This window comes from Aliirhizobium smilacinae (genome assembly GCF_006335145.1).
Classification (GTDB): Bacteria; Pseudomonadota; Alphaproteobacteria; order Rhizobiales; family Rhizobiaceae; genus Neorhizobium; species Neorhizobium smilacinae.
In genome coordinates this window covers 57,672-112,894 of record NZ_VDMN01000009.1, presented here as the reverse complement: position 1 = coordinate 112,894, position 55,223 = coordinate 57,672, and the positions used below count along the sequence as shown (strand labels likewise).

Below are 55,223 nucleotides of genomic sequence, written 5' to 3'. Positions count from 1 at the left end.
GTCGAAGGAGTAGACGTCTTCCCGCACGCCCCCCTTCACCATCCCGGCAAGATCGGAATTGATGGCGGTCTCCAGCGTTCCACGAATCATCGTGCCTTGCGGAATCCATGCGTCGGTCCGACGGTTCTCGGTGGCAACCGAGACCTGTACCCCCTGCCCGCCCATTGCCTTGAGGAAAGCCCTGTCACGATCATTGGCGCCATCGACTGCGCCGCCATTGTCGGATGCGGGTGCGGCATCAGCACCCGACGCCGACCCCATGCCGAATGGCGCGGCACCCGCCCCTGAGGTCGTGGCCTGCGCAGCACCTTGGGCCTCATTCGTCTTGTCGAAGACCATGGCCGAGGACCGCACGCGCTCGAGAAGCTTGGCCTGGCGGGCGAGCTCAATGCAACGGGGATTGTCTGGATTCTTGCCTCTCGTGCAATCGACCTCCGCCGGCGGAAGTGCGGGGGCAGCAGTCGGCACGACGGGGGCCGGCGGCGGTGGCGGTGGAGGAGGCGGCGCCTCCGGCACCTGAACGGTCGGCAATGGCGGCGGTGCGGGTGTTCTGAACCCCTCGTTTCGGGGCGTCTGCACTGGGCGGAATTCTTCGCGCGGCGTGTTGTCGACAACCTGCTCCAGTTCGCCGCTGGAAAGGAGAAAGTAGAGAACAACAACAACACCGGCGATCGCCGCAACCACTGCGAATGGGCGCATCAGCCCGATCCCGGCCCGTCTGACCGGTCCGCCGAGCGACGCATCACCATCCAGCGAGCCATAATTGGGCGAATTGAAGTTGGGATCCGACATTGTGCCCTCCTATCGTGATTGTGAGTGTTGCGGGCCGGTTACGCCGCCCATGCGCTTCGGGGCAACGGCACCTTCAATCGGTGCGGGGATGTCCACTGGCACGGTCCGCAGATTGAAGAGGCATGTCTCTTCTTCCGTGCCATAGCGCAGCGACCACTGGCGCGAGACCTTGTCGATAACGATGTAGTCGGCTTCGCGCCGATGGTTCACGAGGCTTTCCCTGCGCTTCGCATCGACGATGAAAATTGCCGGAATATCGCCACTGAACTTCATGAATGTCTTCAGCCCGTCATCGAAGACCCAGACGGGCTTGGCCGCATCGTTGCCCTTGAAGCCATAGTCATAGTTGACCTTGTCGCGGCGGATGTTCTTGATGTTCGGATTGCGCTGCGCATCCTGCGCCTGCTTCCAGAGCTCGGCCGTACCTTTGAGACCGGCATCTTCTGGATAGGTGAACCTCAGCTTAAAGGTCTGGTTCTGCATCGCTTTGCTGTCATTGACCCGCAGATCGAAGGAATAGGTTCGCTTTGTCGTCACCACGGAAAGGTTGGTAGCAGCATCCTTCTCCATCGGCTTCAGGGTCAACGATCGCCTGTCGGCAGAGGTGAGGATCTGCCAGGACACGGTGTCGCCGGCGACGACCTGTGTGATGTCCTCATCTGCGCCAAACAGGATGGTGGTCACCAGACCGTAGGTGCCGGTCACTTGGAAGACCTGCTCGGCGGAATAGGGCAGCGAGCGGATCCGCGGGTCGAGCCTGCCTGGTCGCGCCAACAATTCAGCGTTCGCGATTGTCGGCTCAAGGACCGACAGGACAAAGAGTGCGATGATCCATCGCTTCATGGCACGAGCCCCGACGGCATGTTTTCCGGAACCTTGGCGTATTCCGTCACGACAAAGCCGAGAGGATTGTAAAGACGGACGCGATTGCTTGCAGGGAGATTGATCTGCCGAAACCGCACGGTCGCCGACCAGCGATTGACGACGTCCCCGCCGCGGCGCCGCTCCCGCGTTTCGAAACGCACGGCCATGGTCGAGGCGTTGAGCGGATTGACCGACAGGATCTCCGGATGAATGTCGCCAGTCGCGCCCATGGTCTTGACCGGCCCCCGGGGGTTGCTGGGGTTCATCCAATCTTCGTAATCTTTGAAGGCCAAGGAATTCGGCTCCGACCAGAGCGCGATCATGTCGAAATTGTCGGAGAGGTAGCGAGGGTCGTATGTCTCGCGGCGGACGACGTAGTTTCCGACAAAGGACGCCTGCACCGCTGGAAGTTCCGAGACGCCCGAGCGATCCTTTTCGAGCGTCGTGACGGTTTCCATGTAGCCGGTATTCTTATCGACGATCAGCGGCACGACCTCGGTGCGCACAAGCGGGAATAGCTGCGCGACCGAGAAAGACAAGATGCCGGCGATGGCCCAGCCGGCGACCGCAAAGACCAGCAGGATCATACCGATCAATGTCCGCAGCGACCTGTTCTTCTCACCCCAGGAATGATGTTGATCGTAAATGTCTTCTTGGCCGGCAACCTTATCGGTCGGCTCGGTTCGCACCTGTTTCGTAATGAGTGTCAAAATCGATCCCCGAAATGCGTGTTATGAAAAAGTTCTCCGTCGTCGTCCCGCAGTTAGAGCCTTTCCCTCACCCACCACTGCGACGTCGCAAAGTCAGCATCCGGCCTAGTGCGCCCGAGGTGGCCATACCTCGACCGGCAAGGGCGCCGGCCACCAGCGCGCCTTTCGGCCCGGCCAACATGCCAAGGGCGACGGCGGCGGCTTGTCCGCTGCGCGAACTGCTTGAGGAAAGCGCTCGGCGCGCCGAGCCGTAAATGGTATCGACATAACCCCCGCCCGGAGCGCCGTCCGTGGCTGCTCCGTAAGCGAAGGCCTTTGCGAAATCCGGGACTTGGAAAATGAAGTAAGCAATCAGTGCCAGGTAAAGCACCATGGCAACAACGATCGCCAGCGCGTTCTCGCTTGTCGCCATGTCATCATTGACCGTCTCCATCATGCCGATAAGGAACCCGAACGAGAGCCCCGCCATGATGTAGGTGAAGAGCAGCATAAACATGCCGAAGGCAACGCCCTTTACCCAAGCATCGAAGACGAAGCGGGTGATGCCGAAGAAGTAGCAGAGGATCGCGATCGGTCCGATTGCGAGCATGACGGCGGTGATCATCTTGGCAAACAGCGTGACACCGGTGAGAATCAGCAGCATCGGCAAGAGACCGAAGACCAGCACAATGAAAACCACGACGGCGCCGGTCACGTTCGGCAGCCAACCCGATTCATAAGAATTGAACAGCTGCATGGCGAAGTCGTAGACTTTTCGCGCCATTGACGCGACCTGTTGAGCCAAATCGGCTCCTGCCGACTGCCCGCCCATGGCCGAGGAAATCGCCGATCCGAGATCCTGCGGTGAGGAGAGCACGAAGTGGCCGATATTGTCGTAGAACGTCGCCCAGGACATGATCAGAGCATAGGCAAGGGCGACCTTAAAACCCGTGATCGCCATATCGGCCATTGAAATCCGGGTCTGGCCGAGGGCTGCCATCATGAAGTAAACCGCAAGAAAGATTGCTAGGATGGCGCTGACAAGTTCGCCGTTCTCAGCAAACATTCCCCATGCCCGCTCCAGTGAAGCCTCATTGATCTTGTCGAAATATCTGAGCGCATCGCCATAGAAATTAATCGCGTAGCTGACCGGATCCATTTCGTCCCCTAAAACCCTGTTGGCGGGCTGGAATTGCCGGCTAGAACTGATTGGCGGGTTGCATCGTCCCGCAATCACGCGGCAGCACCGCATCGAACGCTGTCGCGGACTCTTCAAGCTGCTCCGGCCCATAGCCAAGCGCGGGCACCGGGCTGTCGTCGGCCGAGCATTTCGCCAGATGCTCGTATTTCCCGGCACAACCGCCGAGAGCCAGGGAAAGACCCACGATCACCACCAAAACCCTCATTGGGACTGCTCCTCGAAGGCTTCCAGTTGATCACGCACCGACGCGGTCTCGGTGGTGGATGAGCTGCCATCACGGATGACGCTTTCTGGTAGCGTGGCGAAAGTCTTCAGGTTCTGTGAAGAAGTCGCGAGAGCCGCCTTGTATTGCTGGTTCAACAGCATGACTTGGTTGTTGAGAGAACCAACGGCCTCATTGGCGGTCTGGTTTCCCTGCAGCACCATCTGAGTGTTCTGCTCCAGCGCGCCTTTCAGGTCCTGCGCCGAGCCGATCTTCTCGGTCGCCTGGATGAAGGAATTCTGGCGGTCTTTCGTCGCACTGTTCATCGCGTCGGTCAGCGCTGTCAGGGTCGTCAAGGCATTTATCCCTTGAGAATAGGCCTGATTGGCACCTGACAGTTCGCCGCCCTTGGCCGTATCGACGACCATTCTCACGAGGTTGAGACCGTTGATCAGTTTGGCGGCCGTGTTCTGGAACTGGCCGCTGATACCGCCGAACACAGCCTGGTTGCTCGACAGGATCGAGTTGAAGTCAGGTGCCTGCCCCATGCTGAAGCCATTGCCGGTGGCAAGCTTGGCAAACTGGCTGGCATCCTGTGTGCGATCACCGACGATAGCCTGCAGCGTCTTCGTCACGTTATCCTTGACGACCGACGTATCCTGCTGGATCTGTTTTGACAGCCGCTCGATTTCTTGCGCTGCGGCGATATTGGCCGAGTCCTTGACCGGAACCTGTGCGAAGGCGTGTGGCGTGGCGGCTAGACCGAGCCCAATGGCAAGAACAATCCTATTCATAAGCCTCTCCTTTGCTGTTTCGTGAGTTTTCCGTTGGCCGGGCATCGACGACCGTCACCAATCCAAGCACCGGATCCTGCATCGCCGAGAAGGTCGCTGTGTCACCATTGGCGCGCGCCGCATCCTGAAGGTCCTCAAGCCAGCGCCCTATCTGCTCTGTCGTGGCGTTCGCCGGGACGGCAAAGCAGCGTGTGCTGCCGGTATCGATGATCGTCGTCGGGCACTGGATCTGTGCCATGATCAGCGAGCCGTCATTGTCCCTCGAATTCCCGCCGCCCGAACCCCGTAGACTGGCAGATGACGATTGCAGGCCAGCCTGGAGGCGCTGCAGATACTGCTGGTTTGCTACGAGCGATTTCTGGGCGAAAGCATTCCAGTTGGTCGCGCGTTCGACCTGCACCTGTGTGTTGCGGTCGACAGCCTTTTTCAGCTGCTCGCCGCAACCCGTGGTATCGCTGACGGTTTCTGGCTCGGTCGTCGCAGTTCCATTCGGCGTCCGGTCTCCATTTTCGCCCTTGTTGCGCTCGTAATACCCTGAGACCTTTTTGACGTAGTCCTGGGTCTCGGCAATCTTCGGGATCTGGCCGTTTTGAAGCGATTGCCGATAGGGGCCAGCATTGTAGCCTGCGGCGATCAGGTCGTAACGGTCGCCGAACATGCCCTGGAGCTGCTTGATGTACTTGACCCCGCCGCGGATATTGTCCTGCGTATCGTAGGGGTTCACACCAAGCCCTGCTGCCGTCCCCGGCATCAGCTGCATCACGCCGGTCGCGCCCACCCCGGAACGGGCCGATTGGCGGAAGCGCGATTCCTGTTCGGCGATCGCCATAGCAAAATTGGGGTCAACACCTTGCCGGATCGCTTCGTCGCGGACCATGCGGGCGACTTCCTGCTGGCTTGGGGTCCGTTTCGATGGGCCAGCGGGCGCAGTTTCCCCGGCCATTCCGGCCGCCGAACAATCTGCCGGCGCCCCGGATCCCTGTCCCGGAGCGACGCTATCGGTCGTCCCACCGGAAGCGCCTTTGACGCTTTGCGTGTCAGCCTGGTAGGGCTGGTAACTATCGCGGGTCGCCTCGTCGCTTTTCAGGCGGGTATCATCGATTACTGGGACCTGCGCGCGCGCGACCGAGGGCACCATGATGGTGGCAATCGCAAGCGCACCGACGGTTGCCAGTTCAGGAAGTCGTGGCGTGGTCATCGGACGCGTCCCCTTCCCAGTCGCAGAATTTCGACAGCCAGCCCTTCGGGTCCTCACCGTATTCGTCGCGGAGCATCTCCACCTCGCGAACGGTCTCTTCCCGCCCTGACAAGACCTTGATGAATTCGGGCATATGGGACATGTCTACACGCGCGATCACGCTGCTTTTCGCTTGCTTGATCAGCATGAAACGAGAGCTCGGATCGCCGTTCTTGACCCAGTCGAATTCGGCTCTCGATAAGCCAAAGTGCTCCATGTACGAGCTCTCGTCGGCCTTAGGATTGGCGAAGAATATATTGGTGGAGGTCTGTTCGATGATGGTGCGGCTGACACTCGATTGGACCACGTCGTCGGCCGACTGCGTCCCGAAGATCACCAGGCCATTCCGCTTTCGGATGGTCTTGAAATAATCCTTCATGGTGCGCTTGAACTCGTCGTCGTCGAGCAACTTCCAGGCTTCGTCCATCAGATTGATGATCGGCGCCTTGCCGTCGTAGATCCTTTCGAGGCGATGGAACATGTAGAGGAGTGCGGCGGTGCGAACCGTCGGATCGTCGAGGATCGAGGTCATGTCGAAGCCGATCATCGGACGGGAAATGTCGAGCCTGTCGTCGGCATTGTCGAAGAGCCAGGCATAGGGTCCCTTGTCGACCCACTTGTCGAGCCTGGCGATCAGACTGCCCTCGGTGCGCTCGCTGCCGGCAAGAAGCGCACGCAAGGACGAAAGGCGCCGATAGGACCTGTCCTTGGTCTTAAGGACGGACTTGATGGCATTGCGGATAATCGCCTCTTCCTGAGGCGAGAGGCTTTCTCCCTGCTTTGTCGGCTTCAGCATGAAGCTGAGCAGGCCATAGAGAAAGACGCGATTTTCCTCGGTATCGTCGAGAAGCAACGGGTTCCAGCCCGAGGGCTCTCCCGGCTCCAGCGCCATGTAGGTGCCGCCCGCGGCCCTGACCATGATGTCGAGGCCCCTGTCTTTGTCGAAGACGATCGTCTTCAGCCGCGGACTGACGCGATAAGCCTGAAGGATCAGGAAGGACATGATCACCGTCTTGCCAGAACCGGTCGGTCCGAAGACGGTCGCATGCCCCACATCGCCCTGATGGAAATTAAAGAAAAACGGCGTGCCGGACGTCGTCTCGAAGATCGTGATCGCCGGTCCCCAATGATTGCCGTCAGGCTTGCCATAAGGATAAGCGTGGAAGCTGCTTAATCCGGCACAGTTCAAGGTTGAGATCATCGCGCGGCGTGCGATATAGGCCTGATTGCCCGGAAGTTGCGCCCAGTAGGCAGGCTCAGTATTGAGGTCCTCGCGGACATAGGATGCGCCGAGCGCGCCCAGCTCATTGCCGATCAGGGCGACCGCATCATCGAGCCGGGCGATGGATTTGGCGATCGGCATGACGGTCAGATGATGTTCGGCGAACGCTACACGCTTACGGGCAAGCTCGTCCCGAGCGATATCGAGATTGGCCTGGACACTCGATCCGCCCTCGTCCGCTTTCGACATTTGCCGATCGAGACGCTCGATGCGGCCCCGTGCGGACATGTCGTCGACAAAGGACATCGACTGGGTCAACACCATTTCGAATGGCAGCTTGAGGATATAGTCGAGCATGCCAGCCCCGGTCTCGGGCGGGTATTCCTTCAACGACACCATGGCGGCAAACCGGTCGTCGCCGGCCGTATCGCCCCCAAGATGAATGAGGCGGTTGCCGATCGAGGTGCGGCGCGCCGGCAGCATTTCATCGATCGGTGTATTGCCGAGACGGACCGGACGCACGCGGCCACCATTCAGCAGGGTGTAAAAGAACTCGCATTGTTCGGAGAACCAGATCTTTCGAGCGCCCTCCTCCAGAACGGCATCGTCGGCGATCGCCTTGTAAATCGCACGACCATGGCCAAGATCGGCCGCGATGCGCTGGACGTCGCGCAGAACCTTAGGACTGTAGACGGCAAGCGACTTTTCCAGCGCCCGGGTGGCCTCGACCAGCCGTTCCCGCATCGCCCGGAACTGCTCCTTACGAACGACATTGCCGCCGATGCCCATGAGGCGAGACAGGGTCGACCCCTTTTTGAACAAGGGCCGGACGACCAGCGAGACATAGGTATCGTTGACGAACATCTCGTTCCTGGAGATGCTCGACTGATAGACGTGGTCGAGACGCTGCATGAACGGATCGGCAAAGGTCGAGGGCAGCGATGGCGCAACCTTGCGCCTGATGACATGCGTGTAGAGTGCGAAATTGCCGATGGAGGAGATCGCACGGAAGGCAGCGTTGCGCTGGCGCTGCAGCATGTTGATTGTTTCGATGTCGGCGGTTTCGAAGGAGAACCCGGTCAGCTGGATGGTCGAGACCAGGCAATCGTTCTTCAGCCGGATGATGCCGTTTTCGATTGGGACATAAAAAGGGACATGGGTCGCGACGCTCTTGTCTGCGAAGATCTCCCAACCTTTCGACAGGCTTCCTTTCAAGGAACGTGCCATCGTGCTCATCACTTAGACTCCGTAGGTCCTGATACCGCCGCCCAGCCGGCGGCCGAGGGGATTGACGCCGCACATGCTGAGCCGCCCGACGATGTCGAAAAACCAGAGATCGAGCTTGACGGTCAGCACGTAGAGAATACCGTGGAGGACGATGAACATGACCGGAAACCAGAGGATCGAGCCAAGGATCATGAACACCATCAGCGACACGAAGCATTCGGCGAGGAAATAGGTGTATGGAACGCCCATGACCGTTGGTGGACGTGTCAGGGCAAGAATGACGGGATAGGATTCGATGGTCTCATCGCCCCCATCGATCGTCGTGCCGCCGCCGGCCAAGATCAGGCCCCAGTGCCGGCGAGAAAGTCGACGAGCTCCGCGGCCGCGAACATGCCCGCAAGGCTTCCACCAACCCGCAACAGCGCCCCCCATGACCAATAGCCGAAGGCTGCGGCCAGGAACATGCCGATGAACGCGATCGCACCGACTGAGCGGCCGAAGGGTCCGGTGAAGAATTGAACAAGCCTGTCGGCAGCATTCTGAAGAGCGTCCAGGTTCTGGGCAGCGGCCGGCTCGTATTGGACCAGCACAAGGATCATACTTGCTGCAACCACGCATGCCATGTTGCCAATGGCTTTATGCTTTGTGATCCAATACCAGGCGGCCCTTACGTAAAAGATGGCGACCTCAACTGTGAGTGCGGAATTTCTCATTGGACTTCCTCTTCCTTGACGATCTTCACCGGACCGCCGGAACCGATCGGATCATGCTCGTGATGAGCTGGCCCGAGCGCCTCGGGCGGTTCTGCGACTGAGAAGACAAGCATTGGAGACTTTGCCCGCTCGGCCCGCCCCCTGTGGGCAGCTCGCGAGGTGCCCGCTTGAGCCGCCGGGAGAGCCGCTGGCATCCCCGTGTAGTATCCGACGACCCGCGTGACATAGTCGGCGGTGTCCTGGATCAACGGCAGCGAATGGGTGGCATCGACGCGCGGCTCTCCGGCGTTGTAGGCCGATGCGATCAGGACAGGATTGCGGTATTTGCCGATCAGGAGGTGCAAAAAGCGCGTTCCGGCGCGAATATTCTGTTCGGGGTCGGTCAGGTCGGTAGCACCAAACGCCGTTCCTATCTGCGGCATGACCTGCATTAGGCCGATGGCTCCGGCCAAGCTGGCCAGCTGCCGATCGAAGCCTGCGTTCTCGGCACGCATGACGGCCAGCACCCAGTTCGGATCGACCTCTTCTTCTGCCGCGATCCGGACAGCGAGTGCCGCGTAAGCTTCCGGTACGCCATCAAGAAGATCGCTTCGCGGCGCCACGATATGAGATGGTTGTTGGGTCCCTCTATCCGCCTCGGGTCCGGTTTCAGTCGGCTTTTCGCCGAGCGAGAAGACGCCGACCGAGGAATAGGCAGCACGCTGGCGTTTCGCAACTTCGTCGTCGCTCGGCGCCATAGGGAGAGACAGACGATGCAATGCGGGTGGTTTTGGGCCGTCGGCAGGAATAGGCAGAGGGTGGCTCGAGCCGGGCGGTGGTCCGGCGAACCGCGCTGCGAGGCTTTCAGAGTTGATCACCGGGGCAGAAACAAGGATTGGTTGGGGCGCTTCCGCCAGTATCGTGGATCTGGATGACAGCCTTGCGGATTTAGGTGCTGCGCGTGAACCTGCAAAATGCCATTCGGTCGCTCTATCTTGCCAGATATGATGTTCGTTGCTGAAGACTGGTTTATACCCCGTGAGTAAAAAGACCGAGGCGATTGCGGACCGAACCGAACTCCGCAACAGTAGGCCTTGCGGCAACATCCTAAGATAAAGCGAGCTGTGATCCATTTCCGAACCGATTGAAAATTATACTGCGGTATAAGTCTTGAACCGTATTCCTGTGCAAAAATCAACCGAAATGTCACTTTCGTATAATTTTTCCGTTGTCGAAGTTCCGCCACGTGTTCGAAACGATGGAATCTCAATCGCCTACGCGTGACCAACGATCCGGCATCCAGCGATACCGGATTTGCTCCTGATCCCCGAAAATCTTGGCGAGACGGACCGCCGTGCCACCCTTGACCAGCACCGATCCGGCATCCACCCCCGATCGTGCGCCGTAGATTTGGCAGATATAGTTCGGCAGCTCTTTTTGAATGCGTGGCACCGAAGCGCAGAAGACAACCTGATAGCGATGGTCGTCAGCGGATGGATAGCCGCGTCCCATCTGCTGAATCGAACCCAGACGGTGACGCGCGAAATTCGTGCCATACTCCAATTGGCAGTCGACGATCGTCGATCCATAATGCCTGCAGGCAGCGAGGCTCAGATAGGTGTAGGGCGCCGGCGGGAGCGGTCGCGAGTTGACGCTCGCGCATCCTGTCAACGATGCCGTGAAGATCGAGACTAGGCAAATCGCCCTGAAATTCTGCATGCCGTTACTCCTTGAATTCTTGGCCATAGCCAGCGTCGCTGGCGAGGTGTCAATCGCGAGAGGAACCTGAACCACTCCATCGTCAAAAGAGATCGATCGCTTGCCAGATATGACAGCCATGGAAAATATTACACTGCAGTATAATTTATATCATCGTGATATCTGCCTCTCAAGAGAGAGGCGGGTCAAATATGCTCCCTGTCAAAATCCCTCCCCTTTTTCCTTAGCCAATCCGCATAGCGCAGCGTGGCGGTCTCTGCAGATCCGGTTGGGGGTACTGTGGAGCCGTAAGTTACCAACGACACTCGGGGTAGGCGTTTCGGTCTCTACTCGCCTCATTTGGACATGAGGTGAAGATGATCGCACCACAACTCGCCAAGCCTTACGTTAAGCGGAACAAGAATGACGCTGCCGACGCCGAAGGGCTGTGCGAGGCGATGGCCCGCCCAACGATGCGGTTTGTTCCGGTCGCCAGCGATACCGTTCATGGTGACACCCTAATGCTTCGCCGGGCGGTGATCGCCATTGTCACCTTCACCCGGCTTGGCGACGGTTTTGGCTTCTGCCGCTTGTCGACGGAGAGCGAGGGACCGACATCGACAATCCCCTTAAACGGTCCCTTTTCGTCGCAGCGGACGTAGCGCTTGTCTGTCCCGGTATCGATCAGCTCTTTCTTCGACATCTGATGTCTCCTTCGGTTGCGATATGCGATTAACTCCCGCGGCCAAAAAAATGCTTCGAATCCAGAGGCTTGATTTGAATCTCATGGTTGCAGTGGAAAATTGAATCAAGCCATTGAAAATGATTCATTTTTCGAAACGGAACTGAGTCTCCTGCGACGCAGTTGAATCGCATAGGTTGCGTCCTGTGTGAGGAGTTCGATATGGCCGGTCAGCGTGCTCAATGGAAAGGTTTTATAAAGTTCGGCGAGGTGTCATGTGGCGTCGCGCTCTATACAGCCGCCTCGACCTCTGAGCGGATTACCTTCAACACGATCAATACCGCGACTGGAAACCGGGTGAACCGCGTGTTCATCGACAATGACACGGAGGAGCCCGTGCCGAAGGAATCCCAGACCAAGGGTTTCGAGATTGAAAACGGGCAATACATCATCATCGATCCTGATGAGGTGGCGGCAACGATCCCCGAGAGCAACAAGACGCTGGAGGTTGAGGCCTTCATACCCTGCTCCGACGTCGATGATGTCTATTTCGACAAGCCCTATTACCTGACGCCGGACAAGATGGGCATAGACGCGTTCGCTGCCTTGAGAGATGGCATGCGCAAATCCAAAGTTGCTGCGATCGCGAGGACCGTGCTCTTTCGGCGGATGCGCACCGTCCTCATCCGACCGCACGGCAAGGGCCTCATCGCGACAACACTGAACTACGATTACGAGGTCCGCTCGTCGAAGAAAGCCTTCGAGGACATGCCGAAGATCAAGATCCAGGGTGAAATGCTTGATCTGGCCAAGCATATCATCTCAACGAAGAAGGGCGACTTCGATCCGGCTAGCTTCGATGACCGTTATGAGGCCGCACTTGCGGAGCTGGTCAAAGCCAAGATCGAAGGCAAGGCATTGCCGAAGCGAAAGACGGTCGAGGTCTCGAAGCCAAACGACCTGCTCGCAGCGCTGCGCGAAAGTGCTGGCCTCGGCAAGTCCAAGGAAACCGCACCGAAACGCACTGCAGCCAACGCCAACTCGGGCGCTGGCAGGCAGCGCGCCGCGCGCGGGGCGGCATCGAAGACCGCCTCTTCGAAAGCTGCCCCGCAGCGCAAGGCAGGGTGAGGAGACACAATCATGGCGCTTCGTCCCTATTGGAAAGGCTATCTCAAACTCTCGCTTGTCACCTGTCCGGTGTCGATGATGCCGGCGACGTCAGAGGCGGAAAAGGTCCGGTTTCACACGCTGAACAAGGAGACGGGAAACCGCGTCGTCTCGCAGTACATTGACTCCGTGACGGGCAAGCCGGTGAAGGATGACAATGAGGGCAAGGGTTATGCTCGTGGCGAAAACGACTACGTCATCCTGACCGACGACGATCTCGATGCCGTCGCACTCGACACGGTTAAGACCATCGACATTGACAAGTTCGCACCGGCCAACAGCATTGAGTGGGTGTATCTGGAAAAACCTCATTACCTGATGCCGGACGACCCGGTCGGGCACGAAGCCTTCGCCGTCATCCGGGATGCGATGAAGGCCGACAAGGTCGTCGGGATCTCGAAGCTGGTGATCGGCCGCCGAGAGCGGGCCGTTGTCCTCGAACCGCGCGACGACGGCATTGTCCTCTGGTCTTTGCGATTTGGCGATGAGGTTCGGCCTGAAGAGAACTACTTTGAGGATATCGAGGCTGAGGCTGACAAAGAGCTGATCCCGCTCGTCCAAAAGCTGATCAAGCAGAAGACCGCGCGCTGGTCACCGGACATGGTCAGCGATCCAATCCAGGATGCGCTGCTTGCACTGATCGAGCAGAAGAAAAAGCAGCTCAAGCCGAAGAAGACGGCAAAGGGTAAAAAGGCGGACGCTGCACCCGCTTCTAATGTCGTGAACATCATGGATGCTCTGCGCAAGAGCGTTGAAGCAGATCTCAAAAAGAAAAAGGCAAGCTGAAATGCAGGAAGCAACCGAGATCCGTCTGTGTGAACCCGCACCTTTTATCTATTTCGAGAACGGGCAGATCGCCGTGACCGATGGATCATCGGTCTGGTTGGTCATCGTCACCTGCGAAGCGATGAAGGCCACAGCCTCTCCGCCTGAGAAATCGCTGAGGCGGCTCGTCCGTTACGCCGAGTTTTATCGTGACCTTGCGGCAGCCAACATTCGGCGGGGCGAAGATCTGGATGGGAAGGTCTGGGTACGAGAAAGCGACGTGCTGGCCGCGAAAAGCTCTCTCGGTTTGGATAGAGAACACCGATCGCATCTGCGGGAGCGGGTTTGACGGAGCCTCGCCGCCTTCCTCGAACTCCGGATGGCCGGTACATGGTCGTGCGGGGACGACTTTGGAGGGTGAGCAATCCGGCGCTCAAGGAGAATGAACGGCAAGACCTCGTCACAGCGCTCATGAACGCCCGCAGGGCGGTCAAGCAAGCGCAAGGCGAACCTTCGGCGACGACGATGGCCCGTCAGAGCGTCGATGCTGCAAAGGTAGCGCTCGGAGAACGGGGACCGGTGTGGTGGGAAGACGGCGCACCGGACTGTAACCGGAAGCTTGCCAAAAATACGCCGTATCGCGGGTGGTTTGAGAAGCTGGAGGCATCGCCTTAGGGGGTTGAACCGCCAGCCGGGTCAGCGGGAACCGCGAGGTTCTCTGGATCGCCGTGCGCGGGTGCCGACACGGATGACGTAGTGCGGGGATCTGTCGCCGGTCCGATGAGATAACTTCCCGCGACTGCCGCGATAGCGACGATGACCGCGGTCGCTCCAATACGGATCATCCGTTTGTTCGATCGGTTAGTTTCGCTCAACTTTAATCTCCTATTCCCCTGCGACCTAGTTCAGCTTCCTGGTGATGGTTCCGCCGCCTCTGAACCGGCGGCGCTGCCGAACGGCCTTCCATCGCCGGATTTGGCCTTACGATCGTCGGCCTGCTCTTCTTGTCGTTGCAGATCGCGCTCGATCGTCTCGCGCGAGCCTTCCGCCGGGTCTTGCTCGGGATGGTTTTTCGGGTCGGTCATTTCAATATCTCCCTTGTGCCTGCCCAACTTTCTCCGGAGCCGGATGGTTCCGCTCAAGGTGTTCAGCGTTTCGCTGTTAGCTTCGCCTTGACTGCCGACCGACAAACGACATGTCTTCCAGATGAAACGAATATCGCCGCCGACAACCGACAGACATCCCGATCGATTTCTGCAATGCCAGGAAGCGATGGCCAGCGCATTCGCGGATGTTGCCTTGAAGGCCATCGAAGCTGGCTGGAATCCTGAAGAGGTTGCCTCGGCCATGGTGGAGCTGGCCGATCATATGATGCTGGGGGTGATCGCCAACGGCGACCTTGCCTACGACCTCTCAATCCTCAGGAGACGATGAACAGATGTGCGGACGGTTCACGTTTGAGCACGAATGGCCAGCCTTCAGCGAACTTTATGATCTCCCCTGGGATCAGGAACGGGGCCGCAACACCCAGGCTCGTTTCAACATTTCTCCGACACAAGATGTCCTGATCGTTCACAACTATGCTGGGGGACATCAGATGGCGGAGACCGCGCGCTGGTGGTTGGTGCCGTTCTGGGCAAAGGAGCTCCCGAAGGGCGCCATGTTCAATGCCCGCATTGAAACGATCGGGACCTCGCCTGCGTTTCGCGACGCGTTCAAGTCGAAGCGGTGTTTGATCCCGGCCGACGGGTTCTACGAATGGACCGTCAATCAGGATGACGGCAAAAAGGACCCATGGCTGATCTATCAACGGGGCGGCAGCCCCTTCTCCTTTGCCGGGCTTTGGGCGCATAACGAGAAGCTTGGAATCACAAGCTGTACGATCGTCACAATGCCGGCAGCAGGTCCGATGACGAAGCTGCACGACAGGCAGCCCGTCATTCTCGATCCAGCGGCCTATAAGGAATGGCTCGATCCTGCAACGAGCGGGGCACGCGCGAAAGAACTCCTGGAAAAGCAGAACCTTGACGGAATGCTGGAATTTCATCGGGTCTCGAGAGATGTGAACTCGTCGAGGTTCACCGGAAAGCCTGATGTGAACCCGCTGTGAAGGAGAGCCGACATTGGCATGGCTAATTGCGCCTAGGATCGGGCTTTCCGACCTGAGGTTCGGTATGAGCCGAGAAGACGTCGAGGCCGTGATCGGCGTGCGCGGTTCGGTCAAGACAACCAGGACCGGCAGGACGCGATTGGAATACGGACACACATCCCCCGCTCTGGTCTTTGTTGACGACGCCTTGATCGAAATCAATCTTCTCCCGGAGATCTCCGGCGGTCTGGTTCTCGACGACCTTGATCTGATGACCTCGAAGGAGCGCGATGTCGTCGCCGCCCTGCGCAAGCGCGACGATGCCGCAAAGGAGCGAAACGGCTTTCTCATATTTCCGAGGCTGGGCATCGCCCTCTCAGGGTTCGAACCTCCAGAGGCGGACCAAAAAGCTGTCACCGTATTTGGGCCAAACCATCCCTGGAGCACGCCGTGAAGAGGGCGATGACTGTCGTGTCCCACCGGCAGAACCGGATGGGCTAGTTGCCAACGTTAATGGAAGTTCCGGGTTTTGACCATCAGTGTGTCGATATGCAAGTCGGGCACGAAAATGTCGCGAACCTTGTTCGGCTTCGGCCGGTCCCGAGCATCTCCGCCACCAGGCGAACCATGCGCGAACTCGTCGCCCCGTCCGGTCGGATGCCTGAACTCAGCATCACGATCGGAAAGCGCTGCGAGATCTCCGGATAGGTCCTCGAGCTGCCGCGCAATCAGATGAACGACCTCGCCTTCGCGCTGGATCTTGCCGTGGATCGCCATCATGCTGGCTCCAAGGACGACCCGTCGCCGCTTTTCGAACAGGCTTGGCCAGACGACGATGTTGGCGATGCCAGTCTCGTCCTCGATGGTGATGAACATCACGCCCTTGGCGCTACCCGGCTTCTGGCGGACCAGCACGAGACCGGCGGCGCAGACAAAACTCTTGTCTCTTGCATTCATCGCGTCGGCGCACGTAACGATCCGGCGCGCGGTCAGATCCCGGCGAAGAAATGATATCGGGTGGTCCCTGAGCGTCAGCCCGACATGCGCATAATCCTCGACGACGTTGTGGCCTTCGGTCATTTGCCTGAGCGTGACCTCCGGTTCCTGCTGCTCGGCCACGGCCCTCTCCTCTCGGGCGGCGGCCGCCGCGAACAGCGGAAGCGGCTCATCGCGAAGTGCCTTGATTGCCCATAGAGCATCACGCCGTTCGAGGCCAAACGCCGGCTGGAATGCGTCGGCCTCGGCCAGCTGGACAAGCGCCTCGGCCGGCACCTCCGATCGTCGCCAGACATCATCGACAGTCTCAAACGGCCGCTCCATGCGGGCAGCAACAATCCGCGCCGCATCTGCGACGGCCAATCCATCGACCTGTCGCATACCGAGCCGGATGGCATGGCGGTCAGATCCGGGGATTTCTTCGAGCGTGCAATCCCATCGCGAGTGCTGAACCGAGATAGGCCGCACTTCAACGCCATGCTTGCGCGCATCACCAATGATCTGGGCGGGCGCATAAAAGCCCATCGGAAGGGAGTTCATCAGTGCGGCGGCGAAGGCATCCGGGAAGTGGCATTTGATGAAGCAGGATGCGTAGGCAATGAGAGCGAAGGATGCCGCGTGGCTCTCCGGGAAACCGTAGGATCCGAAACCTTCGAGCTGCTTGAACGTCCGCTCGGCGAATTCGCGCGTATAGCCGTTGTTGATCATGCCGTCGATCAGCTTGGCCTGGAACCGGGAGACACCGCCAGTGAATTTGAACGTCGCCATCGACTTGCGCAGCTGGTCGGCCTCGCCGGCGGTAAATCCGGCACAGACCATAGCAACCTTCATCGCTGATTCCTGAAACAGCGGCACGCCTAAGGTCTTGCCGAGGACGGCTTCGAGCTCAGGCGTCGGGTATTCAACCGGCTCCTTGCCCTCGCGGCGTCGAAGATAGGGGTGAACCATGTCCCCCTGGATTGGCCCGGGCCGGACGATCGCCACCTGAACAACCAGGTCATAGAAGGTTCTGGGCTTCAGCCGGGGCAGCATCGTCATTTGCGCCCGGCTCTCTACCTGGAAGGTTCCGAGCGTATCGGCCTTACGGATCATTGCGTATGTGGCGCTGTCCTCCTGCTTGACCCTGGCGAGATCAAGATCCTCTCCCTTGTGCTCCCGGATTAGGTTGAACGCCTTTTGCATGCAGGTCAGCATGCCGAGCGCAAGCACGTCGACCTTCATCATTTTCAGCGCCTCGACATCGTCCTTGTCCCATTCGATTACTTGACGATCTTCCATGGCGGCCGGCTCGATCGGCACAAGGTCGTCGAGACGCGAGCGCGTAAGCACGAAGCCGCCGACATGCTGACCGAGATGCCGTGGGGCACCCATCAGTTCGCGCGCAAGATGCAGCGTCATCACCAGACGGTAGTCGTCGGGGTTCATGTTCAGTTCGCGAACATTGCGCTCGGTAATCTCCTCCGACCACGACCAGAGCCCTGATGACAGCGCCTTTGTCACATCCTCCGGCAGACCCATCGCCTTGCCGACATCCTTGATGGCGCCCTTAGCCCGATACCGGGTGACGGTGCAGACGAGCGCTGCCCGGTCGCGGCCATAGGTCTTATAAATCCACTGGATGACCTCCTCGCGCCGCTGGTGCTCGAAATCGACATCGATATCCGGCGGCTCGTTGCGCTCCCTGGAGACGAAACGCTCGAACAAGAGATCGTTGGTCTCCGGATCGATGCTGGTGATCCCGAGGATGTAACAGATCGCCGAGTTGGCAGCAGATCCCCTGCCCTGGCACAGGATGCCCTGGCTGCGAGCGAACCGGACGATGCTGTAGACGGTCAGGAAATACGGCGCGTAGTCCATCTCCTTGATCAGGTCGAGTTCGTGGCGAACCGCGCGCAACACCTTTTGGGGAAGGCCTTCGGGGTAGCGGATCGGAATGCAGTCACGGACGCACTGTTCCAGAGACTGCTGGGCGTCCATCCCGTCGATCAATGCTTCTTCGGGATACTCGTAGGTCAGCTCTTCCAACGAAAACCGACACTGCTCGACGATCTCCATCGTCCGCGCCAGTGCCTCCGGATACCGGGGGAAGAGCCTCTCCATTTCCTCCGGCGGCTTCAGATAACGGTCGGCAAACCGCTCCCTGTCGAACCCGACCGTGTCGATCGTGGTGCCTTCGCGGATGCAGGTGACGATGTCCTGGAGCTGCCGCCGAGACGGTTCATGGAAGAGAACATCGTTGGTGACGACGGTCTTGACCTTAAACTTCGCCGCCATGTTCGACAGCTGGTGCAGCCGCATCTGATCGTTCGGCCGCCGTCGGAGACAGAGCGAGACATAGGCCCGCCTGCCGAAGGTGTCTGCCATCTTACGCAGCTGGAGCGCGCACGTGTCGTCCGGGAGATCCGGCACGAGAATGCCGATCATGCCCTCCGCGTATAGTGCGACATCATCGAGGTGGAGGATGCAGTTGTCCTTGCCGCCCCTGCCCTTGCCAAGCGTGATCAAGCGGGTCAGCCGCGAATAGGCCGCCTTGTCGGTCGGGTAGACGAGGACCGACATACCGTCCTGCAAATCCAGGCGACATCCGACGACGAGACGAAGCCCTGTGTCTCGCGATGCCTCAAGAGCGCGCACGATCCCTGCCAAGGAATTGCGGTCGACCACACCAAGCGCCTCGATGCCAAGTTCCTTAGCGGCGGCAAATAGCTCCTGTGCGGAGGATGCACCCCGCAGGAAGCTGAAATGGGTCGTCACCTGGAGTTCGGCGTAATTCATGCGAAGATTCCGTGCATGAACCATTTGTGCGATCCGGTCTCCGGGTCGAGGCCGTCGCCGGACCGGAAAATCCAGAAGCGCTCGCCATCATCGTTCTCGATGACGAAATAATCGCGAACGGCTTCCAGCTCGTTTGGCCGCATCCACCACTCGCCAAAAATGCGCTCCGGGCCGTCGGCCCGTTTGACGCGGTGGCGCTTACCACGCCAGGTGATGGTAGCGGGCGGATAGTCCGGCATCATCGCGATCGCCTGGATCTGCTCGGGTCGGCTGAACAGGCGAACCGGCCGCCGCCAGTGGCTGGCCCAGCCTTCTTGGGCTTCGTCGGCGACCGCTGAAACCCGTTGGACGCTGCGCTCGGGGACATCGGAGGCGAAGGGAGCGACCCGGTAGACCCGTTGGCCGCGATTGGCGAAGACGTCGATCAGTGGCGTGATATCAGCGTTCTCTTCCTCAATGAGCGAGGAGACCTTTTGCTCTTGCGGGAGCGGCTCTGCGGACACGGACACGAGCGTCAGCTTTTCGATGCCGAAGCCGGGTTCGATCTTTTCGGTCCGGTCGCGAAAGAGCTTGGTCAGCCAGGCGATATCGCGCGCCGGCTTCGCTGTTCCTGCCCGTATTGCCTGGATCGTATTGTCGACCTTGTGAACGATCAGATCCGTCCGTCGGGCTCCGAGACCGCGCTTCTCCAGTTCAGAAACAAGCTGCACGACCAGCCGGCCAACATATTTGTTGATGGTTTCGGCCGCACCGATCGGCTCCTGGAACGATCGCGAGACCTCGACGAGGTCGGCGGTGCGGATGGGATCGATGGGCTCACTCATGCGCCCGAACATCTGATCGAGACGACGGCCGACTTCCGGCCCGAAGCGAAGCGCCAGCGGCGCTCTCGGTGTATTCGACAGTTCTCCGATCGATTGGAAGCCGAGAACCCGCAGATCAGCTACGACTTTTTCCGGAAGCCTGAGCAGGGAAATCGGCAGTTTCTCGACGGCGCGAACAATCTCGCCGCGCGGCACGATGACCGTATCACGCTTGATTGCCCGCACGCAGGCATGGGCAGCGCCCCAGGTCTCTGCGATTGCGACCCTTGCGGTGAGCTTTCTGGCACGGAACATGTTGACGATACCGGTGATCATTGGTTGCTCGCCACCCTGGAGATGATCGGCACCTTCCGTATCGAGCACGAGCCCATCGATGCCGTCGACGGCAACGATCGGGGAATAGTGGCCAAGCGCCCAGAAGCCCAGGCGATCCAGCGCCATGGCATCGGCCGCTGGATTCGCATCAACCAGCATCAGTCCCCGAAAAATCGCCTGTGCTTTCGCGGCAGGCATCCCCACCCTAACACCGATCTGCCTTGCGGCATGATCGGCTGCCGAGACCCAGCGCTTGGCGCCGCTACTGGCGATGACGGCAATCGGGCGGTCATCTGGAATAGCGGGATCGTCCCGCCTGATCCTGTCCGTGGCCAGATCCGGAAGATAGATGGATACGACCCTTGTCATCACACGCTCCGACGTAAAACTCAGCACACTCGCCCGCACGCGATCTCATCAACTCAAGGAACCATTGAGGCCGTCCAATCCCCGGGACCGGAAGCGCCTGCGAGGGAAGCACGCTCACCCGCCATCTTGTAGTGGAGGCAGTCGGCTGACCGAAGTCGTTCGCCTCGGTTTGCCGCCGCCATCGCCGGACTGCCAGCGCGATGCTCCCGCTCCGCTCGGCAACCAACTGAAGCCGTCGGCTGACGACCATCGGCAGCCTGACCAGCTCCCCGACGACGGCACCCAGTCCGCCATAGGACAGGGCCTCTTCCATGTTGGCGGCAACGTCCTCTTCCTTGTCAGACTCGACAAAGATTACCCTCGACGAATCCAAACCCACCTGAGCGAGCGCGGGGAAAAACAGATCCGGTCGGGTCAGGCACCAGACCACCGGCCCGTTGCTCCTGGCTGCAATTCCCGCGACAAATAGTGCAGCCGCGGCACCATCCACCGTTCCCGAGCCGCCGCCCGCAAACTCATGCAGAGCACCATTTGCCAGTCCCCCGCCCGGAAGAATGGCGTCGAGTTCCGCGACGCCGAAAGGGAGACAGCCGGCCTTCTTCGCCCCCTCTCCTTCGATAGAAGAGATGCGTTCGCGCAGATCTGCGAGGACTTGAGCGCGGACAGCCGACATCGGTCGCGGGTCCCTTCCGGTTCGCGTTGGTTGGAATAGGACAGCTTCATGCCGCCAGAACACTTGATGTTCTGTATCTGTTCCGTTAGCTGGAAAGAGTCAAGCGGGTGAAAAATAGGAATAGAGTCTCATAATTTTAGCGAAATCGCGGATTCTCTATTTTGAATCAGATCGCTAGAAAGGGCCGTGAACGGAATATGCGAATGAAAGAAAAATTTGGCGCGCTGCGTCGGGTCATAGATCAGGCGGGGATTACTCATTGAGCGATGAGCCGAAAGTCCTCGATTTGACCGCGACACTCCGGCAGGTGAAAGTGCCTATCATTACGATCGAATGCCGCTCATGTGGTCGCTCCGACGGACTTGAGCGTAAGGTGCTGGTTCGGAAGCATGGTGCAGAAATGACATTCGCGCGGTTACGGCGGATGGCTGCAATGGGGTGCGATCGTCTGGTTACTGTGGATGGCGACCAGTGTCACACACGCTTTCCCTGTCTCGAACCTTCATCACAGTCCTCCCATCGTGAGTGATGTAGAGGTTGCTCGATATTAGCGGCCACAGACCACATCCAGAAAGTCAGTGGATTTCTGACAGTGGCCATCTCCCTGATGGCATGAAACTTCGCCTCGGTTCATGCGTTGGTGCCGGATCCTACCCAATCACGAGCGGGAGTCGCACATGGGACGGAAACTGACGCGTGTTTACACAGTCCTCGTTGAGGGAATGTCGTCGGGATTAGCCGGTCACGACCTCTACAGGTTTGTCACGCAGAGCTGCGACGTTTTTTCCCATAAGCGCCTGTGCCGCGCCGCAATTCTTGCCATGTCCGACCCTCGCACCACCGACCGTGAAGCACTCGAAGGGGTTTATATGATCGCCACCGATCAAAGGCTTCGCTCTGCGCATTGATGACTGCCGTGCCATCATTCACCAGTTCTAAGGAGGAAGATATGTCCGAGCTAAAAATGTCCGACATCGCCGCCAAACTGAAGAAGATCGATTTTTGCATGATGTCGACCAAGGTCGCGGCCGAAGAGATATCGAACCGGCCAATGAGCAATAATGGCGACGTGGAATACGATGGAGAGAGCTGGTTCTTCTCATATGACACCACGCGCAAGATTGCCGATATCGAACGCGATCCTGGCGTGAGTTTGGCGTTCACTGAGCCACCAAGTTTGCTTGGAAAACCCGGAATTTTCCATATCAGTCGAGGGCGAAGCCAGTTTGGTCAGGGAGAAATCTGAATTTGAACGCCACTGGATGAAGGAGCTTGACCGATGGTTCCCAGATGGGATCGACACACAAGGCCTGATCATCCTGAAAGTGCATGCCGACCGAGTCCATTATTGGGACGGCGAAGATAACGGAACGATCATCGTTTGAGCGCCGCTGGGTTCACAGCTCAAATGGGTCGATCCGCGCGAAGTAAGAGACTTCGGCCTGTCGATGACGGCCAGAGACGTACGCAACGCCCTACGGTCGAACGCGAAACGCCGCGTTCATCAACCGAAAGCAAAAAATGTCGGGAAAACATGGCGGCCCGGATCAGACGCGCCGATCAACTCGCCAGCCGCTGTCTTTCACTGGATATCATGCCAGCGACCATCGTCGTGATAGCGTCCAATCCGTATGGCTTGGCGACAAAAATAGCGTCGCCCGGCAACTCGTCTGGTCTTGGGCGGTGTCTTCCCGATGCGATGATAATCGGAACGTTCATGCGCGTATCGGAAATCATCTGAGCGAGATCGAAGCCGCTGAGGCCACCCGGCATGTCGACGTCCGTAACGACAGCGTCAACCTTTCGTTGCCCTAGAATCGCAATTGCCTCAAGGACACTTCCCGCCTCAATCACGTCATAGCCTTCATCCAGCAGGGTGTCGGCGAGCAACATCCGGATGAGGATCTCGTCTTCGACGATGAGAACTGTACGCTGATACATGGCAGTCTCCGCTGAGTGATAACGCGATTAACTCGCTTGCCCAGATTTCGATCGCCCCTCGAACCAAAGTATTCGCCAACATATTTAATAAAATCCGAATGAATTAGACCCTGACCTGAGACGCGCTGCTCGAAACCGGATCGCCACCAGAGCGCCACAGCGTACGTCCATTTTATACCGCGCCCCCTCCCACGCGAGAGCGGAAATATTTCCCGGAACGAAGAGAATACCCTTTGCAAACGTCGAGACCGGGCGCTGCGGGGCCACAAGAGCCTCCTACGAGGCCGTTTCAGGCCATTGAGCGAGATCGCTGTTTGCCGACACCCCTGATGACACTGATGTACTCTTCCATGTGGTGTCCTCCATACAGACGTGGGAAGCGATCGGGCTCCATTCGACCCGATCTCCTAGGGGGCTAGGAAGGGAGAAAATGCGGAACAAGCCTGCCTTCTACGGGTTCATCGACACCTGATGATGATCTGCGCGAGGAACGAGCACTGATGAAGACGATCGCTATAGCCTACCTCGGAACTCTGATCTCCTTTTTGATCATCGACGCCATCTGGCTTGGCCTCATTGCGAAAAGCTTCTACCAGCGCCAGCTTGGCGACATGATGCTCCCCTCGCCCAACTTTGCGGTGGCCGCGGTCTTTTACCTGTTCTTTGCGATTGCCATCGTCGTGCTTGCGGTCAGGCCGGGTCTTGAAGCCGGTTCGATCTGGACGGCGGTTGGATATGCCGCAGTGCTTGGGCTCGCAGCTTATGGCACCTACGACATGACCAATCTTTCGACGCTTAAGGGCTGGCCGATCCCGGTGACCATCGCCGATCTGGTTTGGGGCACCTTCCTCACGAGCGTGGCCAGCGCGTGCGGGTACACCTCCACCCGATTTTTTAGTTGAGCACGTGATCTTTTTCACGGGCGACACGCATTTCGGCGATCCTCGGGTGCTCCGCATCGATCGGCGACCATTCTCCAACATGGCTGAGCATGACGCAGCGCTCATCCGCGACTGGAACGCCATCGTGGGGGATGATGACGACGTCTGGCACCTCGGCGATTTCATGTCTGCAAAGGCCGGCGACTGCTCGGAGCTGCTGTCTTTGCTCAACGGCCGCAAACATCTGATCGTGGGCAACAACGATCCTCACACGACGACCAGCTCGGATGGATGGGTCAGCGTTCAACACTATACCGAGCTCCGGGAAGGAGGCCATCACCTGATCCTTTGCCACTACGCATTCCGCACCTGGAACCAAATGGGAAAGGGCTCCATAAATTTGCACGGCCACTCGCACGGGCGGCTCAAGCCTGCGCCCCGGCAGTTCGACGTCGGCGTCGACGCTCAAGGACATATGCCAGTGTCACTCGGAGATATCCTAGCCAGCAGAACGCACGGGCAGCAGCCGAAGAAGAGATTCCCATAGTCGCAACCCCAATCTAATGGATGGCGACGGACGCGAATTTAGCGCGTTGATAGACCGCTTTTCTCAAATAGGATAAGAAGAGTCAGATTTTGTGTACGGCTGGTCATTTAGCTCATTCGAGCGGATCTCTTCCAGCACCTGATAATGGACACGCTGACCTCTGGCGTAAAGATTTGCAAAACCTTCGCTAACAAATGCCATCTCATGGATTTCCTCGTTGTACGTCGTGCGCACGACGAATTTTCCTTCTATCTCCGAAACGTCCACGTTCCACAAAACGCCGCCCTCCCCTTGATCATTTTCATTCCAATTGCCTAATATTCATTAGGGAGGAGGAACCTAAGCCAATGATGGCCGTTCCCTCGCCGCGAATATGTAGGGAGTTCAACACCATGTCTGGTCCAAACGCACGCTGGAACGAACCTGTCGAGGTTTCGTTCCCGACCACCGGCTCGTATAAGGTCGCAGGCCCATTTGAGGCCTTGGCACACCTCACGGATAACTGGCCCGCTCAACAGGGACTAAATTTCGTTAAAGCCCGAAGCGCGTGCCGGGGCGCCCTGGCTGGTCACCGTACCGTCGATGAAGCTAGGATTGCATTCGAAGCGGCAGCAGCCGAAGCGCGCAAGCAGTTTGACAGCCGCCCCCATTAATCTATTCAGAGGGGCCGGATTTTTTCCGGCCTTTTCAAGTCTCGAAATATGCAGTCGACGCGCAATCTTGAGCCGCGTACAAATCGCGGTCATCATCACCCGTTCCCTCGACGTAGCCGCTTTTGCGGTTGGTGGTGACAAGCCAATTCCACTGCTCGACCTGATTTCCGACCAAACCATCCGGCCACACCTGTGCGACTTCTGCTGCTTCGTGCGTCCCGAGCCAACGCTCACTGTTTGGTGGCAAAAGCCATCTGAGGGTACGACGAGGCATCGTAGCCACCTCCTTTAAACTTCGTTGAATATGGCTCGGATTTTAAGAAATGTTCTAAGTTCGTCAACCGCCTAGGCGAGTTTGGTACGGTCGCGTGACCTAACGACTACCGTACAAACTCTTGCGTTTCACTCCAAATTAGCGTTGACGTGTTTCCGCGCGACCCGCCCCTCGACGCCTTGCGCTACGTCTTTGGACGTTTTCTTAGCGTATGGAGTTTTGCGTGAGTGAAGACATCCTCTTTGACGAGGCTGCAACCTTCTCGGCCTAATGGCCAATGATAGCAGGTTACGGATCTTTGAGCTTATCACTCAATGCGAGTAGGACGTGGGTTCGTTAGCCGTAACACTCCACATAAGCAAATCCGCACTGTCTCAACATTTGAAGAAGATGCGTGACCTGAAAGTTGTAGCGATCCGACGAGATAGACAGACGGTTTTCTATTCAAGCAACCATGAAGGCGTGTTGAGATTGCTTGGCACACTCAAGGGTATCTTCGATCCGCCAGCAGCCTAATCGCAGATTATATTAGTCTAATTTTAGCAGAACGGAATGTGAGCTGCCTGGAGATGGCCTGGAAACTTCTCCGTCCGTTCATATTAATCGCCTGCAACTACCCGTCGCGCTCGCCGTGCTTCATGAGCGTAGACACTGATTGGGTGTTCGCCACGGAAATGAAGATCACGTTCGATATGCTGATCATCCGGACCGCGAATGTCTTCTAGATCACTCAGCAAAACGTAACCAAGCTCCGGTTCGCCAAGTCCAAGGTCACATAGACCGAACATCATGTCCTCGTCATCTTTGTCGATGTCCACTATCAACCATGTCGCATTAGCCCAAGGGGTAAAGAACTTGACCACTGGTGCATGGTCTCCCTCCTTCGTCGCGTTGTTCAACTTGAGACGTTCAAGTATTTCAGCGGTCACCAACTGCATCATTGCACCTCAACTGAAGCCATTCCATAAATTACGATGGTTGAAATGCGGTGGACCATTTTGCGTTCCATTCCGAAACAATCCTCAACCTTTGTTCGGACCGGTGTCCGTCGATCACCTAAGCTTAATCTACATTTACTCAACGCCTGTTTGCGCGATGCAACTCCGAGTCACTTCGAATGCATCCTAAGGGCGAGTGAAGACTGGACATTAGGACACGTCGTTTCACCGTAGCGAGCGGGATTGCCGTTTGGCTTCTCGGCGACTTCATGTCCACAAAGTCCGGCGACTGTTCGGAGCGGCGCCTCTGGAGCTCTCACCAAGCTGTGGCGTAACCGGCGACGGCATGATCAAGCGACAGCTTTCGTCAGCCTCGCCTGCCGCTTGATAGCCTGGGCCAGAGGTCTTTGTCCGTCGCAATAATCCTGCCAAGCCGTGCTTTTCTTCAAGAGGTCCGGCACGGTCCTCACCGTAAAATGCTTCGGGTCTAGGTCAGCTTTAACCTGCATCCAGGTGAGCGGCATGGAGACTGTGGCGCCAGGACGGGCCCGCGGTGACAACGGCGCCACTGCCGTCGCCATGCGATCGTTGCGCAGGTAGTCGAGGAAGATGCGACCCTCCCGTTGGTTTTTGGCCATCTTGATCAGAAAGCGTTCCGGGTTGTCGAGAGCCATCTGCTCGCAGACGTCACGGGCAAAGCCTTTCGCCTCGTCCCAGCTTATTTTCTTGCCCCTTGGCACCGCCAAGGGCGTGACGACATGCAGGCCCTTGCCGCCTGTCGTTTTGCAGAAGCTGACAAGCCCAAGATCTTCCAACCGGTCGCGGATTTCCCGTGCAGCCTCGACAACGGTCGAAAAGCCGACGTCTGGACCGGGATCGAGATCGAAGACCAACCGTCCGGGGACCTCGGGCTGATTGGGTTCGCAGTTCCACGGATGAAGTTCGACGCCGCCAATCTGGGCGATGGCCGCCAGCCCCTCGACCCTGTCGATCTGGAGGTAAGGTTTTTTGTCGCCGAACACAGTAACAAGCTCAAGCAGGTTGGATGTCCCCGGCATCGCATGGCGCTGGAAAAACTGTTCACCACCAATCCCATCCGGCGTGCGGATGATCGAACAGGGCCGACCTTTGATGTGGTTGATCAGCCATGCGCCCACTGCCTCATGATAGTGCGCAAGATCGAGCTTAGTGACCGGCTGTCTGTCGCCGGCATCCGGCCAAAGGACTTTATCGGGGCTGGAGATCATGACGCCCATCACCTCCACCTTGGCCCCTCTGCGGAAACGTTTGGGCGCCGGCTTGTCGGTTTCCGGATCCGGCACTTCGTTTTCGACCGGAGATGCCGGTGTCTCGACCTCGACCTCGTCGGCCGGCTTGTCTTCCCGCAAACCCTTGAATGATGCCTGCCTCACCTGACCGTCGGCGGTCCACCCGGCAAACTCGATCTCTGCGACGAGTTTCGGCTTGAGCCAGACGATATCGGCGGCTTTCTTCGGCGCGCCGATACCGGTGAAGGGCGACTTCGAGGTCTCCACCTCCGTCAGTTTTGGCAACAGTGTCTCAACGACCTTCGCGCCATACCCCGTGCCGACCCGGCCGACATAGACGAAATGATTGCCGCGGTTGACGCCGACAAGCAGCGAGCGGAACCGGCCGTTGGTCTTGGCATAGGCGCCGATTACCACTTCATGGCCAGCGCGGCATTTCGACTTAGCCCAAGTGTCTGAGCGGCCGGACTGATAGGGCGCCTTTGCCTGTTTTGAAACGATGCCTTCCAGCGACAAACGACACGCAGACTTCAGCACAGCATCACCGCCGGTCTCGAAATGCTCGACAAATCGAAGGAGCGGATCGTCGCCAGCGTCGGAGAGAAGCGCGGCCAATCTCTCCTTTCGCTCGGTCAGCTCCAGCTCGCGCAGATCCTCATCTCCGGCGAAGAGGAGATCGAAGGCGAAGTAAACGAGATCATCCGTCTTGCCCTCCGACAGCGCCGCCTGAAGGGCTGCAAAGTCAGGCGCGCCGTTTTCGTCGAGCGCGCAGATCTCGCCGTCGATGATGCAATCGGGAAGAGAGGACGCAGCTGAGCCAATAGCCGGCCATTTATTCGTCCAGTCGAGACCCTTGCGGGTCTTCAGCGTGACCTCGCCGTTTTCCACCCGCATCTGGATCCGGTAGCCGTCGAATTTGATCTCATGGATCCAGCCTTTGCCGGAGGGTGGGCGATCCAGCGTCGCGCAAAGCTGGGGCGCAATGAAGTCCGGCATGGCCGATGAAGGGCGTTTGACCGAGGTCGGTTTCCTCGAGGCTTTCGGCTTGATGTTACGGCCGGCCTTGCGCTCCTCTGCCGCCATACCCTGGCTGCTGTCCCAGACGGCGTCCGCTTCGACCACCGCCTCGCTCAACATGAAGGGTTTTGGCTTGCGTCCCTTGCCAGATGCGATCGCATCCATCGTGCGGCCCGACGCGACGGATTTCAGGTTCTTTTCCAGAACGGCAGCACCGTCCTCGTCGACAGAGAACGCGTCGTGATGCTTGATCAACAGCCAGTTGGTGCGCTTGCCGCCGTCCCGGTCGTGGCGCATGCGCACCAGGACGAAGCTGCCATGCAGCCGGTCTCCCTTCAGCGTGAATTTGAAATCTCCCTTGGCGAGTGCCTCCTCCGGTGACCTGTTGCCTTCTGGCTCCCAGTATCCCCGATCCCACAGCATCACCGTCCCGCCGCCGTACTCGCCTTTCGGGATCGTCCCTTCGAAATCGCCGTAATCGAGCGGATGATCCTCGACCTCGACGGCCAGCCGCTTGTCGCCGGGATCGAGCGACGGCCCTCTGGTCACCGCCCAGGATTTGAACACGCCATCGAGCTCGAGGCGAAGATCGTAATGCAGCCGAGTAGCGTCGTGCTTCTGGATCACGAACCGCCGGCGGTTCGATGATCTGACTTCAACGTCTCCGCTTGGTTCTGCGGTTTTCTTGAAGTCGCGCTTGGCACGGTATGTCGAGAGGTTGTTGGCCATCGGCTCGCTAGTCCTTGAGCTTAAACGAGTGGGGCCGGCATTATGCCGGCCCCACAAACTATTTAGCGTCCAGACACGCGGATCGCGCCGGCGTCACCGAGGCTGCGTTGAACAGCCGCAATCTGGTCGGAAGCGATATCGGCCGAGACCTCGATCTCCCCTTCGAGCGCAGCGTCATCACGTGATCCGCCCTCGTGCGACGCATCGCCACCGGAAGGCTTCGAGCCCGTTGTGTTTCGATCGGTCGCAGACTGAATGAAGATGTCTGGGCGCGAGATCCCGTGCTGCTGCACCAGGTGCTCGACGGCAAGGTCTGCTGCTTCGCGCGTATCAAACGTAGCGCGGATGATGGTGGTACTATCGTCAGCCATGAGGCTCGCTCCTGTTTCCTAAGGTCACAGCTACAAACGCGGGGAAGAGCGGCTGGTTTCGTTTACCGACGATGATTGAAACAAACGGAACCTTACGCCTCTGCAAGTGTTCGTGGATGGAACCCAGGAGGACACCAATGACCCCGCCGAAATCCCCAGCAGTTGAGGCTCTTGAACAAGAACAAGCCCGGCAGTCCCGCGAAGTTGGATCTGAACTCGAGGATGGTCTCGAGGCCACATTCCCGGCCTCCGACCCGGTCACGGCGACAATCCCGTCCATTCCAACCGGGATCGCGCCGTCTCCTTCGGAGGAGGCTGGCTTTGGCTCGGACGCGCCGCTCGTCGATAAGGCTCTGGCAGCGACGAGGGAGCCGGAGCAGACTGATGGGACGACATTTGCATCTTCCCGCGAAGAGCTTGAAGCTCTGAAGGTGGAGGTTGGGCTTCTGCGGGAGAGCGCCAGCGAGATCGGGTCGGCGACATTGCGCGTCGCGAAAGCGCAAGCCGCCGACGTACTCGTAAACCTGAAGGAGCGCATCCGTCGCAAGCCATTACCGGCGGTTGGTATCGCCGCCGTCATCGGCTTCGTCTGGGGCATGACGCGTTGATGTGACCTTAAGTTGCCCAGACCGTTCAATGTGAACCCAAATGGAGGAAAAAATGGCCAACCCGGAAGACGATGCAAAAGGTCAATACGCGCCATCCCAGGCGGACCCACATGCATCCGGCGTCCACAGCGCCAAGCCAACTGTCATCACCGGATCCGAGGACGCAACTGAGCACAGAGTCCCGCCCGGTCAGAAAGGTCCCCAAAAGGATTGGGACATCAACTTTGATCCCGCCGACGACAGCAAGCCAAGCAACCGTTAGAATACATAGGGATCTGCAGGGGGAGATGACCGTTCTTGCAAGCGTCGCTCTTGGCCCGTTTGAAACCTCATCTCGTTTCATGCGTTGGTACGGCACCCTCAAGAGCGGGAGACGCACATGGGCCGGAAACTGACTAGCGTCTATACGGTTCTGGTTGAAGGAATGTCATCGGGACTGGCCGGCCATGAACTCTACAGGTTTGTCACGGACACTGCGATGTGTTTTCACACAGCCTCTGTCGGGCAGCCATCCTCTCCATCTCTGAATCGCGCATAATCGACCGTGAAGCGCTTGAGGGAGTCTATATGATCGCAACCGATCAAAGGATCAGATCTACTTTGAACCTCCGTCACTGAACGATAGTGTTTCTGCAAAGCCTGGACGGTTCGGATTGCCAAGCCTCGATAATGTGATGCAGGTGCTGCCACGGAAAATTAAGGTAAGAGGCTTTTGTCCCGACTAGCTACTTATGATAGCCGTCGATAACAAAGATGTGCCCCGAGAGCGGGAATTTCTGACGCTGTTCATCGTCCAGGCCATCAAAAGCCGTGGTGATGAATAGTGCGTTTCCGGCTAACACACAGCTCGTTGGATTTGGCACGGGCAAAGCGATCCGCCTAAGCAACTCACCGCGCGGCGAAAAGACGTTCAGACTGGAGCTGCCGAACATTGCAGCTATGACATTGCCGTCATTGTCCAAGGACAAGCCATCCGGACTATCCTCACCCGTTTTGACGAACACGCGCTTATTCAAGGCGACACCGGTTTCAGTATCGTAATCGTATTGCCATATCGTGTTTCGGGCCGTGTCCGCGTGATACATGACACCTCCATCCAGGGACCAGGCCTTGCCATTCGCGTTGGCGTAGCCCCCCTCGAACTCCTCCAGATGATCGCCGCGAAGGACATAGAGCGCTGCTGTCGGCGAAGGATCGTCAGCGGTGTTGATCGTGCCCACCCATAACCTTGCCTGGGGATCAAGCTTGCCGTCGTTGAGCCGGTGATCCTTTGGAAGGTCCAGCAAAGCAATGGGCATCTCCTCCCCGCTTTTGGGATCGAGATGATAAACGCCATCCGCCATGCACAGAACAAGCCGTCTGTCGTTGGGATAGGCAAAGCTGACTTCCTTCGATACCGCCCAAGTCTGATGCGCTCGCTTATCCGGGGAGTACCGATGCACCGAGCGCCCGATGATATCCACCCAGTACAGGGAGGCGGTTGGCGCATCCCAATAAGCACCTTCACCCAGTTGGCAGGCCGGCAAGCGCGGGTCGAGAATTCGAACATCCATCATCTGTTTTCCTGGAGCGAGAATATTGCGTGAAGCAAAGCGAGGTGGCTTAAGCCTTGCGGGAGGTTGCCCAGCCCTTCCCCGGTTGCGGGATCGATTTGTTCGGTGAGAACACCGAAATTGTTGCCAAGTTTTTCAAGCAGCTGAACGAGCATATCCTCGGCGCGATCGACCTCCCCGAGAAATGCATAGGCTTCGACCAGCCAACAGCAGCAGGCGACAAAAGCACCCTCTTCTTCGGCAGCCCCGCTATAGCGATAGACGAGCGGTCCAACAGCAAGTTCTCGCTCGATAGCATCTCGTGTTCTTCGTAAATGATCGTCGTGCTCGAAACCAAAACGGGTCGTCAGCAAAAGTGCCGCATCAAGCTTGTCGGTCCCCGCATAAAATGTATAGGCCTGCCGCGCCTCCGACCAGCAGTTGGCATCGATCCATTCCTTAACGCGACGGCTTTCATCATCCCACCGATCCGCGTCACCAGCGATATGTCCAGCCCTTGCCATCTCCGCAGCCTTCGTCAGGGCGAGCCAGCATCCAATCTTTGAGAATGTGTAATGCTGCTGATCCTCGAGCTCCCAGATGCCGGCATCTTTTTCTTGCCAGCGATCAACGACCTGTTCTGCCAATCGCGTTAACAGCTTGCTCGTCCGGGGATCCAGGACATGTCCCACATCGGCAAAAAGGGCAGCGGTTTCCAGCAAGTCGCCATAGCAGCTCAATTGGACCTGCGTTTTGGCACGATTGCCGGTGCGCACCGGTGATGACCCCTTGTAGCCGGACACATCAATAATCTCTTCGTCCGGAACCTCACCGCCTGTGAGCGTGTAGACGACCGACGGTGTCGGCCCGTCATCGTCGATTGTGCGCACCAGCCAGCCAAACGCAGCGATCGCCTCGGAAAAGGCGCCAGCCCGAAGGAAGGCCTTGATCGTGTAAGCTGCATCACGGATCCAGGCGTAGCGATAGTCGTAGTTCTTGTCTCCACCTATCCGCTCCGGCAGTCCGGAGGTGGCCGCGGCCGCGATTGCACCGGTCTTCGAGTAGAGCAGGAACTTGAGCGACAAGGCACAGCGGATGAAGTCTTTTTCGAATGGACCATCATAGCTGAGTTTTTCCGACCAGCGTCGCCACTCGTCATCGCTGAAGTCGATCCGCGCATCGATTTCCGACAGTTTCGGTATCGCCAGCGGGGCTTTGTCAGCGACAAGATAGGCGATGCAGGTTCGCGATCCATCTGTTGCCTTATACCGCGCCAACGTCCGTTGATCTTCGTCAACCGTGATCACCACATCGTCCGAGTGGCAGAAAGTCGTCGTCAGATCGCCGATGTAACGAACCGCTGCGTTGGGATGATCAATCCGCCTCACCTCTCCCTGCGCACAGATCGGGTTGACGACGATCTCGAAATCCACCGACCCAGCCAAACCCTCTATGCGCCGGGCCAACTCGCACCATGGCAGCCTGCCACCAGCGCCGCTGTTCAAGGACTCGGTCACCCGGGCCCGGCCGGTCTCGGTGATAAAGATGGTCTCCAGGACATTGCTGTCTTTGCAATACTGGCGCTCGATCTTGAATGGCTGAACCGGCTTCAGCGAGAACCGCCCTCCATTTTCGTCATGCAGGCGGTTGAACAGAGGCGGCGAATCCATATCAGGCGCGCACCACCAGTCGATCGAACCGTCCGCTCCGACTAGGGCAACTGAGCGACCTTCACCGACCGCGGCATAATGCTCGAGCGGCAAGAAGCCGCCCGAGCGCGCAGGCTCCAAGGATTTGAGCATCAGGGCAGCGTGTTGCCGCCGGTGACGCCAAAGACCTCGCCGGTGATGAAGCTCGATTCCTGCGTTGCGAGAAACACGTAAATTGGAGCGCATTCTGCGGGCTGGCCGGGCCGCTTCATCGGGACATCGCTGCCGAACTCGACAATCTTGTCCTGCGGCTGGCCGCCGGACGTTTGCAGAGGCGTCCAGACGGGACCGGGTGCGACGACATTGACGCGAATCCCATTCGGCAGAATCTGTTTCGACAAAGCCTTGCTGAAGGCGACAATTGCCGACTTGGTGGGTGCGTAGTCGAGCAACGTCTCTGATGGCTGGTAGGCCTGGATTGACGCGGTGTTAATTATGGTCGCACCTTTGGGCATCAACGGAATGGCCGCCTTGCAGATCCAGAACAGGGCATAGACATTGGTCTTGAAGGTTTCGTCGAACTGATCCGTCGTGAGATCGGCGATCGTTTCAACCGACTTCTGACGGCCAGCTACATTGACCAACAGATCAAGGCCGCCGAGTTCGGCATGAGCCTTGGTCACCAGCTCCTTGCAAAAAGCTTCGCTTTTTAGATCGCCCGGAATGGCGAAAGCCCTCCGACCCTCAGCCTCGATCAGTTTGACGACCTCGTCGGCGTCAGGCTGCTCTTCCGGGAGATAGTTGATGACGACGTCGGCGCCCTCTCGTGCGAAGGCAATGGCTGCCGCTCGTCCGATCCCGGAATCGCCACCCGTCACCAGAGCCTTGCGGCCCTTGAGCCGGCCGAACCCTTGGTAACTGGTTTCACCGTGATCCGGGACTGGCTGCATCTTGCTGGCAAGACCGGGAACGGGTTGGGGCTGCTCGGGAAATTTTGGCTGAGGATACTGCGTCAGGGGGTTCTGCATGTCGAACTGATTGGCTGAAGCCATTCTCTTCACTTCCTTTTTTAATGAGCGAAGATGAAAGCCGCAGCGACTGGAGAAGTTCCGAACTTAACTGAGCGTGCGGCGGTTCACCGCGGAACAGTTACCCATCCAGCCGGTTAAGCCTCCGTCATTCAACCGGAGGAAGATCATGACCGACGAACAACGCCGCCCGACCCCACCTTATCCAGAACAACAACAGGAGCCGCCAGGCAAAACCGCTTCGATGCAACCTGTCCCGGATCATGGCGAGAAATCCTATCGCGGGGCTGGCAAGCTGCAAGGCAAGGTCGCGCTGATCACAGGCGGGGATTCTGGTATTGGCAAAGCCGTCGCAATCGCCTTCGCACGAGAGGGCGCTGACATCCTGATCTCCTATCTCAACGAAGACGAGGACGCAGCCGATACCGCTAAATGGGTGGAGGAGGCAGGCCGCAAGGCGCTTGTCGTTCCGGGCGACATCACATCGGAAGCGCATTGCCAGACGCTGGTGGCGCGTGCGGTGGGTGAACTTGGCAGTATCGACATCCTGGTCAACAATGCGGCTTTCCAGCGAACCTACGACGACATCGCTGATATACCGGCCGAAGAGTGGGACAAGACTTTCCGAACGAACATCTACGCGCCGTTCTTCCTGTCAAAGGCTGCCGCCCCACATATGAAACCCGGAAGTGCCATCATCAACACCACCTCCATCCAGTCGCGACAGCCATCACCGCAGCTTCTCGCCTATGCATCCACCAAGGGGGCTGTCTCCAACTTCACAGCCGGCCTTGCGGAAATGCTTGCTAAAAAAGGCATTCGCGTGAATGCGGTCGCCCCCGGCCCTATCTGGACACCCCTTATTCCGTCCACCATGCCGGCGGAAAAAGCCGCCAAGTTTGGGCAACAGACCCTGATTGGGCGCGCTGGCCAGCCTGCCGAACTCGCAGGAGCCTATGTCCTTTTGGCCTCTGAACTTGGAAGCTACATGACAGGCGCTGTCATTCCGGTCACTGGTGGCGAGATCATGATCTAGCAGTCCTGTCACCGAGGCCGGTAGGGAAACTTGCTTCTACGACCTCGGTGGTTCCCACTCGGGTGGGCATAGGCCATTGATGGTAAACCACTCGCAGCACCGGGGAACTGCTCCCAAATCGCGTGTTCTGACCATTCTGCGCAACTCCAGATTAAAATCGGATTCGTGCTCCGATCCCGGAACGAATACGTTCGGCAAAGGTTCTATCCTCACGGGTCTGTGAATACAGATCTGCTACGAGAGGAAACCCCAGTGAAAAACATGATCCTTGCTGCGGCGCTTGTCAGCGCATCCGCCTTCTCTGCGCTCGCCCAGACGACACCGGCGCCGACCTCGAATGGCGACACTCCAGCCGTTGCTACTCCCGATTCCAAGAACGCGACTGCGCCTGTCGAAGGCGCGAACAGTTTCACGCAAGATCAGGCGAAATTCAGGATCGAAAAGGCGGGCTTCTCCGACGTCAAGAACCTGATGAAGGATGACAGGGGCGTCTGGATGGCTGCCGGCATGAAGGACGGGAAAGCCGTCAACATTGCTCTCGACTATCAGGGCAACGTCGTCGCCAAGTAAGCCAATAATTCAAGAGGAGACACTATCATGAAAACTATCACAGGCCTTTTCGACGACTATACCGATGCCAGCGCTGCCGTCAGTGCGCTTGAATCCGCAGGTGTCTCGTCCAAGGACATTAGCATCGTCTCCAACAATGCCGACAACCGCCATGCAGACAAGTCGAACGCGGCCGAAGGTGCCGGAACCGGCGTGGGATCGGTGCAGCCGTCGGCGGTGCGGGCGGGCTGTTGACGGGACTTGGCCTGATGGCAATTCCCGGCGTCGGACCGGTGGTTGCAGCAGGTTGGCTTGCGGCGACTGCGGTCGGTGCGGTTGCTGGCGCCGTTGCAGGTGGCGCCACAGGCGGCATCATCGGCGCGATGACAGGTTCCGGCGTCTCAGAAGAAGATGCACATGTCTACGCAGAAGGCGTGCGGCGCGGCGGCTCGTTGGTGACAGCCAAGGTCGATGACGCGCTGGTGCCGGAAGCCGAAGCGATCCTGCAGCGCTCTAACTGGGTCGATCCTGCCCAGAGGCGCCAGTCCTACAACGAGCAGGGCTGGACCCGTTTCGACGATACGCTCGATCCTTACAGCCCTGACCAGATCGAACAGGAACGCAATCGCTACCGCACAACCACAACCGTGCTCTGACATCGGCTGCGTCCTCAAGGGCGCTTCCGACCATCAGCGCAAATCCAATCAAAAAGGACGATCGCATGGCAGCCGAAAAGACATTGAACGACCTCTTCCTCGATACCCTCAAGGATATCTACTTTGCCGAAAAGCAGATTTTGAAAGCTCTGCCGAAGATGGCACGGGCGGCGCAGTCGGAAGAAGGAAAGGCCGGTTTCCTGCAGCATCGTGACGAAACGCAGGGGCAGATCGAGCGTCTCGAGCAGATTTTCGAACTGCTCGGCAAGCCGGCCCGCGGCAAGACCTGCGAAGCCATCCAGGGCATTCTCGCCGAGGGCGAGGAAATTATCGAAGAATACAAGGGGACGGCCGCGCTTGATGCCGGCCTTATCTCTTCGGCTCAGGCCGTCGAGCACTATGAAATTGCCCGCTACGGCACACTGAAGTCCTGGGCGAAACAGCTCGGCATGAAAGAGGCGGTCTCTCTTCTCGATGCAACTTTGCAGGAAGAGATCGCCACCGATCAAAAGCTGACAGCGCTCGGCGAAGCTTCGGCCAATGCCAAGGGCGCAATGAAGAGGGCCAGCTAGGCCAGTATCGACAAGCATCAGGCCGCCTCCCCAAGCGGCCTTTTTTTGCTTTTCCGCACCTACCAACAAATTGGAGTGTCCCATGGCCAAGAAGACAGCGCCTACATCGTCGGCACAAAAAGCAACATCCGTCACCATTCATGACCAGCAGATGCAGCGAGGTCCAGGTGGCGAACTCCATCAGTTTGCCGAGGGCGACACACCGGTTCTGACCACCGCCCAGGGCGGGCCCGTGGCGGATGACCAGAACTCTCTTCGCGTCGGCGCGCGCGGGCCGCTCGTCGTCGATGATTTCCATTTCCGCGAGAAGATGTTTCACTTCGACCATGAACGCATTCCCGAGCGCGTCGTCCATGCCCGCGGCTATGGGGCTCACGGCTATTTTGAGACTTACGAGTCGCTTGCCCAATACACCCGCGCCGATCTCTTCCAGCGCCCTGGCGAAAAGACACCGGCATTCGTCCGCTTCTCGACCGTTGCCGGGAACAAGGGCTCGGCTGACCTCGCACGCGATGTTCGTGGCTTTGCCGTCAAGATCTACACCCAGGAGGGCAATTGGGACTTGGTCGGCAACAACATCCCAGTTTTCTTCATCCAGGATGCCATCAAGTTTCCTGACCTGATCCACGCCGCCAAGCAGGAGCCCGATCGAGCATTTCCGCAGGCCCAGACCGCGCATGACAACTTCTGGGATTTTATCAGTCTGACGCCGGAAAGCATGAACATGGTCATGTGGATCATGTCTGACCGGACCATCCCACGCTCGCTCCGCTTCATGGAGGGTTTCGGCGTCCACACCTTCCGCCTGATCAACGCCAAGGACGAGTCCACCTTCGTCAAGTTTCACTGGAAGCCAAAGCTGGGCCTGCAGTCGGTTGCCTGGAATGAGGCGGTCAAAATCAACGGCGCCGACCCGGACTTCCATCGCCGTGATCTGTGGAACGCCATTCAGTCCGGCAATTTTCCGGAATGGGAGCTGCAGCTCCAGCTTTTCGATCAGGAATTCGCAGACAGCTTTGACTTCGACGTGCTGGACCCGACCAAGATCATCCCGGAAGAAGTTCTAAAGCCGGTGCCAGTCGGCCGGCTGGTGCTCGATCGAATGCCCGACAACTTCTTCACTGAGACCGAGCAGGTCGCATTCATGACCCAGAACGTGCCGCCAGGCATCGATTTCAGTAACGATCCGCTGCTGCAGGGTCGCAACTTCTCCTATCTGGATACGCAGCTCAAGCGCCTCGGCGGTCCGAACTTCACGCATCTGCCGATCAACGCACCGAAGTGTCCCATGCACAATTTCCAGCAGGACGGCCACATGGCGATGCGCAATCCCGTCGGCCGCACCAACTATCAGCCAAACTCACACGGTGAAGGTCCCCGTGAATCACCAACGCGTGGATATCGCCACTTTCCAGCCGAGGAGCAGGGCACCAAGGCACGATTGCGACCAGAAAGCTTTGCCGACCACTACAGCCAGGCACGGCAATTCTATATCAGCCAGACCGGTGCCGAGCAGCGACACATAGCTTCGGCTCTCACCTTCGAGCTCAGCAAAGTCGAGATGCCGGTGATCCGGGAGCGCATGGTCTCCCATCTGCTCAATATCGACGAGACGCTGGCGGCGACCGTTGCCCAGAAACTCGGGATTAAGCCCATGCCGAAACCAGCGGATGCTGCGATGCCGACCCGGCAAGATCTCGACCCCTCGCCTGCCCTCAGCATAGCCGGGCGCGGACCGAAGCGGTTCGAAGGCCGCAAGCTCGGAATTCTCGTCACCGATGGTGTCGATGCCAAGCTGCTCAAGGGTCTGACTGACGCCATCCTCAAGGAGAAAGGCGTGGTCGAGCTGATTGCGCCGAAGGTCGGCGGTGTCGAAGCCTCCGATGGTAAGCTGATCGAGGCGCAGCACATGATCGATGGCGGACCGTCGGTATTATTCGATGCCGTTGCGCTGTTGACCTCGACTGCGGGTATTGAGGACCTTGTGGACGAGGCGGCAGCGCGCGACTTCGTCGCTGACGCCTTCCAGCATTGCAAGTTCATCGGCTACGATCCATCGGCAACGCCGTTGCTGGCCAAAGCAGGGCTTGCTGATGCGCTTGACGAAGGCCTGATTGAGCTCCCCGGTGAGGCAGGGTTATCCGCTTTCGTGGCCGAACTCGGAAAACTGCGGATCTGGGGACGCGAACCCTCAGTGAAGCTGGGAAAGGCATCACCACCGGTAAATTAACGGCAAAACAGGCGCGGGATTGCCGCGCCTGATCGATCAACCTACTCGGACTGGTATGGGATCGCCCTGTAGGGCGTTGAGTATGGCAGGGTCGCGATAAGCTGACGTGCACCGGCGAATCCTGACCCTCGCATACACTTGAGGTAACAGGCGTGGCCGTCCGAACCCGAGGCCACCCACGCGGCTAGGGCCGTGGAACATCGGCTTACGACTGCCGTTTCCTGCATCAGCTGTCCAATGGAGGAAGAAATGGCTGAGTTGCAAATGTCCGACGCCGCCGCCAAGCTTAAGAAGATCGATTTCTGCATGCTTCATACGAACAACGAAGCGGGTGTCTTCAGCGTTCGGCCGATGAGCAACAACGGAGACGTCGAATACGACGGCGATTCCTACTTCTTTTCCTATGTGGATACCCAAAAAGTCAGCGACATCGAGCGCAACACGCGCGTCGGCCTGACATTTACCGCACCGCCCAGCCTGCTCGGTAAGCCGGGCATCTTCTTGGCAATAGCCGGTACCGCAAGCCTGACGCGTGACAAGTCGCAATTTGAGACCCATTGGGTCAAAGAGCTTGAGCGGTGGTTTCCGGAAGGGATCGATACCGCTGGCATTGTGCTGATCAAGGTGTCGGCCACCGAGATACAATACTGGGACGGTGAGGACAATGGTCGCATCCCGCTCGCGAAGCTCTAAGCTCGTTGGCTCCTGGGTGGCAGACCGACGGGACGCGGACGCACTTTAACTTTATCGAGAGAGGACGACGATGAACCTCAATCATACACACGTCCAGCATGAACGCGTCGGTCACTGGGTGGTGGATTTCGTGTTAGATGACGGGGAAGCAATGTCCGTCGGGGTAACCAACCACCGATTGGCGGCGAACAACAGCATCCTGGAACACGCCAAGCATGTCATGATCGAGCTGACAGACTTCGGGACGAGAGGCGGCAAACCGACATCGAACCGATACGACGCATTGAGTAGCGGAGATCTCGAAAATGAGGGCGTCGCCCTTGAAGCTACGCATTGATGGCGCAGGCACCGCTGTGAAGATCGCGACATATAACGTCAACGGGATCAACGGCCGTCTCGAAATCCTTCTGCGTTGGCTCAACGAAGACAAACCGGACGTCGTTTGTCTGCAGGAACTGAAGTCCACGTCCTTTCCGGAAAAGGAAATCTCGCGCGCCGGATATGGTGCCGCTTGGCAAGGACAGAAGTCGTGGAATGGCGTGGCGATCCTCGCGAAAGGGACTGAGCCGCTGATCACGCGACGGGGCTTACCAGGAGAGCCTGAGGATCAACAGAGCCGCTACATCGAGGCGGCCATCGACGGGGTATTGATAGGTTGCCTCTACCTGCCAAACGGCAACCCTGCCCCCGGCCCTAAATTCGACTACAAACTGCGATGGCTCCGGCGGCTGCAGGGATATGCGACGGAAGTTCTGGAGCTAGACGTTCCCGCCCTCCTGGTTGGCGACTTCAATGTCATGCCGACTGCGCTCGACGTGTACAAACCAGACCGTTGGATCGACGACGCGCTTTATCGCCCGGAGGTCCGCCACGCCTATTCGCACTTCATCGAACATGGCTGGACGGATGCAATCCGTCACCTTCACCCTGATGAGCGCATCTACACCTTCTGGAAATATTGGCGCAACAGCTTCGAGCGCGATGCTGGCCTGCGCATCGACCATTTCCTTTTATCGCCAGCTGTGAAGCCGTGGCTGACGTCTGCCTCTGTTCGGCGCAAGCCGAGGAGTTGGCCGCAAACGAGTGACCATGCCCCTGTGATGATCGAGTTAGACATCCCGGAGGACAATTGAATGAGCAGCAACGCGATTGCCACCTGCGTTAGGAACAGGACACGACCATGTTGATGTCTATAATCGCTCTCTTCTCAGCGAAGTTTTCGCTCATTTCCATCCCACCAGGGCTTCGCCTGCAAGCGCTCTGGTCCTCAACGCAGCTGCCTCTATCTTCCGCGGGTGGGAATTCTTTGCTTATAGGAAACGCGGCATGAGTATCGCGACGACGCGCGAGGATTTTGATACTAGCAAATTTTTTGCTGGGATTGCCCGCGGTATTGCAGGAGCCCTTCTCTTCGCGCTGCCGATGCTTATGACAATGGAGATGTGGCAGCTGGGCGTCTACATGGACCGCACCCGCCTCCTCCTCCTGCTCCTCGTCAACATTCCTCTGCTGATCGTTCTCTCCGACAGGGTGGGCTTCGAAGAGACGTCGACATGGCGGCAAGCGATCCGGGATGCCAGCATTGCTTATGCTCTCGGTATCGTTTCCTGCGCATTGATCCTGGTCGCGATGGGGGTCATCAAGCAAGACCAGTCAGCGCACGAGATTATCGGGATGATCGCACTCCAGGCCGTTCCTGCGAGTATCGGTGCGATGCTGGGTCGAAGCCAACTCGGTGGGCAATCGGCTGATGAAGGCGGCGAAGGTGACGATGACGATCCTGTTCACGAAAGGGAGACGAGCTACGCCGGTGAGCTGTTTCTTATGGCCGTCGGTGCCTTGTTCCTTAACCTCAACGTCGCGCCCACGGAAGAAATGATCCTGCTGTCATATAAGATGACCCCTTGGCACGCCCTTGTCATCATCGCCGCCTCGCTGGCGGTAATGCATGGTTTTGTCTACGCCCTGTCGTTTCGGGGAAGCCATGATCTCGCCGAGGGCACACCGAGCTGGCATGCCTTTGTCCGGTTCACATTGCCTGGGTATCTGATCGCTGGTTTGATCAGCGCCTATTGCCTTTGGACATTTCACAGAACCGATGACATCGGATCCACGCAAACCCTGATGACCGTCGTCATCTTGAGCTTCCCCGGCGCAATCGGCGCGGCGGCCGCTCGCCTGATCCTGTGAGGCTGCGATGACAAAAATCTCCAACGGTAAAAACATTGAGCCCGGCGCCCCGCACTGGATCGAATGGATCACAGGTGCCGTCTCAGGGATCATCGTAATCGCCGTGATCGTTTGGATAGGAAAGGACGGGTTTATGGACCGCGACACCTCGCCTAACCTTCATGGAAATGTCGTGAAGATGGAGAAGCGCAGCGATGGGTTTCAGGTCCTGTTCGAAATTCAGAACGGTTCCAGTGTGACGGCATCTCAGGTGAAAATTCGAGGTGAAATAAGAGAGCAAGAGTCGGTTCTGGAAAGCTCCGAAACCGTTCTGGATTACGTTCCCGGACACTCGAAAGTCGGTGGCGGATTGATTTTCCGGCAAAATCCGGCTGGGAAGGACGTAAAGGTCAGAGCGACAGCTTTTGATGAACCGTAGATTGGCGGATTTGTTTCCGACTGCATGAGCAGTGGCGAAGCTGAGAACATGGCAAGCACAATGAACGTTCGCGACCTAGCAACTAGGGGTGTCGTACACCCCTAGTTGCGTAGTTTTCAGGTTTTGAGATCGAGTTTCGCTTCGACCTTATCGCGACTATTGCCGACGCTTTTTACGGCGTCTTTAACGGCGTCTTTCGAGACGCCTTTCTTATCAGCTTCATATCGGACCTCGTGATCCTGGCCGCTTGCCACGCGGGCCCGGTCTTGTGCTCTGTCTCTAGGGGTATCAGACATGCGGATCTCCTTTTAACGGGTAAGCATTGATCTGCTGCACAAATGGCACCTTGCAGGTGCCATTTGTCGCGAGCTACCAACGTCGAACGTCGGAGAACGGAGATTTGATCCAACAGACGGATAAATCGGCTGATCAGGCTGCTATGCAGCGATAACCAGGCGTCCCCTTAGGTGGCCTGTCCCATTCATCGTTGCTGCACTTGGGACAAGGAAGACCAAATGCTCCACAACCACAGGCGAACCAGCCTTGATGCGCTCGGTTGGGGTGGCTTTCGCAAATGGAACCCGTGTTTTTACAGGACTTACAGGACTGAGAAGACAGGCGAGGGCGCATTCGCTTTCCATACGGCGAGAGAGCAGGGACGGTGCTCTTTCGTGTAGCATGATGCGGAACTAGCTAGCGGCCGTGATGCGGCGGCAAATAGAGCGTCATGCAGCGGGAACAAGTACCGAGTTCAGGAATTTATAGGCCGTCACGAGGGCCATGAAAGAGCCCCCTCCGTCAGCTCTACGCCCCCGTCCCCATCCCTGTAGAGAGCCCTCGTGATCCCTTTGTTAGTACGATATTAGACATTCCCCATATTGTTGCGCGACAGAAGAACAAAAGGTGGATAAACACCTGTCTATGACATCACCCGAAGAGCGCCGGATAGACGGGGAAATCCACAAAACCACGTCCGGTTCTGACCCGTTCGCGGCAGCAATGCGCGCTACCCGCATGCCGATGATCATCACAGATCCTCGGCAGGACGACAATCCGATTGTCTTTGTATATGACGCCTTCGCGCGGTTAACCGGTTACAGCCGTGACGAATGCCTTGGTCGTAAGTCGTAACTGCCGCTTCTTGCAGGGACCCGGCACGAATACAGACGACGTTTCAAAAGTTCGCGATGCCATCGCCAATCGTGAACCGATCGAAATCGACCTCCTGAACTACAAAAAAGACGGCTCACTGTTCTGGAATCGGCTCCTCGTGTCGCCTGTTTTCGATGAGGGTCAGCTGACCTATTTCTTTGCCTCACAGTTCGATGTGACCCGCGAAAAGACCATCAAGGCGGTCGAGGACCAGGAAGAGCACGAAGCGGAGATGTAGCGGCGCATCGCTGACCTTACGGCTAGCGAAGATCGTCTTAGCTTTACGCTCAAGGCTGGTGGCCTCGGGACTTGGACGCTCGACATTCCCACGGAGCGGCTTGTTTGCTCGGCTCTCTGCAAGATCGACTTTGGACGCAATCCCGCTGATAACTTTGGCTACGAGGATCTGAATAAAGCTGTTCATCCTGACGATTTTGGCAGATGGCAGGAAGCGGTCGTATCTGCTCTACAGTCGGATGGTCAATTGCAAGTCGAGTACAGGGCGATAAGACCTGACGGGCAAATCAGTTGGCTAGAAGTCCGTGCCGAGACGCGTTTCGACAACGAAGGTAGGCCGCTCTTGATGAGTGGTGTTTCGATCGATATCACCGAGCGGAAAGAGGCAGAGGCCTATCGCGCTATGATGGCGGCGGAAATGGCCCACCGCATGAAGAACATGCTGGCGACCGTGCAATCGATCATAAATCAGTCTATGCGCGGCGAACAGCCGCGCCGCCCACTGTCCAGACGAAGGCAACGAGCGCAGGGGGGCTTCGGCTTGCTGCCAGTCAACCTTTGGAATAGAGATTGAAAACGCGCTTTTATCGGCTCGATAGTTTGCCTTTGAGTTCGGATAGGAATGCCGGTGAAAGAAGAAGGGAATTTCTGGCCCGGTGATATCATCCTCAGGGCTCTGTTGAATTCGTCCCAGATCGGCCTTTGGACGCTCGACCTGACGAGCGATACACTCAGCGTCTCCGAGGCCTTCAAGCGCAACTTTGGCCGAAATCCAGATGAGAGCTTCACCTATCTGGATCTGCAGGACTGCATTCACCCTGACGATATGGTGATGTGGAAAGAAACCGTGACGCGCGCGATTTCTGCGGATGGCGACCTTCAGGTCGAGTACCGCATCAACTGCCCCGATGGGAAGCTGCGTTGGATCGAAATCAGAGGCAAGAGCCACTACGGCGCAGACCACCAACCTGCTTCTATTTCGGGCGTATCGCTTGACATCACTGACCGCAAAGAAGATGAGCGCATTCGCCTCGACAACGAGGAACGCCGCCGCGTCGCCACTGAGACTGGTGAAGTCGGGCTTTGGGATCTCGATCTCGCAAAATCCGAGTTGACGCTGGACGATCGCATGAAAATGCTAAACGGCGTGTTCGAAGGGCGCGCGTTGGACATGAAAGGTGCTTTTAACGCTATTCATCGCGACGATCGTGCCCGCGTTGAGGCCGAGCTTGCCGGGCTTGCGGAAGGTCGGGAAGAATTCTTAACGCTGCAATACCGGGTCATCGGCATTGAGGACGGTATCGAGCGACATGTGCTGGTCAATGGCAGAGCGATGAGGGATAACGGTCACGTTGCGCGCCGGCTGATCGGGGCGGCCCGCGACGTGTCCCATCGTGTTGCCGCCGAGAAACAGGGCGTGCTCCTCAATCAGGAAATGTCTCATCGCCTGAAAAACACGCTTGCTGTGGTCTCCTCGATCATTACGCAGACGCTGCGAGCGGCGACCGATATCGACGCCGCTCGCACCACCCTCCTTTCGCGCATCCAAACGCTTGCCGGCGCTCATGAGATCCTGCTCTCCGGCCACACCGATACCGCTTCGCTTAAGGCGATCATTCGTTCCGTATCTTCCCCACATGACAACAACGGACAGATCGACGTGGAAGGGCAAGATGTCCTGCTAGGCCCCAAAACATCTTTGACGCTAGCTCTGATTATCCATGAGCTTTCGACGAATGCCGCCAAATATGGCGCGCTCTCGGTGAGCAGTGGCCAAGTGAAAGTTTTGGCTTCTATCGATCACACACAAGGTTTGCCTAAGCTTGTTCTGGTGTGGAGCGAAAGCGGTGGTCCGCCCGTCACCGTGCCGACCCGCAAAGGATTTGGCACCCGGCTGATATCGATGGGCATCTCCGGCGGAGAAGGCAGTCAAACATCTGTCGATTTTGCTGCGGAGGGCGTGATCTACCGTTTCACCGCACTACTGAAGTCGGCGATGTCCGAGTAAACGATAGACGCCGAATGAGCGCGCGATCATCACTTGGGGGCTCATCGCAGTCTGACGGACGGGAAAATGACGGGCGTATCGTATCGGCATGGAACACTATCTCTCCCGGTTGATTTTCGTGCGGGTCCTCATTCGGAGGGGACAGTAAAGGAAGCCGATTGCCCAAAATGAAGAATTTCGTGCCGCCTGCCGATCGGATGAGGCATCTCATCGCCGATCGCAACCGGAAGATGGCGGCTTCCGCCCACGCGTATGTCAGGGGCAGCACCGCCCGCTTTTATCAATGGCTGGACGGTTCAGAACGGCCTCCACTTCCCGAAGGCCCACCGGTCTGGATCTGCGGCGACTGCCATGTCGGCAATCTTGGGCCGGTCGCAAGCAAGACTGGCGCTCTGGCGGTTCAGATCCGCGATCTGGATCAGACGGTCATCGGCAACCCGGCGCATGATCTCGTCCGTCTGTCCCTGTCGCTTGCGATGGCCGCGCGAAGCTCCGATCTCCCCGGGGTCACGACCGCACTGATGCTGGAACGGATCATGGACGCCTACGGGGCGGCTTTCGCTCCGGAGGCCGAGCTAGAGGCTCAGTCCGACGCAGTGCCTGTCCCGGAGATGGTGAAGCTCGTCATCCGAAAGGCGGCTCGGCGCTCATGGCGGCATCTGGCTGACGAGCGGATCGAAGGCATCGAACCTGTGATCCCCTTGGGAACACGGTTCTGGCCTTTGACCGACGAAGAACGCGCAGCAGTCAACGCGCTATTTGAGACCGACCGGCTGCACTCTCTGGTGACAGCCTTGAGAGCTACTGGCGAGGATGATCGGGTAAAAGTCGTGGATGCCGCCTACTGGCGCAAAGGCTGCAGTTCGCTCGGACGGCTGCGGATCGCGGTTCTCGTCAAGGTCGGACGCGGTAAGTCGAGCCGGCACTGTCTGATGGATATCAAGGAGGCGATCGCGGCAACTGCCCCGCATGCTGCCGAAGCTCAGATGCCCGCAGACAATGGCGAACGTGTTGTCGCCGGAGCCAAGCACCTGTCTCCTTATCTTGGTAGCCGTATCGCAAGCGCTGCCTTCCTAGACAAGTCCGTGTTTATTCGCGAGCTGCTGCCGCAGGACCTGAAGCTGGAGATCGAAACGCTGACGCGCGACGAGGCCCTCGGGGTGGCTGAATTCCTCGCGCATGTCGTCGGCATCGCCCACGCGCGCCAAATGAATGCGGCCGAACGCGCTTCATGGCTGGAAGAGCTTCAGCGCAATCGCTCGAAAGCTCTCGACGCCCCGTCTTGGCTGTGGAACAGCGTGGTCGATCTCGTTGCCGCGCACGAGGCGGCCTACCTCCAGCATTGCCGCAGATATGCCATCGAGGAAAATGCCGCGTAGGCTCAGTCCGAGAGTTCGCCTAGCGGACGGCAAACATACGGCGGAATCCTCAACCGACACCATCGGCCAATCTCGAGGGAACAAGAGCGCCCCGCGTTGGTTATCGGCGTATCAGGCGAACTCAAAGGCGCGTTGCACCTTACGTCCTGAAAGTTCTGCCGATCGAAGATCCTTGCTTGGCCGGATTGAATCGACCTCCAAACAGAGGTCGGCCCCCTGACAACCAGTCAATTGCGCAAATAGTTCGCGTCCAACGCCACAGGAGATCACTATGGCTACCGAAAAAACCCTGAACGACCTTTTCCTTGATACACTCAAGGACATTTACTTCGCCGAAAAGCAGATCCTGAAGGCATTGCCGAAGATGGCGCGTGCCGCACAGTCGGAAGAAGGCAAGGCGGGCTTCCTGCAGCACCGCGACGAAACTCAGGAGCAGATCGCCCGTCTTGAACAGGTCTTCGAACTCATCGGCAAGCCTGCCCGCGGCAAGACCTGCGAAGCCATCCAGGGTATCCTCGCGGAAGGCGAAGAGATCATGGAAGAATATAAGGGCACTGCAGCGCTCGATGCCGGCCTCATCTCCTCGGCTCAGGCCGTCGAACATTATGAGATCGCCCGCTACGGGACACTGAAGTCCTGGGCTGTGCAGCTCGGCATGAACGAGGCAGTCACCCTTCTCGACGCCACGCTGCAAGAAGAGATCGCCACGGATCAAAAACTCACAGCGCTCGGAGAAGCATCTGCCAATGTTAAAGGCACCGGCGGACAATCTGCCAGCGCCAAAGGCTCGATTAAGCGCGTCAGCTGAGCCTAAATCTATGATCATCAGGCCGCCCTTCGGGGCGGCCTTTTTTGCATTGAGCAAACCTTTGTCCCCTTTAAGGAGCACAACATGGCCAAGAAAGCTAATCCCACCTCTCGACCCGCGAAGTCTCCGACGGCAACCATCCACGACCAGAAGCTGCATCGTGGCGCCGGCGGTGACCTGCACCAGTACGCCGAAGACGGTCAACCCGTCCTGACGACGGCTCGAGGTGGACCCGTCGCCGATGATCAAAATTCCTTGCGTATCGCTGCACGCGGCCCGCTGGTCGTCGACGATTTCCATTTCCGTGAGAAAATCTTCCACTTCGACCACGAGCGCATTCCCGAGCGGGTGGTGCATGCGCGTGGCTACGGTGCGCACGGCTATTTTGAGACCTACGAGTCGCTGGCCGCCTACACCAAGGCGGACCTCTTCCAGCGCCCCGGCGAAAAGACACCAGCTTTCGTGCGCTTCTCGACCGTCGCCGGCAATAAAGGCTCGGCCGACCTTGCCCGCGACGTTCGCGGGTTTGCCGTTAAGCTATATACCCAGGAAGGCAACTGGGATCTGGTCGGGAACAATATCCCGGTCTTCTCGAAATCCACCTTCCGTCGATCAGCGACGACTGATGGGCCAAGTGTAGTCAGTGGTCGCACATAGCTGGAATCAACGCCATGAGCCGAGCCTTTACCAAAGAACTTGACGACGCCCCGATCCCTGGCGTCCCGGACAGGCCTGTCAGCAAGGCGCGTAACCTCGTGACAGAAACCGGAGCGTCAAAGATCGAAGGCGAGATCGCATCCTTGAAGGACCGTTTGACTCGAGCTTCCTTCGGAGAAAATCAATCTTCGTTGAGCCGTGACCTGCGATACTGGGAGGCGCGCAAGGCCAGCATGGAGATCGTGCCGATGCCCCAGGTTGTCGACCACGTGCAGTTTGGTACTACGGCGACGATCGAGCGAGATGGCACGCGACAAGAACTCAGCATCGTCGGCGAGGATGAGGCCGATCCGACGTCTGGCGCGATCGCCTGGACGGCGCCGTTGGCGCGTGCGATTGATGGAGCAAAGGTCGGCGACGTGATCGTTTTCGAGTTGCCGGCTCGCCAGGAGGAAGTGTCGATCCTTGAAGTCCGGCCCTACTCGGTCGTGAGCTAGCAGACACTCTTGCTCATCTGGATCGGCTCGCTCCCGGACTGATCGCATCAGTGGGGCAAGACCGTTAACAGCCGCCTGATCAGCTTTATTACGGCCGCCGAGTGGCGGCTTGTCGATGCACGACTTTGGCTTCACCTTGGTGGTGCATTAGCCACATTCGGCTTGACCGGCACATGAAGCGTGAACCTCGTCTCTTTCTCTGACGATGTCACCGACAGGGTGCCACCGTGGGCTTCGGCGATTTGGGCCGCAATATAGAGACCTAGACCTAGTCCCTCCTTGGACCCCTGGCTCACTGGCCGCGTGAACGGTTGAAACAGCCTCTCAAGTGCATCTTCCGGAATGGGATCGCCGGCGTTTGCAATCCAAAGCTCAAAAGCCTCATCGGTCGTTTCCGCCACGATCTTGATTGGCGTGTCGGGCGACCCGTGAGTTAGCGCGTTTCCGAGCAGATTTGAAAACATCTGCGCCAGACGTGGATGATCCATTCGCATCGGATACGAGACCTTGAAGTCTGCGTAGATGGTGCGGTCGGCCCAGACGCTCCGCATTTCCTCCACCACCTGGTCCAAGGTAGGCTGGAGCGGTGCGTCCGTCAGCGTCAAAGAGATCCCGCCACCTAACCGTCCACGTGCGAAGTCCATGACGTTGTCCACCAGGTTCGCCATGCGATCGGCACTCTTGATCATCATCTGGACGACGGTTTGGGCTCTTTCGTCCAGCCGCGACTTTGCGAGCATACGGGTTCCCGCCACCATCGAGGCGAGGGGATTGCGCAGGTCATGACCGAGGATGGCAACGAACTGCTCTCGTATTTTCGAGATTTCGATCTCCTGTCGAAGGTCCTCTTCGGACTTAAGCAACTGAATGCGCGCATCGAGATGATTGGCGATCATCTCGGCGAAGAGACGAAACATTGTCAGCGTCTTTTTATTGTTGACCTTCGCGGGCTTCGGGTCGATCGCGCACAAGGTGCCAAATAGCGTCCCGTCTTTCTGAATGATGGGAACGGATATATAGCTCTGAAACCCGTATTGGAGCGGCGTATGGTGCCCGGCGTATGGGCTGGATGCGACATCGTCGATGGCCACCGCTTCATGACTGGCCGTGATTTCGTGACAGATGGTCGTCTCAACGACGAGTTCGCTACCTTCCTTGAGGCCAAAATCGATGGCGTCGAGCACCTTGCAGGCAACCCACCTGCCTTCGGTCACCCGGGCTACAGCCACAAAGCCCATCCCGGTCGTCTCGCTGATGACTTCGAGGATCGATGGAACAGCGGCGATCTCAGAGATCGCGTCTATGTCCGATTGAAAATCATGTCGGTCAGGCTCGTCCATATCACCCTCATCGCAATCCGTCGCAATGATCCGATCTCGGCGATGGGCGATCCGAGACTACAAGTAGCGATTGATGAAGCCAATGCCAACGTCTCACTCAGCCTTTCGGCCGGGGTTCGCTTTCTCTTTCGAGCTCTTGCAGGGTTTCAAGCACGAGTGCCTGGTTGAGCGGCTTGCCGAGGAACCGGGCGCCGTGCGGAAGCTCGTCGTCTTTCGGCGTGACGGCGCCGGATGCGACGACGACATGGACCTCCGGCCAGTGCTCGCCGACATATCGTGCGAGCGCCAGACCGTCCATCGTGCCAGGCATCTGAACGTCGGTCATCAGCAGTTTCACGGAGCGATACTTGGCGAGGAGCTCAAATGCCTCATCGGCGCTGCGCGCCTCGATGACGTGATACCCGGCGGACGCGACGATGTCGGCCGTGTCCATGAGAATAAGTGGCTCGTCATCGACGACCAACGCAATTGGGTCAGACATTTGGCTGAGGGCTCCTTCGGTGCATAGCTGTAAGCACCCTCGGCACAATCTGTTCCGAAAAGATGTGATTTAGCTTCAACTTAATCGGACAAGGCCTTTGTTGACGCCTCTGCCGGCGCCGGGTCGCAGGATACAGCGTTGCCGGGAAAGAGAAGTGCGGCCGCGGTCACCGGACCCCCAGGGCTAAAAGAGGTTTCCACGCAACATCAAACGGCCGCAATGCCGGGATACATAATCGATAGACCGCGATGCCGCGCCGAGGCGGCGATCCGATTGGCGAGTTCGCCTGCATTCAGTCGCGGTCAATTATTCCCCCCCTTTACGACGCTATGGAGCAAGCTTGATTACGGCTTGGACTGTTCTTGAATTCACCACACCGAAATTCCCGGCCCTCAACCAGCAGGCCTGCACGTGGCAACACGGTTTCTTTCCCAAATCCGAGCTCGCAGAGCCTGACGAAGCGATATGAGCAATATATCCTTCTTGCGCGTGAGACCGCCCAAGCCGGCGATCGGGTCGAGGCGGAAAACCTCTATCAACACGCCGAGCACTTTTATCGCACGGCCGCCCTGCAGAAAGCCGGCCTACAACAATGAACGCGCAATCGACCTATCCTGTCCGGGAAACCCCTGACGAAAGAGCCTGGCTAAAAATCCTCGCCAGATATCGCACGCCGAATGCGGGCCGCAGCGTGTTCGAGCTGGCGGTCACAGCCATTCCGTTCGCCTTCTTCTGGACGCTGACCTGGCTGGCGGTCCATTACGGCTTCTGGTGGGGCTTGATCCTGGTCGTCCCGGCGGCCGGGTTCCTGCTGCGGCTGTTCATGATCCAGCACGACTGCGGCCACGGCTCCTTCTTCGCCCGGCGGCGTTTCGATGACTGGACAGGCCGTGTTCTCGGCGTCCTCACGCTGACACCCTATGACTACTGGCGCAGGGCGCACGCCACCCATCACGCCTCGGCCGGCAATCTCGATGAGCGCGGCGTTGGCGACATCACTACTCTCACCGTGGCGGAATATCATGCACGGTCCCGGTGGGGCCGGATTGGTTATCGCCTCTACCGGCATCCGCTGGTGATGTTCGGCATCGGCCCGGCCTGGCTCTTCCTGTTTCAGCAACGTCTGCCGACGGGCATGATGCGCGACGGCATGCTTCCTTGGATGTCGACGATGGCCACCAACGTCGCGGTCGTTGTGATCGCTGGACTGCTGATCTGGGCAATCGGCCCGCTATCCTTTTTCGTCGTTCACCTGCCAATCGTCCTCCTGGCAGGGTCTGTCGGCGTCTGGCTTTTCTACGTGCAGCATCAATTTGAGGAGACGCACTGGTCGAAAGAGCCGGAATGGCAGTTTCCAAAAGCCGCCTTGCACGGTGCATCCCACTACGATCTGCCGCTTCCACTGCGCTGGCTGACCGGCAATATCGGTATCCACCATGTGCACCACCTCTCGAGCAAGGTCCCCTACTATCGCCTGCCCGAGGTCCTTCGAAACCATCCGGAACTGGGCGAGATCGGCAGAATTACGCTGTGGCAAAGCCTGCGATGCGTGAAGCTGGTTCTTTGGGACGAAAAGAGCCGGCGGTTGATCTCGTTTCGTCAGGCGGCTGGTATTGCATCTGTTGCGAGACAAGAGCTCTGAAATTCCTAGCACCTATAGAGCCTCTCACATGAATAAGTTTGTGCGGCGCAACATTCATTCCCATATGTAATCCTCGCGCCCACGACGGGCCAAGGAGACGGATGTGCCGCAACACAAAAATTCACGCCAACTGATCGAGCTGAAGAACTTCGGTTCGAATCCCGGTACGCTCAGATGCTGGCTCTATCTGCCGACCATTCTGGCGCCCAAAACGCCGCTCGTCGTCGTCTTGCACGGTTGTACGCAAAATGCGGCGACCTACGACCACGGATCTAGCTGGTCAAAGCTGGCGGAAGAGAAGGGATTTGCGGTCCTCTTCCCGGAGCAGCAGAGGGCCAATAACGCCAATCTGTGTTTCAACTGGTTCGAGCCGGGCGACATCCGGCGCGATGCCGGGGAGGCGCTTTCAATCCGGGAGATGATCGGACACGTCATAGAGGCGCACGGGATAGATCCCGGTCGGATCTTCATCACCGGACTGTCGGCCGGAGGCGCGATGGCGAACGTCATGCTGGCGACCTATCCCGAATTGTTCGCGGGCGGCGCGATCGTCGGCGGGCTGCCTTATGGAACCGCTTCAGGTGTGGGACAGGCCTTCGAACGAATGCGCGGCCAGAACGCGCCAAGTGCTAGCCAGCTGCAGGCGGCCCTTACCACGGCAGCGACGCGCCGCGGACCTTGGCCTAGCATCTCGGTTTGGCACGGAACGCATGACCAGACAGTCAAGCCCATCAATGCCGAGCAGATCGCCCGTCAGTGGGCCAGCGTGCACCGTATTTCCGACACACCGGATTTGATCGAGTCCATCAATGGCCATAGCCGCAGGGTTTGGCGCGATGAAAACGGCAATGAAGTCATGGAGGTCAATCTCATCAAGGGCATGGCCCATGGTGTTCCTTTGTCGTTTAACGCGAAAGCGCCATTTGGAAATCCCGGGCCGTTTATGCTGGAGGCAGGCATTTCGTCGACCGCACGCATTGCCATGTCCTGGGGCCTTGCCGATGAGGCCGATGTCGCGCTAGCCGAAGGCGTGACTAGCCCTGGAGTGGCGCACAGTTCGGCGCCGTCAGGCATCGAGTCTGTTATCGCCAAGGCAATGACATATGCAAAACCAGGCTTGGCTCATCAAACCGAAGGTCGAGACGATCGGGGTGTCGGCAAGGTGATCAACGATGCGCTGCGCGCGGCCGGACTAATGCGGTAATTTGCTTAGCCCCAGACACGGACTAAGCTCATCCAAGGCCAAGGCAGTGTCTACACCATCAGCCATGAGGGGTCTGTTTCAATGCCGATGATCAGTATTCGCCACCGTACGAGCTACAGGTTTCGAAAAAACGTGTCGCTGTCGCCGCACCGGCTTATGCTCAGGCCCCGCGAGGGCCGGGAGTTGAGGCTGCTTAGTCACGAGGTTTCGACGTCGCCTCACGCTGAACTAAACTGGTCGAACGACGTGTTCGGCAATGCGATCGCGTCAGCGACATTTCAGATGCGCAGCGACAGTCTCGTGGTGGACAGCTCGGCAACCGTCGATCTGACCGCGTCGGCCTGGCCCGTTTTCGACATTGCGGCTTCCGCTATCAACTATCCTTTCTTGTATGCAGAAAACGACTGGACTGACCTCGGAGTGCTTGCTGTTCAACAGTATGAAGATGTCGACGGCCGGCTTGCGACATGGGCGCGCGGCTTCGTCGCTAGCACGCCGACCGATACCCTGTCGCTTCTCAAAGATATCAGTCTGGGTATCGCATCGTCTATTTCCTATCAAAGCCGAGAAGAGGAAGGCACACAAACTCCGCTGATCACTCTTGATCGGGGTTGGGGCTCCTGCAGAGATTTTGCAGTGCTGTTCGTCGAAACGGTCCGCAGCCTTGGCTTCGGTGCCCGCATCGTCTCGGGCTATCTGTTCAATCCAGACAGTTCACTCACCGGCTCGGTTAACGGTGGATCAACCCATGCCTGGGCTGAGGTC

The 55,223-nt window shown here is 58.2% G+C and carries 59 protein-coding genes and 5 pseudogenes (2 of these 64 cut by a window edge); 36 read left to right on the top strand and 28 right to left on the bottom strand.

What is annotated here, in order from left to right:
* The 11 genes from virB10 to FHP24_RS26270 all read right to left on the bottom strand — a co-directional run.
* Positions 1-792: the 5' portion of a type IV secretion system protein VirB10 gene (virB10, locus tag FHP24_RS26325; protein WP_139679214.1), read on the bottom strand. 573 nt of this gene lie to the left of the window's left edge; 792 of the gene's 1,365 nt are visible here — the first part of the coding sequence; the start codon lies at positions 790-792; its stop codon lies beyond the left edge, outside the window.
* Positions 793-801: 9 nt separating this feature from the next.
* Positions 802-1,635 (bottom strand): TrbG/VirB9 family P-type conjugative transfer protein, encoded by an 834-nt coding sequence (locus tag FHP24_RS26320; RefSeq protein ID WP_139679213.1) that lies wholly within the window; start codon positions 1,633-1,635, stop codon positions 802-804.
* On the bottom strand, positions 1,632-2,366 hold the full coding sequence (locus FHP24_RS26315; RefSeq protein ID WP_139679212.1) for a virB8 family protein: 735 nt from the start codon (positions 2,364-2,366) through the stop codon (positions 1,632-1,634). Before FHP24_RS26315 ends, FHP24_RS26320 begins: the two co-directional genes overlap by 4 nt.
* 67 nt (positions 2,367-2,433) lie before the next feature.
* Positions 2,434-3,636, bottom strand: coding sequence for a type IV secretion system protein (locus FHP24_RS26310; protein ID WP_246091955.1), 1,203 nt, complete (start codon positions 3,634-3,636; stop codon positions 2,434-2,436).
* Positions 3,637-3,747: 111 nt separating this feature from the next.
* Positions 3,748-4,542, bottom strand: coding sequence for a conjugal transfer protein (locus FHP24_RS26300; RefSeq protein WP_139679209.1), 795 nt, complete (start codon positions 4,540-4,542; stop codon positions 3,748-3,750).
* Positions 4,535-5,740, bottom strand: a complete 1,206-nt coding sequence (locus tag FHP24_RS26295; RefSeq protein ID WP_139679208.1) for a lytic transglycosylase domain-containing protein — start codon at positions 5,738-5,740, stop codon at positions 4,535-4,537. Before FHP24_RS26295 ends, FHP24_RS26300 begins: the two co-directional genes overlap by 8 nt.
* The gene (locus tag FHP24_RS26290; RefSeq protein ID WP_139679207.1) at positions 5,718-8,237 is read right to left on the bottom strand and encodes a VirB4 family type IV secretion/conjugal transfer ATPase; all 2,520 of its coding nucleotides are present in this window, start codon (positions 8,235-8,237) and stop codon (positions 5,718-5,720) included. The genes FHP24_RS26295 and FHP24_RS26290 overlap by 23 nt, the downstream gene beginning before the upstream one ends.
* Before the next feature lie 3 nt (positions 8,238-8,240).
* Entirely contained in the window at positions 8,241-8,567 is a 327-nt protein-coding gene (locus tag FHP24_RS26285; RefSeq protein WP_246091950.1) for a VirB3 family type IV secretion system protein, read from the bottom strand.
* A 2-nt stretch (positions 8,568-8,569) separates the two neighbouring features.
* Positions 8,570-8,941, bottom strand: coding sequence for a TrbC/VirB2 family protein (locus tag FHP24_RS26280; protein ID WP_139679206.1), 372 nt, complete (start codon positions 8,939-8,941; stop codon positions 8,570-8,572).
* The gene (locus FHP24_RS26275) at positions 8,938-9,678 is read right to left on the bottom strand and encodes a transglycosylase SLT domain-containing protein (RefSeq protein WP_246091949.1); all 741 of its coding nucleotides are present in this window, start codon (positions 9,676-9,678) and stop codon (positions 8,938-8,940) included. Before FHP24_RS26275 ends, FHP24_RS26280 begins: the two co-directional genes overlap by 4 nt.
* Positions 9,679-10,186: 508 nt before the next feature.
* Complete coding sequence (locus tag FHP24_RS26270) at positions 10,187-10,759, bottom strand: hypothetical protein (protein ID WP_180356133.1); 573 nt, start codon at positions 10,757-10,759, stop codon at positions 10,187-10,189.
* A gap of 206 nt (positions 10,760-10,965) precedes the next feature.
* Between FHP24_RS26270 and FHP24_RS26265 the strand changes: the two are divergent.
* Positions 10,966-11,109 (top strand): annotated as a pseudogene (locus FHP24_RS26265) (IS110 family transposase); the annotation flags it as partial.
* A gap of 27 nt (positions 11,110-11,136) precedes the next feature.
* Here the strand turns inward: FHP24_RS26265 and FHP24_RS26260 are convergent.
* Positions 11,137-11,321: pseudogene (locus FHP24_RS26260) on the bottom strand (hypothetical protein).
* Positions 11,322-11,522: 201 nt separating this feature from the next.
* On the opposite strand from FHP24_RS26260, the gene ku (FHP24_RS26255) reads away from it, so the two are divergent.
* The 4 genes from ku (FHP24_RS26255) (at position 11,523) to FHP24_RS29360 (ending at position 13,907) form a co-directional block, all read left to right on the top strand.
* Positions 11,523-12,428 (top strand): non-homologous end joining protein Ku, encoded by a 906-nt coding sequence (ku, locus tag FHP24_RS26255; protein WP_139679203.1) that lies wholly within the window; start codon positions 11,523-11,525, stop codon positions 12,426-12,428.
* A gap of 12 nt (positions 12,429-12,440) precedes the next feature.
* Positions 12,441-13,253, top strand: coding sequence for a non-homologous end joining protein Ku (gene ku / locus FHP24_RS26250; protein ID WP_139679202.1), 813 nt, complete (start codon positions 12,441-12,443; stop codon positions 13,251-13,253).
* A complete protein-coding gene (locus tag FHP24_RS26245; protein WP_139679201.1) occupies positions 13,219-13,581 on the top strand; it encodes a hypothetical protein in 363 nt (120 codons plus the stop codon). Before ku (FHP24_RS26250) ends, FHP24_RS26245 begins: the two co-directional genes overlap by 35 nt.
* A 176-nt stretch (positions 13,582-13,757) precedes the next feature.
* On the top strand, positions 13,758-13,907 hold the full coding sequence (locus tag FHP24_RS29360) for a hypothetical protein (RefSeq protein ID WP_342782360.1): 150 nt from the start codon (positions 13,758-13,760) through the stop codon (positions 13,905-13,907).
* A gap of 230 nt (positions 13,908-14,137) precedes the next feature.
* Here the strand turns inward: FHP24_RS29360 and FHP24_RS26235 are convergent, their stop codons facing one another.
* Positions 14,138-14,542, bottom strand: coding sequence for a hypothetical protein (locus tag FHP24_RS26235; protein ID WP_139679199.1), 405 nt, complete (start codon positions 14,540-14,542; stop codon positions 14,138-14,140).
* On the opposite strand from FHP24_RS26235, the gene FHP24_RS29285 reads away from it, so the two are divergent.
* The 3 genes from FHP24_RS29285 to FHP24_RS26225 all read left to right on the top strand — a co-directional run bounded on the left by FHP24_RS29285 (position 14,532) and on the right by FHP24_RS26225 (position 15,775).
* Entirely contained in the window at positions 14,532-14,666 is a 135-nt protein-coding gene (locus FHP24_RS29285) for a hypothetical protein (RefSeq protein ID WP_281287472.1), read from the top strand. The two genes, FHP24_RS26235 and FHP24_RS29285, sit on opposite strands and share 11 nt — an antisense overlap.
* 4 nt (positions 14,667-14,670) lie before the next feature.
* Positions 14,671-15,342: an SOS response-associated peptidase gene (locus FHP24_RS26230; RefSeq protein ID WP_139679198.1), complete on the top strand. Its 672-nt coding sequence runs from the start codon at positions 14,671-14,673 to the stop codon at positions 15,340-15,342.
* Between the two features lie 64 nt (positions 15,343-15,406).
* Positions 15,407-15,775, top strand: coding sequence for a hypothetical protein (locus FHP24_RS26225; protein WP_139679197.1), 369 nt, complete (start codon positions 15,407-15,409; stop codon positions 15,773-15,775).
* Positions 15,776-15,831: 56 nt separating this feature from the next.
* Here FHP24_RS26225 and FHP24_RS26220 read toward each other — a convergent pair whose 3' ends face one another.
* The 3 genes from FHP24_RS26220 to FHP24_RS26210 are packed head-to-tail and all read right to left on the bottom strand — an operon-like array spanning position 15,832 to position 21,273.
* Positions 15,832-19,092 (bottom strand): error-prone DNA polymerase, encoded by a 3,261-nt coding sequence (locus FHP24_RS26220; RefSeq protein WP_139679196.1) that lies wholly within the window; start codon positions 19,090-19,092, stop codon positions 15,832-15,834.
* Positions 19,089-20,600, bottom strand: a complete 1,512-nt coding sequence (locus FHP24_RS26215; protein ID WP_139679195.1) for a Y-family DNA polymerase — start codon at positions 20,598-20,600, stop codon at positions 19,089-19,091. The genes FHP24_RS26220 and FHP24_RS26215 overlap by 4 nt, the downstream gene beginning before the upstream one ends.
* Positions 20,521-21,273: an ImuA family protein gene (locus FHP24_RS26210; protein ID WP_139679194.1), complete on the bottom strand. Its 753-nt coding sequence runs from the start codon at positions 21,271-21,273 to the stop codon at positions 20,521-20,523. Before FHP24_RS26210 ends, FHP24_RS26215 begins: the two co-directional genes overlap by 80 nt.
* Positions 21,274-22,222: 949 nt before the next feature.
* Here FHP24_RS26210 and FHP24_RS26200 point away from each other — a divergent pair.
* Positions 22,223-22,658: pseudogene (locus FHP24_RS26200) on the top strand (pyridoxamine 5'-phosphate oxidase family protein).
* Between the two features lie 175 nt (positions 22,659-22,833).
* Here the strand turns inward: FHP24_RS26200 and FHP24_RS26195 are convergent.
* Entirely contained in the window at positions 22,834-23,214 is a 381-nt protein-coding gene (locus FHP24_RS26195) for a response regulator (RefSeq protein WP_139679192.1), read from the bottom strand.
* Positions 23,215-23,714: 500 nt separating this feature from the next.
* On the opposite strand from FHP24_RS26195, the gene FHP24_RS26190 reads away from it, so the two are divergent.
* Positions 23,715-24,116: a DUF2177 family protein gene (locus FHP24_RS26190; protein ID WP_139679191.1), complete on the top strand. Its 402-nt coding sequence runs from the start codon at positions 23,715-23,717 to the stop codon at positions 24,114-24,116.
* A 4-nt stretch (positions 24,117-24,120) separates the two neighbouring features.
* Positions 24,121-24,642, top strand: coding sequence for a hydrolase (locus FHP24_RS26185; RefSeq protein WP_139679190.1), 522 nt, complete (start codon positions 24,121-24,123; stop codon positions 24,640-24,642).
* A 63-nt stretch (positions 24,643-24,705) separates the two neighbouring features.
* Here FHP24_RS26185 and FHP24_RS28865 read toward each other — a convergent pair whose 3' ends face one another.
* Entirely contained in the window at positions 24,706-24,843 is a 138-nt protein-coding gene (locus FHP24_RS28865) for a hypothetical protein (RefSeq protein ID WP_180356132.1), read from the bottom strand.
* Between FHP24_RS28865 and FHP24_RS29355 the strand changes: the two genes are divergently transcribed.
* The gene (locus FHP24_RS29355) at positions 24,837-25,295 is read left to right on the top strand and encodes a DUF982 domain-containing protein (RefSeq protein WP_342782359.1); all 459 of its coding nucleotides are present in this window, start codon (positions 24,837-24,839) and stop codon (positions 25,293-25,295) included. The genes FHP24_RS28865 and FHP24_RS29355 overlap by 7 nt on opposite strands.
* Positions 25,296-25,329: 34 nt before the next feature.
* On the opposite strand, the gene FHP24_RS26175 is transcribed toward FHP24_RS29355, so the two are convergent.
* Positions 25,330-25,569 (bottom strand): hypothetical protein, encoded by a 240-nt coding sequence (locus tag FHP24_RS26175; protein WP_139679189.1) that lies wholly within the window; start codon positions 25,567-25,569, stop codon positions 25,330-25,332.
* Between the two features lie 327 nt (positions 25,570-25,896).
* Here FHP24_RS26175 and FHP24_RS29470 point away from each other — a divergent pair, with 327 nt between their 5' ends.
* Complete coding sequence (locus FHP24_RS29470; protein ID WP_139679188.1) at positions 25,897-26,085, top strand: ArsR/SmtB family transcription factor; 189 nt, start codon at positions 25,897-25,899, stop codon at positions 26,083-26,085.
* 83 nt (positions 26,086-26,168) lie between these two features.
* Here FHP24_RS29470 and FHP24_RS26165 read toward each other — a convergent pair whose 3' ends face one another.
* The 3 genes from FHP24_RS26165 to FHP24_RS26155 form a co-directional block, all read right to left on the bottom strand.
* On the bottom strand, positions 26,169-26,510 hold the full coding sequence (locus FHP24_RS26165; RefSeq protein WP_246091948.1) for a DUF2958 domain-containing protein: 342 nt from the start codon (positions 26,508-26,510) through the stop codon (positions 26,169-26,171).
* Positions 26,511-26,857: 347 nt separating this feature from the next.
* Entirely contained in the window at positions 26,858-29,521 is a 2,664-nt protein-coding gene (gene ligD, locus FHP24_RS26160) for a DNA ligase D (RefSeq protein ID WP_139679187.1), read from the bottom strand.
* Positions 29,522-29,583: 62 nt separating this feature from the next.
* Positions 29,584-29,892 (bottom strand): hypothetical protein, encoded by a 309-nt coding sequence (locus tag FHP24_RS26155; protein WP_139679186.1) that lies wholly within the window; start codon positions 29,890-29,892, stop codon positions 29,584-29,586.
* 137 nt (positions 29,893-30,029) lie between these two features.
* Between FHP24_RS26155 and FHP24_RS26150 the strand changes: the two genes are divergently transcribed.
* Both FHP24_RS26150 and FHP24_RS26145 read left to right on the top strand, forming a co-directional pair.
* Positions 30,030-30,500 carry a hypothetical protein gene (locus FHP24_RS26150; protein ID WP_139679185.1) on the top strand — a complete coding sequence of 157 codons (471 nt, stop codon included), beginning with the start codon at positions 30,030-30,032 and terminating at the stop codon, positions 30,498-30,500.
* 52 nt (positions 30,501-30,552) lie between these two features.
* Complete coding sequence (locus FHP24_RS26145; protein ID WP_139679184.1) at positions 30,553-30,762, top strand: hypothetical protein; 210 nt, start codon at positions 30,553-30,555, stop codon at positions 30,760-30,762.
* Positions 30,763-31,225: 463 nt separating this feature from the next.
* Here FHP24_RS26145 and FHP24_RS26140 read toward each other — a convergent pair whose 3' ends face one another.
* From FHP24_RS26140 to FHP24_RS26130, 3 genes are read right to left on the bottom strand one after another with little or no spacing between them, the layout of a single operon-like run.
* Positions 31,226-32,056 carry an SMP-30/gluconolactonase/LRE family protein gene (locus FHP24_RS26140; RefSeq protein WP_139679183.1) on the bottom strand — a complete coding sequence of 277 codons (831 nt, stop codon included), beginning with the start codon at positions 32,054-32,056 and terminating at the stop codon, positions 31,226-31,228.
* Positions 32,053-33,834, bottom strand: coding sequence for a glycoside hydrolase family 15 protein (locus FHP24_RS26135; protein WP_139679182.1), 1,782 nt, complete (start codon positions 33,832-33,834; stop codon positions 32,053-32,055). The genes FHP24_RS26140 and FHP24_RS26135 overlap by 4 nt, the downstream gene beginning before the upstream one ends.
* Complete coding sequence (locus tag FHP24_RS26130; protein WP_139679181.1) at positions 33,834-34,733, bottom strand: SDR family oxidoreductase; 900 nt, start codon at positions 34,731-34,733, stop codon at positions 33,834-33,836. Before FHP24_RS26130 ends, FHP24_RS26135 begins: the two co-directional genes overlap by 1 nt.
* 145 nt (positions 34,734-34,878) lie before the next feature.
* Between FHP24_RS26130 and FHP24_RS26125 the strand changes: the two genes are divergently transcribed.
* The 10 genes and pseudogenes from FHP24_RS26125 to FHP24_RS26080 all read left to right on the top strand — a co-directional run bounded on the left by FHP24_RS26125 (position 34,879) and on the right by FHP24_RS26080 (position 43,053).
* A complete protein-coding gene (locus tag FHP24_RS26125; RefSeq protein WP_180356131.1) occupies positions 34,879-35,745 on the top strand; it encodes an SDR family oxidoreductase in 867 nt (288 codons plus the stop codon).
* Positions 35,746-35,997: 252 nt separating this feature from the next.
* Positions 35,998-36,315, top strand: a complete 318-nt coding sequence (locus tag FHP24_RS26120; protein ID WP_139679180.1) for a PepSY domain-containing protein — start codon at positions 35,998-36,000, stop codon at positions 36,313-36,315.
* Positions 36,316-36,342: 27 nt separating this feature from the next.
* A pseudogene (locus tag FHP24_RS26115) lies at positions 36,343-36,950 on the top strand (general stress protein).
* Positions 36,951-37,015: 65 nt separating this feature from the next.
* Positions 37,016-37,522 carry a YciE/YciF ferroxidase family protein gene (locus tag FHP24_RS26110; RefSeq protein ID WP_139679179.1) on the top strand — a complete coding sequence of 169 codons (507 nt, stop codon included), beginning with the start codon at positions 37,016-37,018 and terminating at the stop codon, positions 37,520-37,522.
* Positions 37,523-37,604: 82 nt separating this feature from the next.
* Positions 37,605-39,752, top strand: coding sequence for a catalase (katE, locus tag FHP24_RS26105; protein WP_139679178.1), 2,148 nt, complete (start codon positions 37,605-37,607; stop codon positions 39,750-39,752).
* A gap of 249 nt (positions 39,753-40,001) precedes the next feature.
* Positions 40,002-40,445, top strand: a complete 444-nt coding sequence (locus FHP24_RS26100; protein ID WP_139679177.1) for a pyridoxamine 5'-phosphate oxidase family protein — start codon at positions 40,002-40,004, stop codon at positions 40,443-40,445.
* A 70-nt stretch (positions 40,446-40,515) separates the two neighbouring features.
* Positions 40,516-40,782: a hypothetical protein gene (locus tag FHP24_RS26095; RefSeq protein WP_139679176.1), complete on the top strand. Its 267-nt coding sequence runs from the start codon at positions 40,516-40,518 to the stop codon at positions 40,780-40,782.
* A 16-nt stretch (positions 40,783-40,798) separates the two neighbouring features.
* On the top strand, positions 40,799-41,578 hold the full coding sequence (gene xth / locus FHP24_RS26090) for an exodeoxyribonuclease III (RefSeq protein WP_139679263.1): 780 nt from the start codon (positions 40,799-40,801) through the stop codon (positions 41,576-41,578).
* 193 nt (positions 41,579-41,771) lie between these two features.
* The gene (locus tag FHP24_RS26085) at positions 41,772-42,635 is read left to right on the top strand and encodes a TIGR02587 family membrane protein (RefSeq protein ID WP_139679175.1); all 864 of its coding nucleotides are present in this window, start codon (positions 41,772-41,774) and stop codon (positions 42,633-42,635) included.
* 7 nt (positions 42,636-42,642) lie between these two features.
* Positions 42,643-43,053, top strand: a complete 411-nt coding sequence (locus tag FHP24_RS26080; protein ID WP_139679174.1) for a hypothetical protein — start codon at positions 42,643-42,645, stop codon at positions 43,051-43,053.
* 116 nt (positions 43,054-43,169) lie between these two features.
* Here the strand turns inward: FHP24_RS26080 and FHP24_RS26075 are convergent, their stop codons facing one another.
* Positions 43,170-43,349: a DUF3606 domain-containing protein gene (locus FHP24_RS26075; RefSeq protein WP_139679173.1), complete on the bottom strand. Its 180-nt coding sequence runs from the start codon at positions 43,347-43,349 to the stop codon at positions 43,170-43,172.
* 806 nt (positions 43,350-44,155) lie between these two features.
* On the opposite strand from FHP24_RS26075, the gene FHP24_RS26070 reads away from it, so the two are divergent.
* From FHP24_RS26070 to FHP24_RS26040, 7 genes and pseudogenes are all read left to right on the top strand, one after another.
* Entirely contained in the window at positions 44,156-44,443 is a 288-nt protein-coding gene (locus FHP24_RS26070; protein ID WP_281287471.1) for a PAS domain-containing protein, read from the top strand.
* Between the two features lie 6 nt (positions 44,444-44,449).
* Positions 44,450-45,016, top strand: coding sequence for a PAS domain-containing protein (locus FHP24_RS29280; protein WP_342782362.1), 567 nt, complete (start codon positions 44,450-44,452; stop codon positions 45,014-45,016).
* A gap of 48 nt (positions 45,017-45,064) precedes the next feature.
* The gene (locus tag FHP24_RS26060; RefSeq protein WP_139679172.1) at positions 45,065-46,450 is read left to right on the top strand and encodes a sensor histidine kinase; all 1,386 of its coding nucleotides are present in this window, start codon (positions 45,065-45,067) and stop codon (positions 46,448-46,450) included.
* Positions 46,451-46,617: 167 nt separating this feature from the next.
* Positions 46,618-47,829, top strand: coding sequence for a DUF2252 family protein (locus FHP24_RS26055; protein WP_139679262.1), 1,212 nt, complete (start codon positions 46,618-46,620; stop codon positions 47,827-47,829).
* Between the two features lie 271 nt (positions 47,830-48,100).
* Complete coding sequence (locus tag FHP24_RS26050; RefSeq protein WP_139679171.1) at positions 48,101-48,637, top strand: YciE/YciF ferroxidase family protein; 537 nt, start codon at positions 48,101-48,103, stop codon at positions 48,635-48,637.
* Positions 48,638-48,721: 84 nt separating this feature from the next.
* A pseudogene (locus FHP24_RS26045) lies at positions 48,722-49,228 on the top strand (catalase); the annotation flags it as partial.
* Positions 49,229-49,308: 80 nt separating this feature from the next.
* A complete protein-coding gene (locus FHP24_RS26040) occupies positions 49,309-49,791 on the top strand; it encodes a GreA/GreB family elongation factor (RefSeq protein WP_139679170.1) in 483 nt (160 codons plus the stop codon).
* Between the two features lie 131 nt (positions 49,792-49,922).
* Here the strand turns inward: FHP24_RS26040 and FHP24_RS26035 are convergent, their stop codons facing one another.
* Together FHP24_RS26035 and FHP24_RS26030 are read right to left on the bottom strand one after the other, a co-directional pair.
* Positions 49,923-51,131 (bottom strand): GAF domain-containing sensor histidine kinase, encoded by a 1,209-nt coding sequence (locus tag FHP24_RS26035; RefSeq protein ID WP_139679169.1) that lies wholly within the window; start codon positions 51,129-51,131, stop codon positions 49,923-49,925.
* A gap of 97 nt (positions 51,132-51,228) precedes the next feature.
* Complete coding sequence (locus FHP24_RS26030; RefSeq protein ID WP_139679168.1) at positions 51,229-51,612, bottom strand: response regulator; 384 nt, start codon at positions 51,610-51,612, stop codon at positions 51,229-51,231.
* A gap of 362 nt (positions 51,613-51,974) precedes the next feature.
* Here FHP24_RS26030 and FHP24_RS29465 point away from each other — a divergent pair, with 362 nt between their 5' ends.
* From FHP24_RS29465 to FHP24_RS26010, 4 genes are all read left to right on the top strand, one after another.
* Entirely contained in the window at positions 51,975-52,208 is a 234-nt protein-coding gene (locus tag FHP24_RS29465) for a DUF4167 domain-containing protein (RefSeq protein ID WP_139679167.1), read from the top strand.
* On the top strand, positions 52,205-53,254 hold the full coding sequence (locus tag FHP24_RS26020; RefSeq protein WP_139679166.1) for a fatty acid desaturase: 1,050 nt from the start codon (positions 52,205-52,207) through the stop codon (positions 53,252-53,254). Before FHP24_RS29465 ends, FHP24_RS26020 begins: the two co-directional genes overlap by 4 nt.
* 103 nt (positions 53,255-53,357) lie before the next feature.
* Positions 53,358-54,458, top strand: a complete 1,101-nt coding sequence (locus tag FHP24_RS26015; RefSeq protein WP_139679165.1) for an extracellular catalytic domain type 1 short-chain-length polyhydroxyalkanoate depolymerase — start codon at positions 53,358-53,360, stop codon at positions 54,456-54,458.
* 81 nt (positions 54,459-54,539) lie between these two features.
* Positions 54,540-55,223, top strand: partial view of a transglutaminase family protein gene (locus tag FHP24_RS26010; RefSeq protein ID WP_139679164.1) — the 5' portion only. 186 nt of this gene lie beyond the right edge of the window; 684 of the gene's 870 nt are visible here — the first part of the coding sequence; it begins with the start codon at positions 54,540-54,542; its stop codon lies beyond the right edge, outside the window.

Excerpts from the sequence above, each read along its gene's own strand:
- FHP24_RS26320 (WP_139679213.1), bottom strand. The coding sequence starts at position 1,635 with ATGAAGCGATGGATCATCGCACTCTTTGTCCTGTCGGTCCTTGAGCCG.
- FHP24_RS26310 (WP_246091955.1), bottom strand. The coding sequence starts at position 3,636 with ATGGGCCGGAGCAGCTTGAAGAGTCCGCGACAGCGTTCGATGCGGTGC.
- FHP24_RS26300 (WP_139679209.1), bottom strand. The coding sequence starts at position 4,542 with ATGAATAGGATTGTTCTTGCCATTGGGCTCGGTCTAGCCGCCACGCCA.
- FHP24_RS26295 (WP_139679208.1), bottom strand. The coding sequence starts at position 5,740 with ATGACCACGCCACGACTTCCTGAACTGGCAACCGTCGGTGCGCTTGCG.
- FHP24_RS26290 (WP_139679207.1), bottom strand. The coding sequence starts at position 8,237 with ATGAGCACGATGGCACGTTCCTTGAAAGGAAGCCTGTCGAAAGGTTGG.
- FHP24_RS26280 (WP_139679206.1), bottom strand. The coding sequence starts at position 8,941 with ATGAGAAATTCCGCACTCACAGTTGAGGTCGCCATCTTTTACGTAAGG.
- FHP24_RS26275 (WP_246091949.1), bottom strand. The coding sequence starts at position 9,678 with ATGGCGCCGAGCGACGACGAAGTTGCGAAACGCCAGCGTGCTGCCTAT.
- FHP24_RS26270 (WP_180356133.1), bottom strand. The coding sequence starts at position 10,759 with ATGGCTGTCATATCTGGCAAGCGATCGATCTCTTTTGACGATGGAGTG.
- ku (WP_139679203.1), top strand. The coding sequence starts at position 11,523 with ATGGCCGGTCAGCGTGCTCAATGGAAAGGTTTTATAAAGTTCGGCGAG.
- ku (WP_139679202.1), top strand. The coding sequence starts at position 12,441 with ATGGCGCTTCGTCCCTATTGGAAAGGCTATCTCAAACTCTCGCTTGTC.
- FHP24_RS29360 (WP_342782360.1), top strand. The coding sequence starts at position 13,758 with ATGGCCCGTCAGAGCGTCGATGCTGCAAAGGTAGCGCTCGGAGAACGG.
- FHP24_RS26235 (WP_139679199.1), bottom strand. The coding sequence starts at position 14,542 with ATGGCCTTCAAGGCAACATCCGCGAATGCGCTGGCCATCGCTTCCTGG.
- FHP24_RS26230 (WP_139679198.1), top strand. The coding sequence starts at position 14,671 with ATGTGCGGACGGTTCACGTTTGAGCACGAATGGCCAGCCTTCAGCGAA.
- FHP24_RS26225 (WP_139679197.1), top strand. The coding sequence starts at position 15,407 with ATGAGCCGAGAAGACGTCGAGGCCGTGATCGGCGTGCGCGGTTCGGTC.
- FHP24_RS26220 (WP_139679196.1), bottom strand. The coding sequence starts at position 19,092 with ATGAATTACGCCGAACTCCAGGTGACGACCCATTTCAGCTTCCTGCGG.
- FHP24_RS26215 (WP_139679195.1), bottom strand. The coding sequence starts at position 20,600 with ATGACAAGGGTCGTATCCATCTATCTTCCGGATCTGGCCACGGACAGG.
- FHP24_RS26210 (WP_139679194.1), bottom strand. The coding sequence starts at position 21,273 with ATGTCGGCTGTCCGCGCTCAAGTCCTCGCAGATCTGCGCGAACGCATC.
- FHP24_RS26195 (WP_139679192.1), bottom strand. The coding sequence starts at position 23,214 with ATGTATCAGCGTACAGTTCTCATCGTCGAAGACGAGATCCTCATCCGG.
- FHP24_RS26190 (WP_139679191.1), top strand. The coding sequence starts at position 23,715 with ATGAAGACGATCGCTATAGCCTACCTCGGAACTCTGATCTCCTTTTTG.
- FHP24_RS29355 (WP_342782359.1), top strand. The coding sequence starts at position 24,837 with ATGCCATCTCATGGATTTCCTCGTTGTACGTCGTGCGCACGACGAATT.
- FHP24_RS28865 (WP_180356132.1), bottom strand. The coding sequence starts at position 24,843 with ATGGCATTTGTTAGCGAAGGTTTTGCAAATCTTTACGCCAGAGGTCAG.
- FHP24_RS26175 (WP_139679189.1), bottom strand. The coding sequence starts at position 25,569 with ATGCCTCGTCGTACCCTCAGATGGCTTTTGCCACCAAACAGTGAGCGT.
- FHP24_RS26165 (WP_246091948.1), bottom strand. The coding sequence starts at position 26,510 with ATGATGCAGTTGGTGACCGCTGAAATACTTGAACGTCTCAAGTTGAAC.
- ligD (WP_139679187.1), bottom strand. The coding sequence starts at position 29,521 with ATGGCCAACAACCTCTCGACATACCGTGCCAAGCGCGACTTCAAGAAA.
- FHP24_RS26155 (WP_139679186.1), bottom strand. The coding sequence starts at position 29,892 with ATGGCTGACGATAGTACCACCATCATCCGCGCTACGTTTGATACGCGC.
- FHP24_RS26150 (WP_139679185.1), top strand. The coding sequence starts at position 30,030 with ATGACCCCGCCGAAATCCCCAGCAGTTGAGGCTCTTGAACAAGAACAA.
- FHP24_RS26145 (WP_139679184.1), top strand. The coding sequence starts at position 30,553 with ATGGCCAACCCGGAAGACGATGCAAAAGGTCAATACGCGCCATCCCAG.
- FHP24_RS26140 (WP_139679183.1), bottom strand. The coding sequence starts at position 32,056 with ATGATGGATGTTCGAATTCTCGACCCGCGCTTGCCGGCCTGCCAACTG.
- FHP24_RS26135 (WP_139679182.1), bottom strand. The coding sequence starts at position 33,834 with ATGCTCAAATCCTTGGAGCCTGCGCGCTCGGGCGGCTTCTTGCCGCTC.
- FHP24_RS26130 (WP_139679181.1), bottom strand. The coding sequence starts at position 34,733 with ATGGCTTCAGCCAATCAGTTCGACATGCAGAACCCCCTGACGCAGTAT.
- FHP24_RS26125 (WP_180356131.1), top strand. The coding sequence starts at position 34,879 with ATGACCGACGAACAACGCCGCCCGACCCCACCTTATCCAGAACAACAA.
- FHP24_RS26110 (WP_139679179.1), top strand. The coding sequence starts at position 37,016 with ATGGCAGCCGAAAAGACATTGAACGACCTCTTCCTCGATACCCTCAAG.
- katE (WP_139679178.1), top strand. The coding sequence starts at position 37,605 with ATGGCCAAGAAGACAGCGCCTACATCGTCGGCACAAAAAGCAACATCC.
- FHP24_RS26100 (WP_139679177.1), top strand. The coding sequence starts at position 40,002 with ATGGCTGAGTTGCAAATGTCCGACGCCGCCGCCAAGCTTAAGAAGATC.
- FHP24_RS26095 (WP_139679176.1), top strand. The coding sequence starts at position 40,516 with ATGAACCTCAATCATACACACGTCCAGCATGAACGCGTCGGTCACTGG.
- FHP24_RS26085 (WP_139679175.1), top strand. The coding sequence starts at position 41,772 with ATGAGTATCGCGACGACGCGCGAGGATTTTGATACTAGCAAATTTTTT.
- FHP24_RS26080 (WP_139679174.1), top strand. The coding sequence starts at position 42,643 with ATGACAAAAATCTCCAACGGTAAAAACATTGAGCCCGGCGCCCCGCAC.
- FHP24_RS26075 (WP_139679173.1), bottom strand. The coding sequence starts at position 43,349 with ATGTCTGATACCCCTAGAGACAGAGCACAAGACCGGGCCCGCGTGGCA.
- FHP24_RS26060 (WP_139679172.1), top strand. The coding sequence starts at position 45,065 with ATGCCGGTGAAAGAAGAAGGGAATTTCTGGCCCGGTGATATCATCCTC.
- FHP24_RS26055 (WP_139679262.1), top strand. The coding sequence starts at position 46,618 with ATGAAGAATTTCGTGCCGCCTGCCGATCGGATGAGGCATCTCATCGCC.
- FHP24_RS26050 (WP_139679171.1), top strand. The coding sequence starts at position 48,101 with ATGGCTACCGAAAAAACCCTGAACGACCTTTTCCTTGATACACTCAAG.
- FHP24_RS26040 (WP_139679170.1), top strand. The coding sequence starts at position 49,309 with ATGAGCCGAGCCTTTACCAAAGAACTTGACGACGCCCCGATCCCTGGC.
- FHP24_RS26035 (WP_139679169.1), bottom strand. The coding sequence starts at position 51,131 with ATGGACGAGCCTGACCGACATGATTTTCAATCGGACATAGACGCGATC.
- FHP24_RS26030 (WP_139679168.1), bottom strand. The coding sequence starts at position 51,612 with ATGTCTGACCCAATTGCGTTGGTCGTCGATGACGAGCCACTTATTCTC.
- FHP24_RS26020 (WP_139679166.1), top strand. The coding sequence starts at position 52,205 with ATGAACGCGCAATCGACCTATCCTGTCCGGGAAACCCCTGACGAAAGA.